The sequence below is a fragment of the Nioella sediminis genome, assembly GCF_001879695.1.
Taxonomy (GTDB): Bacteria; Pseudomonadota; Alphaproteobacteria; order Rhodobacterales; family Rhodobacteraceae; genus Nioella; species Nioella sediminis.
Map to the genome: position 1 here is coordinate 1 of NZ_MNBL01000072.1, position 42,101 is coordinate 42,101.

Genomic DNA, 42,101 nt, shown 5'->3' on the forward strand with positions numbered 1-42,101 from the left:
GCGGGTGAAGAGCGCGCCCGCGCCGCGACGATGCCAATCGGCGCAAGACCTGCCAGAAAACTCTTGCGAACGGACCGTGAACAATACTTTAACTCGTCCAAGGCTTGGTCTAGGCTTTCGCGCATGGATATTTTCGACGATGAAGAGGCCTTCGCGGCCGCCTCCCTTTCGCAACGCGCCATGGCGGCGCGGCCTCAGCCTTATCTCGACGGGCTCAACCCGCCGCAGCGCGAGGCGGTGGAAACGCTCGACGGTCCGGTCCTGATGCTGGCGGGGGCCGGGACGGGCAAGACCCGCGCGCTCACGGCCCGCATCGCGCATCTTCTGTCGACCGGCAAGGCGCGCCCGAACGAGATCCTTGCCGTCACCTTCACCAACAAGGCTGCGCGGGAAATGAAGACCCGCGTGGGCAACCTGCTTGGCCAGCCCGCCGAGGGGATGCCCTGGCTTGGCACGTTCCACGCGATCTGCGTCAAGCTTCTGCGCCGCCACGCGGAACTGGTGGGGCTGAAGTCGAATTTCACGATTCTCGACACGGACGATCAGGTCCGGCTGATGAAGCAGCTGATCATCGCCGAGAATATCGACGAGAAACGCTGGCCCGCCCGCGCGCTGGCCGCGGTCATCGACAAGTGGAAGAACCGCGCCTGGACGCCCGAAAAGGTGCCAGCAGGTGAGGCGGCGGCCTTCAACAACCGGGGCGTGGAGCTTTACGCCGCCTACCAGCAACGCCTGAAATCCCTCAACGCCTGCGATTTTGGCGACCTGCTTCTGCACATGGTCACGATATTCCAGACCCATGACGATATCCTCCAGCAATACCAACGCTGGTTCCGCTACATCCTTGTGGACGAATACCAGGACACCAACGTCGCCCAGTATCTGTGGCTGCGGCTTCTGGCGCAGGCGCACAAGAATATCTGCTGCGTGGGCGATGACGACCAGTCGATCTATGGCTGGCGCGGGGCAGAAGTGGGGAACATCCTGAAATTCGACAAGGATTTCCCCGGTGCCAAGGTGATCCGGCTGGAGCAGAATTACCGGTCGACGCCGCATATCCTCGCCGCCGCCTCTGGCGTGATTGCGGGCAACAAGGGGCGGCTTGGCAAGGAGCTCTGGACCGAGGCGGAGGAGGGCGAGAAGGTCCGCCTGATCGGCCATTGGGACGGCGACGAGGAGGCAAGGTGGGTCGGCGAGGAAATCGAGGCGATGCAAAGGGGCACCCGCGGCATGGCCCCGATAAGTGCCAACAACATGGCAATCCTCGTGCGTGCCTCGCACCAGATGCGCGCCTTCGAGGACCGCTTCCTGACCATCGGCCTGCCCTACCGCGTCATCGGCGGCCCCCGCTTCTACGAGCGGATGGAGATCCGCGATGCCATGGCCTATTTCCGGCTGGTGGTGAGCCCCGAGGACGATCTGGCCTTTGAACGGGTCGTCAACACCCCCAAGCGCGGCCTTGGCGACAAGGCGCAGCAGAAAATCCAGATGGCGGCGCGCTCGAACGGCGTCTCGCTGTTGGAGGGGGCCAGGATTTTGCTGGCTGCGAAGGGGCTGACCGGCAAAGGCGCCAAGGAATTGCAGCGATTTGTCGAGGGGATCGAGCGCTGGCGCGGGCTGATGATGGGGCCGATGCGGGCTGTGGGTCCTGTGGACGATCTTATAGAAGATGATGTCCCGCAAGGCACCCTGAACCATGTCGAACTGGCCGAGATGATCCTGGAGGAGTCCGGCTACACCGAGATGTGGCAGAACGACAAGACACCCGAGGCACCCGGACGGCTGGAAAACCTCAAGGAACTGGTCAAGGCGCTTGAAGGGTTCGAGAACCTGCAAGGCTTCCTTGAACATGTCAGCCTCATCATGGACAACGAAAGCGACGAGACCGAGGAAAAGGTCACTCTGATGACGCTTCACGCCGCGAAGGGGCTGGAATTTCCCGCCGTCTTCCTGCCAGGGTGGGAGGATGGGCTGTTTCCGTCTCAGCGCGCAATGGATGAGGAGGGGTTGAAGGGCCTCGAAGAGGAACGGCGGCTGGCCTATGTGGGGATCACGCGGGCCGAGGAGATTTGCACCATTTCCTTCGCGGGCAACCGGCGCGTTTATGGGCAATGGCAAAGCCAACTGCCCTCCCGTTTCATCGACGAATTGCCGGAAGAACATGTGGAGGTGCTGACCCCGCCGGGGCTTTACGGCCATCAGGGCAGCGGATCGCAGGATTATGGCCGCTCGGGGCTGGAGGAACGCGCCGTGCGGGCCGATGTCTACAACTCCCCCGGCTGGAAGCGGCTCCATGCCAATACCGGCGCGCGCGGCACCAGCCAGCCCCGCGAATCGCGCAACTTCACCATTGACGCGTCGGCAGACTCCGCCTTCACCATCGGCGAGCGGGTCTTTCACCAGAAATTCGGCTATGGCCGGGTCGAGGGCGTGGAAGGCGACAAGCTGGAAATCGCCTTCGACAAGGCCGGGATCAAACGGGTGGTAGGCCGGTTTCTGGTGGCCGCCGATCAGGCGGATGACGTGCCGTTCTGAGCGTTAGGCCCACAGTATCATAACCATCAGGGAATTGCGGCACAGGCTTCTAGCCGATCTTGAGATTTCGTGCCCGCCCAATCAAGTCCGGTTTTACAGTGAATGACTGTCTGGCTTGGCTGTAGTCCGGCGAAAAGGTCACGGATTTTCCCTGTAGCAACTCAGGAGATGTACGGAGAAAGATCATATCGGCCTCGGAAAACCAGTAGGTTTGGCCATCCGAACCATCGATATATCCCTTGCCCGTATCTACCTTGTAGGCGTATCCCATCCTATCGCAGATGCTGCGTGATACCGTCCCTTTCAAGTTACCCTCCGGTTCATGACACTCTGGCTACTGTTCGGGCCTGCATGGTCGATGTCAAGCGGAGCCGGTCAGCCGATCAAGATCGGCACCAGCGACGCCACCAGCAGCAGCGCCATCACGATATTGAACGCGCGCAGCCGCGCACCGGTGCCGAGGAAGCGTTTCACCTGCACCCCCATCCAGGCCCAGATCCCGACCGAGGGCAGGTTGATGCAGGCGAAGATTGCCGCCACCATCAGCGCACCTGTCCAGCCCACACCTTCGGGCGCGTAATTCGTCTGTGCGGTGATCGACATGAAGATCGCCTTCGGGTTCACCCATTGAAACGCGGCGGCCTGAAGGAAGGTCAGGGGCGTACCGACCTCTCCTCCCTCTTTCGGGGGCGCGGCATTGGCGATCTTCCACGCCAGCCACAGCAGATAGGCTGAGCACAGCACCATCAGCACGATCCGCACCGTGGGGAAGCTCTCGAACACCTGAACCAACCCCAGGCCCAGGATGAAGGTCATGAACCCGTGGCCCAGGCTGACACCCGCCATATGGGGCAGGGTGCGGCGCAGGCCGAAATTCGCGCCCGAGGCCATCAGCATCAGGTTATTCGGCCCCGGGGTGATCGAGGTCGCAAGCGCATAGCCCATGAGGGCGAGGATCAGGTCTTGTGTCATGGCGCTGACGTTAGGCGGTCCCGCGCGAAATGTAATTGCAAAGTGACGCCTTCAGACGCAAGATGCGCAAGGAATGACGAAGATAGATGCCAAAGACCGCCAGATATTGCAGGAACTGTCCCGCGACGGGCGGATCAGCAATCTGGAACTGGCCGCCCGCGTGGCCCTGTCGCCCTCGGCCTGCCTGCGGCGGGTGCAGGCTTTGGAAGCAGCGGGCATCATAACCGGCTATCGCGCGGTGCTCGATCCGGTGAAGATGGGCGTGGGCTTCACCGCCTATCTGACCGTTGGATTGGGCGAGCATTCCAAGCGCGCGCAGGAGGCATTCGAACGCGCCATTTCCCGAAGCCCGGAAGTGCGCGAGTGCCACAACATCACCGGCAACGTGGAATACCTGCTGCGCGTCGAGGCGGCGGACCTTGTGGCCTACAAGCGCTTTCACACCGATGTTCTGGGTGACATCCCGCAGGTGGCGACGATCACGACCCATGTGGTCATGGCCTCGCCCAAGGACGACCGCGCCTGACCATCCGACAGCACTAAAAAGAAAAAGGCGGTGACACCCAGGGAGGAGGAGGGGTGTCACCGCCAGATCTCAGCGTCCTTAAAGGGAGGAGGAGGAACGCCGAATTGTGGGGCCGATTGGTAAGGGAGGAGATCCGCCCGGCCCGTATTTTGTGAGGCGGCGGCGCCAGGGAGGAGGAGAGGCGCCGCCGCGTCATACCGGGCCCTGGGGGAGGAGTCGGACCCGTATGCGTTGCCCCGTCGGGGGCGGAATATCGGGCGGCGACACCGGGGAGGATGAGAGGTGCCGCCGCCAATCTACGGACCTAAGGGAGGAGGACGGTCCGTAACTGGTGCCCGCGAGGGGCGGTATTTCGGGCGATGACACCAAGGGAGGAGGAGGTGCCACCGCCAGTCTACGAACCCTCAAGGGAGGAGGAGAGGTTCCGTATCCTGTCTGCCCGCGAAGGGCCTTGTCTTTCGGCGGCGGCGCCAGGGAGGAGGAGAGGCGCCGCCGCAGGGCTGCCGGTTAAAGGGAGGAGGAAACCGGCAGTGTTCAATGTCGTGTCGGTCAGTCGATCTGACCGTAGGCCGCCTCATGCGCGATGGCGCGGATGGAGGCTCGGGAAATACCCAGGTCGTTCAGGTCGCGGTCGCTCAGCTCGCGCAGTTCGGTCAGCGTGTTGCGATAGATGCGCCATGCGGCGTATGCTTCTGCGGCTTGCTCGCGGATTTCTGCGAAACGGTCCAGCAGCGAGAGCGAGCCGGTATGGGTTTGGGTTGCGTAGGCCATATGCCTTGATCCTTCGGTCGGTTGGTCCGGCGGTCAGCGTCGCTTCGTTCTGGCGGCGATCCGTGTCGGCCCGTGTTTGTTTCGATGATCAAAAAATATCGCAATGCTGCGTCTGCACAATCCCCGAGTTCATCAATGCTGCCATGCAGAAAGTGCATAACGTGGACGTAAGCTGCTCAAATTGCAGGCTTACCTTGGGTCAACCCTGCCTAAAACTATATGCTGACTGAATCTTTTAGGGGGGGTGCATGGATCGGCAAAGCGTCCTATCTGTTCGACAAGACACGCGCAGCAACAGGAAAGGGCCAGATATGAGCCAGACTCGCGAAACGATCCTCGCCGCACTGGACAAGCTGTCGTTGCCCGATGGTGGTACGCTCGTCAGCCGCGATATGGTCCGGGCGTTGCAGATCACCGGCGGCAAGGTCGCTTTCGTAATCGAGGCTCCGTCGCCGGAAGACGCGCGCCGTCTGTCTCCGGTGCGCGATGCGGCAGAGGCCCTGGTCAAGGGCCTGCCGGGGGTGGAGAGCGCGACAGTCGCCCTGACCGCACATGGCCCGTCCGACAAGCCCGCGCCGGGGCAGGGGGAGCCGCCGAGCCTGAAGATCGGCGGCCATCCCAAGCCGCAGCAGGGGTCCATGAAACCCGCCACGGTGAAAAGCATCATCGCCGTGGGCTCGGGCAAGGGCGGTGTGGGAAAGTCCACCGTGTCCTCCAACCTCGCCGTTGCGCTGGCGCGTCAGGGGCGCAAGGTGGGGCTGCTCGACGCCGATATCTACGGCCCCTCGCAGCCGCGCATGATGGGGGTCAACAAACGCCCCGCCTCGCCCGATGGAAAGACCATCCTGCCGCTGCACAATCACGGCGTCACGCTCATGTCGCTCGGTTTCATGCTGCCAGAGGATCAGGCGGTTGTCTGGCGCGGGCCGATGCTGATGGGGGCGTTGCAGCAGATGCTAACCCAGGTGGAATGGGGCGATCTGGACGTTCTGATTGTCGATCTGCCGCCCGGCACCGGCGACGTGGCCATGACCCTGTGCCAGAAATCCGAGGTGACGGGCGCGATTGTCGTCTCGACCCCGCAGGATGTGGCGCTGCTGGATGCCAAGAAGGCGATCAACATGTTCCAGACGCTCAAAACCCCGATTCTGGGGCTGATCGAGAACATGTCGGTGTTCCATTGCCCCAATTGCGGGCACGAGGAACATATCTTTGGCCATGGCGGCGTGCGGTCCGAGGCGGATCGGATGGGCGTACCCTTCCTTGGGGAGCTGCCGATATCGCTGGAAACCCGGCTGGCGGGCGATGGCGGCACCCCGATTGCGGCGGGTGAGGGGCCGATGGCGGAGGCCTATGCCAGCCTTGCCACCCGACTCGTCGAGGGCGGGCTGGCCTGACGGGGCCGGTTCGGGCGCGGAATGAGCCGCTACCGAAGCTGGAAAATCATGGGAATTGCCCCCGGATCGCCCCGCGACCGGGGGTTTTTCGTGGAAAACTGGAAAAAAATCCCATGCCGTGTGGCGCAAGAAACACAGCCATATCTTGTGGTTTGCCCTTCCGGCCCCACTCCATCTGCGCAAATCACGGTGATTTCACCCCCAAGATGCTGTGTTTTGGGATGGCTCTCGGCAAGATATGGGGAATTTTCCCACAAAAAGGGATTGATTGGGAAAACGTTCCATGAGACAACAATCACACAGCAAACGAGATCACCGGGACCAAGGCGCAAGACCAAGGACCGGAAAACAAAAAACGGCAGTTTCATACAGGCAATCTCATTCGCTGACATAGAGAGATCCGGCGCGCGGGCAGAGCAGACATCCCCCCCCAGGTAATGCGCGCGTAGTCGGACACCCCAGAAATGGGACGAGGGCGGCGGATTGAGCAGTGGCAGCTTGCTCGATCCGCCGTTGTCCTTTCGGGGACATGAACGAGGGACAGGTAAGGACGGGGACAGTGGAGCGCAGGTTTCAGGGCGAAAGCCTGAACAAGGTAGACGGAAAGGGCCGGGTGTCGATCCCGGTCAAGTTCCGTCGCGTGCTTCAGAATTCCGACAGCGAATACACCCCCGGCGGCGCCCCGCGCCTCTACATCGCCTATGGCGACCCCAAGAAGAATTACCTCGAATGCCTCTCCGGCGACGCGTTTGACGAGATCGACGCGATGATCAAATCCGTGCAGCGCGGCACGCCGCTGCGCGCGGTGCTGGAGCATTTCTACTACGCCAAATGCGAGGCGACGACGGTGGATGACACCGGCCGCCTCGTCCTGCCGCCCGCCGCGCGTGACAAGATCGACCTTGGGGCCGAAGCCTTGTTCCAGGGCAAGGGCGACCAGTTCCACATTCTCAACCCCGAGGCCGGCAAGGACGCCGAGGACAATATCGAGGCCCTTCTGGCCTCGCTCGGACAGGGCGATTTCTTCGATCCGCTCAGCCTTGTGGGCCAGTCCGCGGGTGATCCGGAATGACCGGCGGCGCGGCATCCGACTCACCGGCAGCCGAGCCCCATATCCCCGTGCTTCTCGATGCGATCCTGAATGCGGTCGCGCCCGTCACTGGCGTCTGGCTTGATGGCACTTTCGGCGCGGGCGGGTATTCCCGTGGGCTGCTGGCGGCGGGGGCCGACCGGGTGATCGGCGTGGACCGCGATCCGCTGGCCTTCCAGATGGCGGCCCCTTGGGCGGCAGAGTATGGCGACCGGCTGATTCTTGTGGAAGGCACGTTTTCCGAGCTGGATGCCCATGCGGCCAAGGCCGGGTTTCCGCAGCTTGATGGCGTGGTGCTCGATCTGGGCGTCTCCTCGATGCAGCTCGACCTCGCGGAGCGCGGCTTTTCCTTCATGCGCGACGGGCCTTTGGACATGCGCATGGGGCAGGCGGGGCCGTCGGCGGAAGACCTCGTGAACGACGCTCCGGAAGCGGCCCTGGCCGATATCCTCTACCACTACGGCGAGGAACGCGCCGCGCGCCGGATCGCCAAGGCGATTGTCAAGGCGCGGGTGGAGAGCCGTATCAACTCCACCCTGCAACTGGCTGGCATAGTTGAAAAATGCCTGCCGCGTGCCAAGCCGGGGCAAAGCCACCCGGCAACCCGCAGCTTTCAGGCGATCCGCATCGCGGTGAATGATGAATTCGGACAGCTGGCCGATGGTCTGATGGCCGCCGAACGCGCCCTTGCGCCGGGTGGGCAACTGGCTGTCGTGACCTTCCACTCGCTGGAAGACCGCATCGCCAAGCGCTTCCTTCAGGACCGCGCCAGCTTCGGCGGCGGCGGCTCGCGTTACGCGCCAGAGGCGGCCGCCCGAGACCCCGGCTTCACCCTGACCCCGCGCCGGGCGATCGCGCCCGATGCTGCGGAAATTGCCCGCAATCCCCGCGCCCGATCCGCCAAGCTGCGGGTTGCGCGACGCACATCTGCCCCCGCAGCCGCCCCTGATGGTGACATCATGGGCCTGCCCCGTCTGTCGGAGATCCTCTAGGTCATGCGTGGTTTCCTCACCTTCCTTGCCGCTGTCGCCGTGGTCGCGCTCGGATACTGGGCCTATCACCAGAATATCCAGACGCAGCAGGCCCTGCGCGAGGTGGAGCGTCTGCAACGGGCCATCGTCGTGGAACGCGAACGGCTTGGCGTTCTGCGCGCCGAATGGGCCTATCTGAACCGCCCCGACCGGCTGCGAGAGCTGGTGGACCTGAATTTCGAACGGCTGAACCTTCTGCCCATGACCCCTGACCAGTTCGCGGTGATGGATGAGGTGATCTGGCGGCCAGAGACACCCGAACCGCTGGAGGCGGAGGTCGAAGACATCCTCTTCAGCGCCTCGGAAGGGGAGGATACGCCATGACCGACCCCCGCCGCATTGCCCTGCGCCCTCTGGCCCGCATTCTGGAGGCCCGCCAGAAAGGCGAGAACCCCGACGCCATCGAGCGTGAAAACCTGCGCCTGAGGCACGAGCAGCAGCGCGACCGCCTGCGCCAGCGCGCCGAAAGCCGCCTTCTGGTGCTGGCAATCTGCTTCTTCGCGGCCTTCACCGCCGTGGGGGTGAAGATGACGGCGCTGGCCTCGTCCGAACCGGCAGAGCCACGCAGCGCCACCTCGGGCAGTTCGATCATCTCGACCCGTGCCGATATCGTCGACCGTCAGGGGCGGGTGCTGGCCACCAACCTCGTGACCAACGCGCTCTACGTGCATCCACACGAGCTGATCGATCCGGAGGCCGCCGCCGCCGGGCTCGCCGCGATCTTTGACGATCTGGACGAGGAGACGCTCTTGCGCCGCTTTTCCTCCGGGTCGCGCTTCATGTGGATCAGGGGCTCGATCTCGCCGGAACAACAACAGCTTGTTCATGATCTGGGCGAACCCGGTCTGCTGTTCGGCCCGCGCGAGATGCGGCTATATCCCAACGGGGCCGTGGCGTCCCATGTGCTTGGCGGGGCGCGGTTCGGCGAACAGGCCGTCAATGCCGCCGAGATCATCGGCGTGGCCGGTGTCGAAGCGCATTTCGACGAAGAATTGCGCGATCCGGCCCGTAACGGGGAGGCGCTGGAACTGTCGCTGGACCTGACTATTCAGGCGGCGGTCGAGGAGGTTCTGGCCGGCGGCATGACGATCATGAACGCGCAAGGCGCGTCTGCCGTTCTTATGGATGCCCATACCGGTGAAGTGATTTCACTGGCGAGCCTGCCCGATTTCGACCCGAATGCCCGGCCAAGGCCCCTGCTGGAAGGGGACCCGTCGCAAAGCCCGCTCTATAACCGGGCTGTGCAGGGCGTGTACGAACTGGGGTCCACCTACAAGCTTTTTACCGTCGCGCAAGCGTTGGAGGAAGAGCTGGTCACCCCGCAGACCATGATCGACACGCAAGGCCCGCTGCGGATGGCGGGCTTTTCGATCAACGACTTCCATGACTATGGCCCGCGCATGTCGGTGCGCGATGTTCTGGTGCAATCCTCCAATATCGGCACCGCGCGGCTGGCGCAGATGATCGGGGCAGAGCGACAGCAGCAGTTTCTCGGGCGGCTTGGCCTTCTGGAAGCGCTCGACTTCGAGATGATCGAGTCGCGGCAGGGACGCCCCCTTTACCCGTCGAACTGGGGGCAGCTCTCGACGATGACGATCTCCTACGGCCACGGCATTTCCGCGACGCAGCTGCATCTTGCGGCGGCCTATGCCACGATGGTCAATGGCGGCACCCTGGTGCGCCCGACCTTGCAACGGCAGGCGGAACCGCAACTGGGTGAAAGGGTGATTTCCGAGGAAACCTCGATGGCGTTGCGCGAAATGCTGCGCGCCGTGGTGGCGGAGGAAGAGGGCACCGCCAACCTTGCCGAAATCGCGGGCTACGAGGTCGGCGGCAAGACCGGATCGGCGGACAAGCCCAACCCCAATGGCGGCTATTACGAAGACCGGGTGATTGCCACCTTTGCCTCGGTCTTCCCGTCGAACGATCCGCAATATGTTCTGGTGGTCACGCTGGATGAACCCTCCATCTCGGTTCTGGGCGAAACCCGCCGCACCGCTGGATGGACGGCCGTGCCCGTCGCAGCAGAGGTCATCCGCAGGGTTGCGCCGCTTTTGGGCCTGCGTCCGCAGACCGTTGATCCCGAGCTTGCCTATAGTCTATCCAGCGCATCACAATAACATGTGACTCGCGGGCGTGGACCCCGCAGATATTGGGGGGCAGATGGCGTCCGACACGAAACCGCTTTCGGCGCTAGGGCTGACCGCGACGCGCGGCGGAGACGCCCATGTGACCGGTGTGTCGCTGGATAGCCGCGATGTGAAACCCGGCCATTTGTTCGCAGCCTTGCCCGGCACTCGGGTTCATGGCGGAGAGTTCATTCAGTATGCCCTGCGTCAGCGGGCCGGGGCGATCCTGACCGACCGGGCGGGGGCCGAGATCGCAGCGGCGGAACTTGCAGGTTCAACAGCGGCCCTGGTCGTGGTCGAAGACCCCAAGGCCGCTTTCGCCAATGCCTGTGCGCTCTGGTTCGGGGCGCAGCCCGAGACCATGGTTGCGGTGACCGGCACCAACGGCAAGACAAGCGTGGCGAGCTTCACCCGGCAGATCTGGGCCGCGCTTGGCCATGACGCCGCCAATATCGGCACCACCGGCGTCGAGGGCGCGTTTTCCGCCCCCGGCATCCACACCACCCCCGACCCGCTGACCCTGCACCGGCTGCTTGCAGATATGGCGGCAGCGGGGATTTCGCATTGCTCGATGGAGGCCTCGTCCCACGGGCTCGACCAGCGGCGGATGGAGGCGGTGCATCTTGCCGCCGCGGCATTCACCAACTTCACCCAGGATCACCTGGATTATCACGGCACGATGGAGGCCTATTTCGACGCCAAGGCGCGGCTCTTCACGGAACTTCTGCCCGAGGAATCCACCGCCGTCATCAATCTCGACGACTCCAAGGGCGCGCTTCTGGCCGATATCTGCGAGAGGCGCGAGATCGAGGTGATCACCGTCGGGCAATATGCAGAGGACGCGCGGCTGAAGATCACCGGGCGGCGCATGGATGAGACCGGGCAGGATGTGCTCTTCCGCTGGCAGGGCAGCAGCTATCAGGTGCGGCTCGACCTCATCGGCGCGTTTCAGGCAATGAATGTGCTGACGGCGGCGGGGCTGGTCATCGGCGCGGGCGAGGAACCGGCAGAGGTCTTTGCCGCGCTTCAGCAGGTGCAGGGGGTCCGGGGCCGGATGCAACTGGCCGCGACCCGCGAAAACGGCGCGCCGGTCTATGTGGATTATTCCCACACCCCCGACAGTATCGAGACCGCTTTGAAGGCGCTGCGCCCGCATGTGATGGGGCGGCTGGTGATCGTATTTGGCGCGGGCGGCGACCGCGACCGGGGGAAACGGCCCCTGATGGGCAAGGCGGCGGCGGAACATGCCGATGTGCTGATCGTGACCGACGACAACCCCCGCAGCGAAGACCCCGCCGCGATCCGGGCCGAGGTGATGGCGGGCTGTCCCGAGGCCACCAATGTGGGCGACCGGGCCGAGGCGATCCTGCGTGCCGTGGATGCGCTCGGGCCCGGTGATGCGCTGCTCATTGCGGGCAAGGGGCACGAGACCGGACAGCAGGTGGGCGACGTGGTCTATCCCTTTGACGACGTTGAACAAGCCTCCGTTGCCGTGGCCGCGCTGGAGGGCCGGATATGACCGCGCTCTGGACTGCTGCTGACGCAGCTGCCGCGACGGGGGGCAAGGCGCGCGGGAACTGGTCCGTCACCGGCGTTTCCATCGACACGCGCACGATCCAGCCCGGCGATTTGTTCGTCGCGCTGAAGGCCGCCCGCGATGGCCATGACTTCGTGGCGCAGGCGTTGGAGAAGGGGGCAGGCGCGGCGCTGGTCAGCCACGTGCCGGAAGGTGTGCCCGATAATGCGCCGCTTCTGATCGTGCCGGATGTTCTGGCGGCGCTGGAGGCGCTCGGCACCGCCGCCCGTGCCCGAACCGATGCCAAGGTCGTCGCCGTGACCGGATCGGTCGGCAAGACCACCACGAAGGAAATGCTGCGCACAGGCCTGTCGGCGCTCGGCAAGACCCACGCCGCCGAGGCCAGCTACAATAACCATTGGGGCGTGCCCCTGACGCTGGCGCGCATGCCCGCTGATACCGAGTTCGCCGTGATCGAGATCGGCATGAACCACCCCGGAGAAATCGCGCCGCTCTCGCGCATGGCGCGGCCGCATGTGGGGGTGATCACAACGGTGGCCGCCGTCCATCTGGAAGCCTTCGAGTCCGTCGAGGGGATCGCCCATGAAAAGGCCGCGATCTTCGAGGGGCTGGAGCCGGGCGGCATCGCCGTGATCAACGCCGATCTCGACACCACGCCCATCCTGCACGCGAAGGCGGACGACATGGGCGCGCGGGTCATCGCCGTGGGCGAAACCGGTGACGCAAGGCTGGTTGAGGTCACCCTGACCGATAGCGCGACCGTGGTGAAAGCCGACCTGCACGGCACCGACCTGCTCTTCAAGCTTGACGCGCCGGGGCGGCATCTGGCGCAGAACGCGCTGATGGTGCTCGCTGTGGTCGATGCGCTGGATCGCGACGTGACGCGGGCCATGCTGGCGCTCGGGTCCTGGCAGCCGGTAGATGGGCGCGGGCGGCGCGAACGGATCGTGATCAATGACACCGACGAACAGGCGGTGGAGCTGATTGACGACGCCTTCAACGCCTCGCCCACGTCCATGGCCGCAAGCCTTGAGGTCCTTGCCGCAGCCACACCGCAGGGCAGGGGACGGCGCATCGCGGTCCTTGGCGACATGCTGGAACTGGGGCCGACCGGCCCTGACCTGCATGCCGGTCTGGCTAAGCTGACTGCGCTGGACAATATCGACCTTGTCTGCACCTCCGGCCCACTGATGGCCCATCTCGACGCGGCCCTGCCGGCCGCGAAACGCGGACCCCATACGGAAACCGCCGAGGAGATGGCCCGGCTTCTGCCCGGTCTGCTCTGGCCCGGCGATATCGTGCTGATCAAGAGCTCCAAGGGCTCGAAACTCTCGCTGGCGGTTGACGGCTTGCGAAAATTGGGCCAAGCGGCCCGTCAAAGCAAAGAGGACCCCCGCTAGATGCTGTATTGGCTGAACGAGCTGTCGGATGGCGGCGACTTTTTTAACCTGTTTCGGTATATCACTTTCCGGGCAGGCGGGGCCTTCTTTACGGCACTGGTCTTCGGCTTCGTCTTTGGGCGGCCGCTGATCAACCTCCTGCGCAAGAAATACCAGAACGGCCAGCCGATCCGAGAGGACGGGCCCGAAAGCCATTTGGAAACCAAGGCGGGCACGCCGACCATGGGGGGCTTGCTGATCCTGGCCGCGCTGACCCTGTCAACGCTGCTATGGGCGCGGCTCGATAACCCCTATGTCTGGCTGGTGCTGTTGGTGACGGTCGCCTTCGGGGCCATCGGGTTCGTTGACGACTACGCCAAGGTCAGCCGCAATTCGACGGCTGGCGTGTCGGGCAAGATGCGCTTCGGTCTGGGTCTGGTGATTGCCGCGATTGCGGGCGGGGTGGCGATGTATGTGCACCCGGCGGAGCTGTCGGGACAACTGGCCTTCCCGGTCTTCAAGGAACTGCTGCTGAACATGGGATATGTCTTCATCCCCTTCAGCATGATCGTGATCGTGGGCTCCGCCAATGCGGTGAACCTGACCGATGGTCTGGACGGACTGGCCATCATGCCGGTGATGATCGCGGCAGCCACTTTGGGTGTCATCGCCTATGCCGTGGGGCGGGTCGACTTCACCGAATACCTCGATGTCCACTACGTACCGGGCACTGGCGAGCTGCTGATTTTCACCGCCGGCCTCATCGGTGGCGGGCTTGGCTTCCTGTGGTACAACGCGCCGCCCGCCGCCGTCTTCATGGGCGATACCGGGTCTTTGGCGCTTGGCGGCGCGCTTGGCGCGATTGCGGTCTGCACAAAGCACGAGATCGTGCTGGCCATCGTTGGCGGGCTGTTCGTGGCCGAGGCTTTGTCGGTCATCATCCAGGTGCTCTACTTCAAGCGCACCGGCAAGCGGGTGTTCCTGATGGCACCCATTCACCACCATTTCGAAAAGCGCGGATGGGCCGAGCCGCAGATCGTAATTCGCTTCTGGATCATCTCGCTGATCCTGGCGCTGATTGGCCTTGCAACGCTGAAACTGCGCTGATGGACCCGGTTCGGGACAAGGGCGCAATGATCCGGGGCATGGCGCCGGTGCTCGATCCGTCCTCCTGGCATTTCTGTCTCGTTGCTGATCCTGAAATTGCTGCGCGGGCCTCGCCTCTGGCCATGTTTCAAGAAGATGAGGGACTGTCGCTGATCCTGTCGGAAGAGGACGCGGAAGCATTCGGGCTTTCCGGTGACCTGCCCATGGCGCGCATCACCCTGACCGTTCATTCCGCATTGGATGGCGTGGGGCTGACTGCCGCCGTGGCGACGGCGCTTGCCGATGCGGGCATCGCCTGCAACATGGTCGCGGCCTTCCATCATGACCACGCTTTCGTGCCGCTTGCAGACGCCCCCCGCGCGCTGGCAATACTGAAGGCACTGGCGGATGCGGAGGGTGCGGAATGATCCCGGTTCTGGGTGTCGAGGGACAGAAGATCGCGGTTCTGGGGCTGGGGCGATCCGGCCTGTCCGCCGCGCGGGCCTTGCGCGCGGGTGGGGCCGAGGTGCTGGCCTGGGATGATGGCGCGAAGGGGCGCGAGGCGGCCGAGGCCGAGGGCTTCGCGGTTGCCGACCTGACCCGCCCCGGCGCGCTGGAGGGCTGCGCCATGCTGGTCACCAGCCCGGGTATCCCGCATCTCTACCCCGCACCCCATAAGGTGATTGCGGCGGCTTACGAGGCCGGGATTCCCGTCGATAACGATATCGGGCTCTTCTTCCGGTCGCTCGCCGCATCGGGATGGGAGGAGATGGACACGCCGCCCCGCGTCATCGCGGTGACGGGGTCGAACGGGAAATCGACGACGTCGGCGCTCATTGCCCATATCCTTGAGGAAAACGGCACGCCGGTGCAGCTTGCGGGCAATATCGGGCGCGGGGTTCTGGACATTGATCCGCCGGTGGATGGCGAGGTGATCGTGCTGGAGCTGTCGAGCTACCAGACCGAGCTGGCCCGCGCTTTGACGCCGGATGTGGCTGTTTTCACGAACCTTTCCCCCGATCACCTGGATCGGCATGGCGGCATGGGTGGCTATTTCGCCGCCAAGCGGCGGCTCTTTGCGGAGGGCGGGCCGGATCGTGCGGTGATTGGCGTCGATGAGCCAGAGGGCGCGTTTCTGGCGGGGCAGATGAGCGAGGGCAATGGCGACGGGCGGCTCATTCGGGTGTCTGCGTCGCGCAAGCTGAGCGGGCCGGGCTGGAATGTCTTTGCCCGCAAGGGCTTCCTGGCCGAATGGCGCAAGGGGCGGCAGGTGGGGTCGATTGATTTGCGGCAGGTTTCTGGGCTGCCGGGGGCGCATAATCATCAGAATGCCTGCTGCGCCTATGCGGCGGTTCGGGCGCTTGGGGTGGCGCCCCGGATCGTCGAGAAATCCTTTCACAGTTTCAAGGGCTTGCCGCATCGGTCGCAACTGATTGCGGAGCGGAACGGGGTGAAATTCGTCAATGATTCCAAGGCCACGAATGTGGATGCCGCGGCCAAGGCGCTGGCGGCGTTCCCGCGCATCCGCTGGATCTGCGGCGGGTTGGAGAAGGACGGCGGGCTGGAGGCGTTGAGACCGGCTTTGGGATCGGTGGTGAAAGCCTATGTGATCGGCCGGGAAGCGGAGAAATTCGCCCTGCAACTGACTGATACGGAAGCGGAAACCTGCACCACCATGGAATTGGCCGTGGCCCGCGCGGCGGTCGAGGCGGAGCCGGGCGAGGTGGTGTTGCTGGCCCCGGCAGCGGCCAGTTTCGACCAGTATGACAATTTCGAACAGCGCGGCGAGGACTTCGCCCGGCAGGTGGCGAAGCTGGCGGGCTGAGGCCCGAATAATGGGGGGGTGCCCCCCGTACACCCCCTGTACACCCCCCGTACACCGCCCGTGCAGACAAAAGGGCGGTTTCGCCGCCTGCCGGCGTCGACCGGGGAGCGGCCCTTCTCAACCCCCCGCTTGCGCGGGAGGCCTCGGCGGTCCGCGTTGCCACGGAGCTGTGGCGACGGAGGCGCATAGGGTCTGGCGGCGGGTCTGGTTGCGAGGGAGGGATGCCTCCGGCGGAGGTATTTGGGGCCAAGATGAAAGAGGCCGGGCAAGGGGGGGGAGAGAGGCGCGTGCCCGGTTGTAACGGGTGGGGCCGGGAAATCCCCGATCCGTCCCATTTTCGTCAAACTGTCAGAGCAGCCTGAGCGCGTCACAAGTGCCGGGAGAAGCCAGATGAGTCGCGTGTCCGTTTTCGTCGATGGAGAGAATATCTCGGCCAATTTCGCGCTGAGGATCTTTCATGGGGCGCAGGAGTTGGGTGAAGTCGATTTCTTTCGCGTCTATGGCGATGCGGGGCTGCTAAAGGGGTGGGATGACACGCCGGGTTTCCGGCTGGTCCATTCGGGTATCGGCAAGAATGCGGCCGACCTGTTGTTGACGGTCGATGCCATGGAACGGGCGTTGAGCGGGGCCTGTGACGCGGTGGTCATCGCAAGCTCTGACGGGGATTTCCGGCATCTGGCCGAGCGGCTGCGCGAACGCGGGATGACGGTGATGGGCATCGGGCAGGAACGGGCCGGGCTGCGCTTCAAGGCCAGTTGCAGCCGGTTTGTGTCGCTCAGCCAGAAGAGCGCTGCGCGCAGGGATGAGGACGCACCCTCTGCTGGCCTACCTGCCGAACCCGATCCGGCACACACGGACGCGCCGCTTGCGGTCAGGAAATGGCCTGCCGCCATCACGCAGCTGATCCTTGAATTCGGTCAGTCCGGCGGGCTGACAACCAGCGAGATTGGCATGCTGATGGGCGCCCGCCACCGCGTTCACATCCGTGAGCATCCGGACAGGACGTGGAAGGAATATCTGGAGAAGCGTCACGGTCTTTTTGAGCTGGCGCAGGGCGCGCGGGGGCTGACTGTTTCGGTACGAACCGATCAAGCGGCCAAAATCGCGGCGGAGTAGCCGCGCGCGGGGGCTGTCTGTTATCCCGTGGTGGCCTGTCGGGTCAGAGGATGCGCGGTCGGCCGTAAGCGCGGGTCTTTGCGCTGAACCGCGTGGTCATCGCCATTTCCCTAGCCGCACAGGGATTTTCGCGCTAGACTGCCGATCAGACCCGGAAAACCGGGCATTCAGAGGCAGTATCGGGCGGTACTCAATGACGGAAATGGCGCATGGCACGGTGCTCGTGCAATCTGGCGAAGCGATTCTGCCGCGGTGGTGGCGGACCGTGGATCGGGTTACGCTGGCCTGTATTCTGACCCTGTTCCTGATCGGGTTGCTTCTGGGATTTGCCGCCTCGCCGCCGCTGGCCGAGCGCAACGGGCATGAGCCTTTCTATTACGTCTACAAACAGGCGTTTTTCGGCGGCATGGCCTTCGTCGCGATGATCCTGACCTCGATGATGTCTCCCATCATGGTGCGCCGGCTTGGGGTCATGGGGTTTTTCGCGGCCTTCGCGGCGCTGGCGCTGCTGCCGGTGTTCGGCACCGATTTCGGGCAAGGCGCGACACGGTGGTATTCGCTCGGCTTTGCCAGCTTGCAGCCCTCGGAATTTCTCAAGCCCGTCTTCGTGATCTTCACCGCCTGGATGATCGCCGCCAGCCAGCAGATCGCGGGGCCGCCGGGCAAGACGCTGTCGCTTTTTGTGATGCTGATCATCGTGGGGTTCCTGGTGATGCAGCCCGATTACGGGCAGGGGGCGCTGATCCTCTTTGCCTGGGCGGTGATCTATTTCGTGGCCGGTGCGCCGATATGGGTGCTTGGGCTGGTGGCGATACTTGTCTGCGCGGGCGGGGTCTTTGCCTATTCCGCGTCCCAGCATGTGGCGCGGCGGATCGATGGGTTCCTGTCGCCCGAGGTCGACCCCAACACGCAGCTGGCCTATGCAGCCAATGCCATCCGCGAGGGGGGCATCTTCGGCACGGGTTTGGGCGAGGGATCGGTCAAGTGGACGCTGCCTGACGCCCATACGGATTTCATCATCGCGGTGGCGGCAGAGGAATACGGGCTGGTCCTGGTCCTGTTGATCATCGCGCTTTTTGCCACCGTGGCGATGCGGGCGTTTTTCCGGTTGATGAAGGAGCGCGACCCGTTTACCCGGCTGGCCGGTGCGGGGATTGCGTCGCTCTTTGCGCTGCAGTCGATCATCAATATGGGGGTGGCGGTTCGGCTGCTGCCTGCCAAGGGGATGACGCTGCCTTTCGTGTCCTATGGCGGCTCGTCGCTGATTGCGACGGGGATCGCCGTGGGGATGCTTCTGTCTTTCACCCGGTCGCGTCCACAGGGCGAGATCGGCGATATCCTTCTGAACCGGCACAGGTGAGTTCATGTCAAACGGCCCCCTCTTGATCATCGCGGCAGGCGGAACGGGCGGGCATATGTTCCCCGCGCAGGCGCTGGCCGAGGTGATGATCCGCAAGGGCTGGCGGGTGCGGCTGTCGACGGATGCGCGCGGGGCGCGTTATGCGGGTGGCTTTCCTCATATGGTCGAGGTGCGGCAGGTGGCGTCGGCCACCTTCGCGCGCGGGGGCGTGCTGGCCAAGCTGGTGGTGCCGTTCCGCATTCTGGGCGGGATCGTGTCGGCCACGCTTGGCATGATGCGTGACAAGCCCGCCGTGGTGGTGGGCTTTGGCGGCTATCCGACCATCCCGGCGCTGGCGGCGGCCTGGATCACGCGCAGGCCCCGGATGATTCATGAACAGAACGGGGTTCTGGGGCGGGTCAACAAGCTCTTTGCCAAGCGCGTCGATGCGGTGGCTTGCGGGACGTGGCCGACGGCTTTGCCTGCGGGTATCGAGGGCATCCATACCGGCAACCCGGTGCGCGGGGCGGTGCTGGAGCGGGCGGGCGCGGCCTATATCACGCCGGGGGACTATCCGATGAGCCTGCTGGTCATCGGTGGCAGCCAGGGCGCGCGCATTCTGTCCGATGTTGTTCCCGCCGCCGTGGCGCTGCTGCCCGAGGAGATCCGCCAATATGTGCGCGTTGCCCAACAGGCGCGCCCCGAGGATCAGGACCGGGTCATCGCCGCTTATTACGAGACCGGCGTGGGCTGCGAGGTCGAACCCTTCTTCCGGGATATCCCCCGCCGCTTGTCCGAGGCGCAGTTGGTGATCAGCCGGTCGGGCGCGTCTTCGGTCGCCGATATCTCGGTCATCGGACGGCCTTCGATCCTTGTGCCTTACGCCGCCGCCACCGCCGACCACCAGACCGCCAATGCGCAAGGGTTGGTCGATGCAGGCGCCGCGATCCGCATCCCTGAAAGCAAATTCACCCCCGAGGCGCTGGCCGAGGCCATCGCAACCGTGCTCAGCCAACCCGATGCCGCGCTGATGATGTCTCAGGCCGCGCTGTCGGTCGGGATGCCCAATGCCACCGAACTGCTGGTCGGGCTTGTCGAGGAACTGGCCGGGGAAGACGCCACCGAAAAGGACACTGCATGAACGCCGCCGCCACCAAACTGCCCACCCAACTGGGCGCGATCCATTTCGTCGGCATTGGCGGCATCGGCATGTCGGGGATTGCCGAGGTGCTGCTGAACCATGGCTATGCGGTGCAGGGATCGGACCTGAAGCCCTCCAAGATCACCGAGCGGCTGGAATCCTTGGGCGCGCGCATCTTCATCGGCCAGAAGGCCGAGAATCTGGACAATGCCGAGGTGGTGGTGATCTCGTCGGCCATCAAACCCGGCAACCCGGAGCTTGATGCCGCGCGTTTACAGGGCCTGCCGGTTGTCCGCCGGGCCGAGATGCTGGCGGAGCTGATGCGCCTGCGCTCGAACATCGCCGTGGCGGGGACGCACGGGAAAACCACCACCACGACCATGGTGGCGACGCTGCTGGATGCAGGCGGCGTCGATCCCACGGTGATCAATGGCGGCATCATCCACGCCTATGGCTCGAACGCGCGGGTGGGGCAGGGCGACTGGATGGTTGTGGAGGCCGACGAGTCAGATGGCAGCTTTAACCGTCTGCCCGCGACCATCGCCATCATCACCAATATCGACCCCGAGCATATGGAACACTGGGGCGATTTCGACCGGCTGCGGCAGGGCTTCCTCGATTTCGCGTCGAACATTCCCTTCTATGGGCTGGTTGTCTGCTGCACCGATCACCCCGAGGTGCAAAGCCTCGTGGGCAAGATCACCGACCGGCGTGTGGTCACCTATGGCTTCAACGCGCAGGCCGATGTGCGGGCGGTGAACCTGACCTACAAGGCGGGCGTTGCGCATTTCGACATTCGGCTCGGCAATGAGGAGCAGGTGATCGAGGGCTGCACCCTGCCGATGCCCGGCGATCACAATGTCTCCAACGCGCTGGCCGCCGTGGCCGTGGCCCGCCATCTGGGTATGAAATCCGCTGAAATCCGCGCCGCACTGGCCAATTTCAAGGGCGTCAACCGCCGCTTTACCAAGGTGGGCGAGGTGAATGGGATCACCATCATCGACGATTACGGCCACCATCCGGTGGAAATCGCCGCCGTGCTGAAAGCCGCCCGTCAGGCCACCGAGGGCCGGGTCATCGCAGTCCATCAGCCGCACCGCTACAGCCGCTTGCATTCGCTGTTCGAGGACTTTTGCACCTGCTTCAACGAGGCCGACGTGGTCGCCATCGCCGAGGTCTACGCGGCGGGCGAGGACCCCATTGAAGGCGCGACGCGAGATGGCCTGGTCGCGGGCCTCGTCGCCCACGGCCACCGCCACGCCCGCGCCATATTGAACGAGGATGATCTGGAACGGCTGGTCCGGGAACAGGCCCGTCCGGGGGATATGGTCGTGTGCCTTGGGGCCGGGACGATCAGCGCTTGGGCCCACGGGCTGCCCGCGCGGTTGAAGGGTTAGTCGTCCCGGTCGGTTCGGCTGGCAAGAAGAGGAGGGACTGACATGACGATCTCGCTCACGCTGGCCTGTGTCTGGGTCGTGGCGGCGGCCATTGTCGCGTTTTTGCCGATGCGGATGCAGTATGTGCCGGGCCTGACGCTGCTGGTTCTCGCGGTCCCTCTGCTCGTCTTTATCGGCATTCAGCATTCGTTTTGGGTGGTACTTCTGGCGCTGGCGGGGCTGGTGTCGATGTTTCGCCGTCCGCTGTGGTTCTTGGGACGACATTTGTGGGGACGTCTGAGAGAAGGAGGCACGTGATGCCGTTTTCCCTGACTTTGGCGAGCCTTTGGGGGCTTACGGCCTGCCTGTTGGGCCTGACCCCGAGCCGCTTTCACTGGCCCGCGGCCATCGTTCTGATCGCCACGGGCATTCCCTTGCTGGGATATGCGACCATGCAGATGGGGCCTTGGTGGGGCTTGGCCCTGCTGGCCGCTGGCGTGTCGGTCCTGCGCTGGCCGGTGTTCTACGCGGGGCGCTGGCTGCGCCGCCGCCTGTTGCAGCGGAGTGCGCATGAATCCTGAGGCGCTGATCGCCATCGGTACGGGGCTGGTTGTGGGCTCTGGCATCGGGTTTGTCCTTGGGCGCTATGCGGGCGGGGGCTGGCTGTTCAGCTTTTGCCTGCTTTTGGGCCTGCCCGCGCTAGGCCTGCTGAGCAGCGACGTGCTGGAGGCCATCGGCATTCCGCGCGAGGGGTTCAACCACCTGGGCTATTTCGCCTTCAGCATGTTTGTTCTGATGCCGGGCATGGCGGGGGCAATCGTTTTTGGCGGGATCGGCCTGTGGCGTGCGTCGCGGGTGCGCCGGGATGAGGATACGAAGTGATGTGGCCGCTGATCGGAATGGTGGCGGTCTGTCTCGTGCTCGGCTTCGCGCTGTCCTGGGTCATCGGACGTTACCTCAGCCGGGCGCTGTTGCGCGGGGTCTGGCTGGCTTTGGTGCTGATCTTTGCGATGCTGATGTGGCCCGTAGTGCAGATCTGGGCGGGCTGGCGCGAAGGCACCGGGTTTGACGGTGTGGCGGAGTTCTATCTTGCCGTGGCCTTCGTATTGCCGACGCTGGTGGCGGCGATTGTCGGGGGCAAGATGGGGGCCGCTGCGAGGGGGCGCCGGTCCGGGCTGGATCGGGGCTAAAGGCTGGACAGCTTGCCGCGACCGGGGCAGGGTGGGGCATGGTCTATGTCGTCCCGATTGTTTGTTTCGTGATCCCCCTGATCATCGGCACCGCCGCGATGCGGCACCGCAAGGGCTGGCTAGTGCCGGTTCTGGCGCTGCTCGGGGTGGCGATCATGGCCTGGGCGATCATCCAGGGCCGTCAGAGCACGGGGTTCGACGGGATGGGCTATGCGATTGTCGCGATCCTGATGGCGGCGCCTGCCATTCTGGGCGTGCTGATCGGCGGGGCGATCGGCTGGTTTCGCCGCCGTGGCGAAGCGAAGGGATGACGCCGGGGCTTGCGCCTGTGCCAAGGCGGCAGTAGCCAAGCGAACATGACACAGATGCCGACGCCCCGGGGCCGCCTGACGCCCGACCGCCCGCTTTCCGATCTGACCTGGCTGCGCGTCGGCGGGCCTGCGGACTGGCTGTTCCAGCCTGCGGATATCGACGACTTGAGCGATTTCCTCGCCGCACTGGACCCGGCGGTTCCGGTCTTTCCCATGGGGGTGGGCTCGAACCTGATCGTGCGGGACGGGGGCTTGCGGGCGGTGGTGATCCGGTTGGGGCGTGGCTTCAACGGGATAGAGACGGGGCAGGGCACGGTGACGGCAGGCGCGGCGGCACTTGACGCGCATGTGGCGCGCAAGGCGGCGGCGGCGGGGATGGACCTGACCTTCCTGCGGACCATTCCGGGCAGCATCGGCGGCGCGCTGCGGATGAATGCGGGCTGCTATGGCAGCTATGTGGCCGATCATTTCCTGTCAGCCGAGGCGGTCTTGCGCGATGGCAGTCGCGTGACGCTGACCCGCGACGACATTCATTTCCAGTACCGCCAGACCGATCTGCCCGAGGGCGCGGTCATCACTTCGGTCACCTTCCGCGCGGATCCCGGCGATCCCGAGGCGTTGGAGGCCCGTATGGCCGACCAACTGGCCAAACGCGACGCGACGCAGCCCACGAAAGAGCGCAGCGCCGGCAGCACCTTTCGCAACCCGGCGGGGTTTTCCAGCACGGGTCGCGCCGATGACGTCCATGACCTGAAGGCCTGGAAGGTGATCGACGATGCCGGCATGCGCGGGGCCCGGCGGGGAGGCGCGCAGATGTCGGAAAAACACAGCAACTTTCTGCTCAATACCGGGGGCGCGACGGCGGATGACCTCGAGTCCCTTGGCGAGGAGGTTCGAAAAAGGGTTTTCCAAAACAGCGGAATAGAGCTAGTATGGGAAATCATGCGCGTCGGCGAACCGGCGTGCGGTGACAAGCCGGAGTAACCGGCGAAAACGATAAGCCAGACGGGCAGATAAGCCCGCGGCATGAATGAGGCACAGGTGGCGGATAGTTCGGGCAGAACACTCCCCACAGTTGCGGTTTTGATGGGCGGACTCTCAGCCGAGCGCGAGGTCAGCCTGTCGTCCGGCAAGGAATGCGTAACCGCGCTGAGGGATGAAGGATTCACGGTGATCGAGGTCGATGCGGGCCTTGATCTGGCCGAACGGCTTGCCGAGATCAAACCAGATGTCGTGTTCAACGCCCTCCATGGCCGGTGGGGTGAAGATGGTTGCGTGCAGGGCATCCTGGAATGGATGCGGCTGCCCTATACCCATTCGGGCGTTCTGGCCTCGGCCCTGGCGATGGACAAGCAGCGGTCCAAGGATGTGTTCCGCGCGGCGGGTATTCCGGTGATGGAGAGCATCATCGCCCCGAAATCCGAGATCATGGCCGCCCATCTGATGGACCCGCCCTATGTGGTGAAGCCCAATAACGAGGGCTCCTCGGTCGGGGTCTATATCGTGCAGGAGGCGGCAAACGGCCCGCCCGCGCTGTCCGAGGATATGCCCGAGAGGCTGATGGTCGAAACCTACGCGCCGGGCCGCGAACTGACGGTCACGGTGATGGGTGACCGGGCGCTGACGGTGACCGAGATCTTCACCGATGGCTGGTATGACTACCACGCCAAGTATTCCGTCGGCGGATCGCGCCACGAGATGCCCGCCGATGTGCCGCAAGAGGTGTTCGAGGCCTGCATGGAACAGGCCCTGACCGCCCACAACGCGCTTGGCTGCCGGGGCGTGAGCCGCGCCGATTTCCGGTGGGACGACACGCGCGGGCTGGACGGGTTGATCATGCTGGAGGTCAACACACAGCCCGGCATGACGCCCACGTCTCTCAGCCCCGAGCAGGGCGAACAATGCGGCATCAGCTTTGGCAAGATGTGCACCTGGATGGTGGAGGATGCGTCATGCGACAGATAATCCGCCGCCGGGGGGATGTGCCGCGCGATCCCGCGCCTTCGCGCTGGTCCTACCGAGCGCAGCGGTTGTGGCTGACGCCGCTGTTCCGGTCGGTGCTGCGGGTCGGTATCCCGTCTTTCCTGATCGCGGGGGCGGTCGGGCTTTATGCCTCTGACCCCGCCAATATTCAGCGGTTGCAGGACAGTGTCGCGGAGATCCGCCGCTCGGTCGAGGATCGGCCCGAATTTCGCGTCAACCTGATGGCGATCGAAGGCGCGACCCCGGTGCTGGCCGAGGAAATCCGCGCCACGCTGGCGCTCGACTTCCCCACATCCTCCTTCGATCTGGACCTGCCGCGACTGCGCGACCGGGTCGAGGAGATCCGCGCCGTTGAAACGGCGGAGCTGCGGGTCCGCTCGGGTGGCGAACTGGCCGTCATCGTGACCGAACGCCGCCCGGCGCTGGTCTGGCAGGCGCGCGAGGGGCTTTGGGTCGTGGATGCGGGCGGAGAGCGGGTGGCGCCTCTGCTGGCGCGACCGAGGCTGGTGGATCTGCCGGTGATTTCCGGCGATGGCGCGAACGAGGCAGCGGCCGAAGCGATGGCGCTCTTTGCCGTGGCCCGCCCCCTTGGGGACCGTCTGCGGGGGCTCGTGCGGATGGGTGAACGCCGGTGGGACGTGGTGCTGGAAGACGGGCCGCGCATCCTGCTGCCCGCCGATCAGCCGGTGCGCGCGCTGGAAGAGGTGCTGGCCCTGCACGATGCGCAGGAGCTTTTGGACAGGGATGTGGCTCGCGTCGACATGCGCGATGGCACGCGGACGGTGTTGCAACTGACCCCGCAGGCGATGGCGGAACTGCGCCGCATGCGGGCGACGGATATCACGGGAGACCGGAACGGATGAGTATGCTGTATCAGTCACAGCGGGCCATGCGGGCCAAGCGACAGGAAGCCATGCGCCGGGGCGTGATCGCCATTCTGGATATCGGCAGTTACAAGACATCGTGCCTTGTGCTGCGCTTCGACAGCTCGGACGACCTGCGCCCCTCGGAAGAGGTGGGCGCGATGGCGGGACAGTCGAATTTCCGGGTGATCGGTGCGGCAACGACGCGATCCCGCGGGGTGAAATTCGGCGAGATCGACACCGTTCAGGAAACCGAGCGCGCCATTCGCACCGCCGTGCAGGCGGCGCAGAAGATGGCCAATATGCGCGTCGATCACGTCATCGTCAGCTTCTCGGGCGCGCGGCCCCGGTCCTATGGGCTGGTGGGCGAAACCAGCTTGCAAACCGGCACCGTGACCGAATGCGATGTGGCCCGCGCGCTGGCCGCCTGCGACGTGCCCGATATCGGCGAGGGGCGCGAGGTGCTGCATGCGCAGCCGGTGAATTTCGCGCTCGACCACCGGTCGGGGCTGAAGGATCCGCGCGGCCATGTGGGCAACCGGCTGTCGGCGGATATGCATATGCTGACCATCGAGGCCCATGCGATCGAGACGCTGCTGCATTGCGTGAAGCGTTGTGACCTTGAGTTGGCGGGGGTGGCCTCGTCGCCTTACGTGGCGGGCGTATCAAGCCTCGTGGAAGATGAGCAGGAGCTCGGCGCGGCCTGCGTCGATCTGGGGGGCGGCACCACGGGCGTGTCGATCTTCATCAAGAAACACATGATTTACGCCGATACCGTGCGCATGGGCGGCGATCACGTCACCAGCGATATCAGCCAAGGGTTGCAGATCCCGGCTGCCGACGCGGAACGGATCAAGACCCGCTTTGGCGGGCTGGTCGCGACCGGTATGGATGACCGCGAACGGATCGAGCTGGAAAGCGACACCGGCGATTGGGAACATGACCGCCGCTCGATCAGCCGGGCGGAGCTCATCGGCGTGATGCGGCCGAGGGTTGAGGAAATCCTGGAAGAGGTGCGCGCCACTCTGGAGGATGCGGGCTTCGACCATCTGCCCTCGCAACGCATCGTCCTGACCGGCGGCGGCAGCCAGATTCCGGGCCTCGACCAGCTGGCCAGCCGCATTCTGGGCAACCAGGTGCGGCTTGGCCGCCCCTTGCGGGTGCAGGGCCTGCCGCAATCGGCCTGTGGGCCGGCCTTTTCCGCCTGCGTGGGGCTGGCGCTGTTCGCCGCCTACCCGCAGGATGAATGGTGGGATTTCGAAGTGCCCGCCGACAGATACCCCGCCCGGTCCCTGCGGCGCGCGGTGAAATGGTTCCGCGACAACTGGTGATCCGCGGATAAATCAGCCGGACCGGACCCTGCATCTTTGGTGTGGGGCCGGTAATTTGACGCTAGATGCAGGGGCCACGAGCAAAATCCCGCCGCCATGCCCGGATTCTGCCCCATATTTCGCGTCATTGGGCCAGTTTTTGCGTGACGCCCTGCCGCGAACGCGTTAGGATTCAATCCAAACAAGGCAGAAATCGGCTATCCGGCACAAGATCGGGGCCATCAAACAAGAACCACAGGCGGACTTTCAAATGACCCTGAATTTGACCATGCCGGATCAACCGGACCTGAAGCCGCGCATCACCGTGTTTGGCGTTGGCGGGGCAGGCGGCAATGCCGTCAACAACATGATCGACCAAGAGCTTGACGGCTGCGAATTCGTGGTCGCCAACACCGATGCGCAGGCATTGCAGCATTCCAAATCCTCCTCTCGCATCCAGATGGGCGCGAAAGTGACGGAAGGTCTTGGCGCGGGTGCGCGCCCTGCCGTGGGCGCCTCTGCCGCCGAGGAAAGCATCGAGACCATCGTGGATCACCTCGTCGGCGCGCATATGTGCTTCATCACCGCCGGGATGGGCGGCGGCACCGGCACCGGCGCAGCCCCGATCATCGCACAGGCCGCCCGTGAACTGGGTGTGCTGACCGTCGGCGTCGTGACCAAGCCCTTCCAGTTCGAAGGCGCCAAGCGCATGCGCCAGGCCGATGAGGGCATCGAGGCGCTGCAAAAGGTCGTTGACACGCTGATCATCATTCCCAACCAGAACCTGTTCCGGCTGGCCAATGAAAAGACCACCTTCACCGAAGCCTTCGCGCTGGCCGATGACGTGCTCTACCAGGGCGTCAAGGGTGTGACCGACCTGATGGTCCGTCCAGGCCTGATCAACCTCGATTTCGCCGACGTGCGCGCGGTGATGAACGAGATGGGCAAGGCGATGATGGGCACCGGCGAAAGCGAGGGCGAAGATCGCGCGGTTCAGGCCGCCGAGCGCGCCATTGCCAACCCGCTGCTCGATGAAATCAGCCTCAAGGGCGCCCGTGGCGTGCTGATCAACATCACCGGCGGCTATGACCTGACGCTGTTCGAACTGGATGAAGCCGCCAACCGCATCCGCGAGGAAGTGGACCCGGAGGCCAATATCATCGTTGGCTCCACCCTCGATACCGAGATGGAAGGCAAGATGCGCGTGTCCGTCGTGGCCACCGGCATCGACGCCGCCGAGATCCATCAGGACATTCCGGCACCGATGCGCCGCCTGCACACGGACTCGGTTGCCATGTCGGGCCGGGGCAGTGCCGCCGCTGCGGCTGCTCCGATGATGCTGGAAGAAGAGATCGAGGAAGACCAGCCCGCAGCCACGCCGGAACCCAGCCTCTTTACCCGCTTCGATGCGGAAACCGCCCATGAACAGGCAGAAGACCTGTTCGAAGAGGATGACAGCATTCCGGCCCCGGCCTATACGCCTCAGGTGGCCGAATCCGCTCCGGCCCCGCGTCCGGAGGCTCGCGTCGCTTCCGAACCGGTTGAGGAAGAGTACGTCGCCCCGCGCGCCAACAAGGGTCATCCGACCCCGGAAACGCTGGCCCGCCTGCGCGATGCGATTGCAAAGGACCGTGGCAATGCGCCCCGTGCCGCCACCCCGGCCCCCGAGGCGGAGGATCACGGCAGCAGATCGCGCTTCGGCATCAACTCGCTGCTCAACCGCATGACCGGCCATGGCGAAGAGGCCCCGGTGCCCACACAGCGCCGTCAGCCAAGCATGCAGTCGCGCACCCATCACGAGGATGACCAGGTCGATCCCGAGCAAGACCGGATCGAGATCCCGGCCTTCCTGCGCCGTCAGGCGAACTGATCGCGTTACACTTTGTGACCAAGAGGGCCGCCCTTCGGGGTGGTCCTTTTTCGTTTGGGGTCAGGGGGATACGTGGTTATCCACAGGTCGGTGGCGAAAAACTGCCGACATATTTCCGCTTTGTTGCAGCGAGTCACAATCCTTGAATTGTTAATCATGGAAGAGGCGGTTAAGCCCTTGGTCATGCAAATGGAGGGGGCACTCTGTTTGCCATGGGGATTGCGTCAGGGCCGTGGGATGTGGCCGCACCGATCCTCGTGATCCTGGGACAGACAGTGGAGCGCGCCTTGCAGGCCACCATCAGAACAGCAGTTCAATTCAAGGGCATCGGGCTTCATTCCGGGCGTCCGGCGCGATTGACGATTCATCCGGCGGCGGCCTCTTTCGGCATCTGGTTTCGGCGCACCGATATCACCGACCGTGACAACATGATCCCGGCCCGCTACGACGCGGTGCCGCAAAGCCAGCTGTGCACCATCCTGCGCAACGAGGCCGGTGTCGAGGTCTCGACCGTGGAACATGTGATGGCCGCGCTCGTGGGCTGCGGCGTGCACAATGCGCTGGTGGAAATTGACGGGCCGGAAGTGCCGATCCTCGACGGGTCTGCCGCGCAATTCGTGCGGGGCATTCTGGCGCGCGGCGTGCAGGGGCAGGGCAGCGCGATCACCGCGATCGAAATCCTGACCGAGGTCAGCGTCGAACAGGGCGAGGCCCGCGCCACGCTGCGCCCCTCGGCCAGCATGAAGATGCGCTTCGATATCGAGTTTCCCGATGCCGCCATCGGCCGCCAGACCCGCGAAATGGATCTGTGCAACGGCCATTTCGTACGTGAACTATGCGATAGCCGCACCTTCTGCCGCCAGGCGGATGTGGAATTCATGCAGGCCAACGGGCTCGCGCTTGGCGGTGTGCCCGGTGAAAACGCGGTTGTCGTGGACGGGGATTACGTGACCAGCCCCGGCGGTCTGCGCCATGCGGATGAGCCCGTGCGCCACAAGATGCTGGATGCGCTTGGCGATCTGGGCCTTGCCGGGGCGCCGGTGCTTGGCGAATACGAAGGCGTGCGCGCCGGTCACATGCTGACCAACCAGCTGTTGCGAAAGCTGTTCGCGACCCCCGGCGCGTGGCGCATGGTGGAATGCACGCCCGATCAGGCGGCGCAGCTTCCCGGCGTCGATCTGCACCCCGAGGACTTGTCCGCCGTTGCGTGAAACGCGCGAGGGACGATTCAGGCGTTTTGCCCTCAGAATTAATGTGCTAGGACCAATGGCAGAGAGGGCAGGCAAGCAAGCTTGCCGCAAGTAGACGCATGAGGTTTCGGGCAATGGCACGGGGGCGAGGATTGCTGAGAACGGGGTTGAAAGCGAGCGTGGCATTGGCCTTGGTCCTGTCGCTTTCGGCATGTGCCAGCTGGCGCAACCGCAACAACGACACCCCGATCGAGGAGATGGAGGCGCAGCCGATCTTCCAGCAGGCCGAGGCCGAGATGGAAGCGGGAAATCCCGATGATGCTGCCGCCCTGTTCCTTGAGGTCGAACGCCTGCACCCCTATTCGGAATGGGCCCGGCGCGCGCTGATCATGGCCACCTATGCCTATCATCAGGACCGCGATTACGAGAACAGCCGCGCCACCGCGCAGCGCTTCCTCGACTTCTACCCCGCCGATGAAGATGCCGCCTATGCCCAGTATCTGCTGGCGCTGTCCTATTATGACCAGATCGACCAGGTGGGCCGCGACCAGGGCCTGACCTATCAGGCCTTGCAGGCCCTGCGGGTGGTGATCGAACGCTATCCCGACAGCGAATATGCGGCCTCCGCGATCCTGAAATTCGACCTCGCCTTTGACCATCTGGCCAGCAAGGAAATGGAAATCGGGCGCTACTACCTGCGTCGTGAAAACTATACCGCCGCCATCAACCGCTTCCGCGTGGTGGTGGAGCAATTCCAGACCACCAGCCACACGCCCGAGGCGCTGATGCGTCTGGTCGAGGCCTATCTGGCGCTTGGCCTGCCCAATGAGGCACAAACCGCCGGCGCGATCCTGGGTCACAACTTCCAGGCCTCGCCCTTCTATGACGATGCCTTCCGCCTGCTCAACGATCAGGAACTGGCACCGGAGGCTGCGGGCGAAAGCTGGCTGCGCGAGATCTGGCAGCAGACGGTGCGCGGGGAATGGCTCTGACGCTCAAGGGCCGTGAGGGCAGAGATGCTGCGCAATCTCGACATTCGTGACATGCTGATCATCGACCGGCTGGAGCTGAGCTTCCAGCCGGGTCTGAATGTGCTGACCGGCGAAACCGGGGCGGGCAAATCGATTTTGCTCGATTCCCTTGGCTTCGTTCTGGGGTGGCGGGGCCGCGCCGATCTGGTGCGCGCAGGGGCAGACCAGGGCGAGGTCGAGGCGGTCTTCGATCTGCCGGATGGGCACGGCGCGCATGCGGTGCTGGAGGAGGCGGGGCTGCCGGGTGGGGACGAGTTGATTCTGCGCCGGGTGAACACCGCGCAGGGGCGCAAGACGGCCTGGGTCAATGACCGGCGGGCGTCGGGCGAGGTGCTGCGGACGCTGTCGGACACGCTGGTGGAGCTGCACGGGCAGGGCGATGACCGGGGCCTGCTGGATCCGCGCGTGCATCGGGACATGCTGGACGATTTCGGCGGGCTTGGGGCGCAGCGGGATGAGGTGGCAGCGCTGTGGCGTGCGGTGAGTGCCGCCGACCGGGCGCTGGCCGAGGCAGAATCCGAAGCGGCCGAGCTGAAAGCCGAAGAGGATTTCCTGCGCCATGCGGTGGCGGAACTGGACGGGCTCGACCCGCAACCGGGCGAGGAAGAGGTGCTCGACGCGCGTCGGCGGCTGATGCAGGGAGCCGAGAAGATGCGGTCCGACGTGGCGCGGGCGCTGGAGGCGCTTGGCAGCCAAGGGGGCGAGGGCGCTCTGTCGGACGCGCTGCGCTGGCTCGATGGGTTGACAGACAAGGCCGAGGGCGGGCTGGACGCGCCGCTTGCCGCACTCGAACGGGCGCTTGTGGAACTAGGCGAGGCGCAGGCGGGCGTGGAGGCGTTTGCGGAACGGCTGAGCTTCAACCCCGCAGAGCTGGAAGAGACCGAAGAGCGGCTCTTTGCCCTGCGGGCGCTGGCGCGCAAGCATGGCGTGGTCCCCGATGATCTGGGTGGCTTCGCGGAGGAGCTGCGCGGACGGTTGGAGGCGCTGGACGGGTCGGTCGCGCATCTGGGGGCGCTGAAAACGGCGCGGGACCGGGCGCGGGCGGCGTTTGATACGGCAGCCGGTGCATTGACCGAAGCGCGCAGGGACGCGGCGGCGCGTCTTGATGCGCGGATCATGCAGGAGCTTGCACCGCTGAAAATGGAACGCGCGGTCTTCGTGACCGAAATCTCGGCCACTGACCCCGGCCCGACCGGTCAGGACGCGGTGGTCTTCGCCGCCCGCACCAACCCCGGCGCGCCGATCGGACCTTTGAACAAGGTGGCCTCGGGCGGGGAGCTGTCGCGGTTTCTGCTGGCCATGAAGGTCTGCCTGAGCGAGCGGGCCGAGGGGCTGACGATGATCTTCGACGAGATCGACCGGGGCGTTGGCGGGGCCACGGCGGATGCGGTTGGACGGCGGCTGAAGGCGCTGGCGGAGGGCAGCCAGGTGCTGGTCGTCACGCACTCACCACAGGTGGCGGCGCTTGGGGCGCATCACTGGCGGGTGGAAAAGCGCGTCGAGGGCGAGGTGACGCTGAGCCGGGTTGTGCCCCTGTCGGATGCGGATCGCGTGGGCGAGGTGGCGCGGATGCTGTCGGGTGACACGGTGACCGATGCCGCGCATCAGGCGGCGCGGGAATTGCTGAAGCTCTGAGCGGTTTCGCCAACTGCGTCGTCGACCCGCGAGCGCCCCTCGTCAACCCCCGCTTTCGCGGGGGCCTCCTCGGGCCGCGTTTCCACGGGATATCGGATGGATCGCTGAGAAAATGGCCCTTGTTGCGCAGGCTTTTCGGTGCTGGCTGTCTGCTGAGAGGCCCTGAAGCCGGGATCTGCCCGCTTCAGGGCCTTTGCAAGGCTTTTGCCGTCCCCCGGCCTGTCAAGGCCAAGCCGCCTTGCGGCGGGCGCTGGCGCGCGCCTTGACAAGCCGGGGGACGGCGTGCGGAGGGACTGACATCGCGATTTTCATTGCTGTGAAAAGCGGTTAGGGATGGGGAAAGCCGGTGCGCAGCGGGCGGGCCGGTTGATTGCGAGGATGACGGCCCCGTGTCAGGCGAGAAACAGCCCTTTTTGCGTGATCAGCTAAGCCAGGCGGTGACGGCTGCTAGAGGCGGGTGGGAGGTTCTGCGCCACAAGGGGTCAAGCCAGATCCAGTTCTGGTTCATCGCGCTGGCCGTGGGTATTGCCGCAGGCTTCGCGGCGCTCTTCTTTCGGAAAGGCATCGACTGGCTGCAAAGCACCATCTACGGCGTTGAAGACCCCCGCATGCTGCATTCTTTTGCCGAAGGTCTGCCGTGGTTCCTGATCCTTGTCGCGCCGATCGTCGGCGGCTTGATCGTGGGTCTGATCCTGCACTGGTTCACACCGGATGGACGGGTGCGCGCGGTGGCCGATGTGATCGAGGGCGCGGCGCTGGCCGATGGCCGGGTAGAGCAGAAGGCGGGGATCGCCTCGGCCTTGGCCTCGCTGATCACGCTGTCCTCGGGCGGGTCCACCGGGCGGGAAGGGCCGGTGGTGCATCTGGCGGGCGTGGTGTCGTCGCGGGTCTCGGACTGGATCAAGGCAGACGGGATCACCGGGCGCGACCTGTTGGGCTGCGCGGTGGCGGCGGCGGTGTCGGCCAGCTTCAACGCGCCGATTGCCGGGGCGCTCTTTGCTCTGGAAGTTGTGCTGCGCCATTTCGCGGTGCATGCCTTCGCCCCCATCGTCATCGCCTCGGTCGCGGGTACGGTCATCAACCGGCTGGAATTCGGCGACATGACCGAGTTTCACCTGGGCACGGACAGCGCGCTGGAATTCTACGTGGAGCTGCCGGCTTTCATGCTGCTTGGCCTGCTGGCGGGGGGCATCGCTGCGGTTTTCATGCGCGGGGTGTTCTGGGCGGAGGACCTTGGCAACGGCATCCAGCGGCGCACCGGGCTGCCGCGCTGGCTGCGTCCGGCGATTGCGGGGGCGTTTTTGGGGGCGTTGGCCATTGCCTTCCCGCATATCATCGGGGTCGGGTATGAGACGACCTCGGCGGCGCTGACCGGCGAATTGCTGCTGCATGAGGCCATTGTCTTCGCCATTCTCAAGGTCATTGCCGTTGGCATCACCATCGGGGGCCGTATGGGCGGCGGGGTGTTCTCGCCCTCGCTGATGATCGGGGCGCTGACCGGGTTGGCCTTCGGCATGATCGCCACGGGCATCTTTCCCGATGTGTCGGGGTCCGAGACGCTTTATGCGCTGGCCGGAATGGGGGCGGTGGCGGCGGCTGTTCTGGGAGCACCGATTTCCACCACGCTTATCGTTTTCGAACTGACGGGCGACTGGCAAACGGGGCTTGCTGTGATGGTCTCGGTGTCGCTGTCGACCGCCGTGGCCAGCCGGATGGTGGACCGGTCCTTCTTCCTCACGCAGCTTGAGCGGCGCAATATCCACCTGGCTGCCGGGCCGCAGGCCTATCTGCTTGGCATGTTCCGGGTGGCCAAGGTGATGCGCCCTCTGGATCACGACCGGACCGGCGAGAGCGAGGCGCTGCTGACGCTGGTGGACCAGGGCATCTACCTGGAGATGAACGCGACGCTGGAACGGGCCATGCCGGTCTTTGAACGCACCGGGCTGGACATCATCCCGGTGGTGACGCTGGCCCCCGGCGACGCCCCCCCGGCGCTGGAAGGCGCGCTCTATCAGGTCGATGCGTTGAAGGCGTATAACCGGGCGCTGGCGGCGACAGCGGCAGAGGAGCATAGCTGACGACGGCGGTCATACATGATAGGTTTCGGGGCCTTTCAAGAAGATCATTACCGGAGGCCCGCCATGATCCGTGCCCTTTTCATTGCCTTCCTCACCATTGCCTGCGTCACAAGCGCCACCGCGCAGGACCGTGCTGCGCCGATCCTTGCGCTTCTGGATCGTCTGCCACTGCCGCCCGGTGACGGGAGTATCGAGGTTGACTACGGCAATCCTATCCCCGTTCGCGCCGCTGCGATGATGGCGGCGGCGCTAGGGCAGATGGATGACGACCCGATGCTGGCGCCGATATTGCGGGCGGCGCCCGTGTCACTTGCGCAGCGCATTGTGCTGGACAATGACGGCCTCGGGCAGACGCATGGGATCGACCTGTTCCAGGTCGAGCAGTTCGCGATGATGATGCAAGGGCAGCGCCGCACTGTCCTGCTGGACTTGCCCGAGGGACAGGGGGCCGGCGTGGGCCCGGCGCTCAGCGCCGCGGGTTTCGGCTATCAGGAGCAGCCGTTTCAGGGCCAGACCGTGTTCTGGCGTGGCGTGGACATGGAGACAGACCTGAGCCGCCGGGACGATTTCTTCGGCTATGGGTTGGGCTTGTCGTCAAGGCTGTGGCTCGACGGGGATCGGTTGGTTCAGACCGCGACCTGGCCGACGATGGCGCAGGCCATTGCCACGCCAGAGGGCTCGATCGGGCAGCACTCTGGCACGCGGGCTGTTGTTTCGGTGCTCGACACCGGACTGGACGTGCCCGGAGAGGTGGTTGCGCTTCGGCTCTATCTCAACCTGGGCTTGTCCGGCAGGGGCGGTCCCCTCATGGTCGCTGACCTGATCCATGGGGCGCAGGAGGGGGCGGTTTTCGCGTTCGTCACCGACACTCTGGCCGAGGCTGAGCGCTATGCCGCGGCTGCGCGGGCAAACTGGGAAACCCTGCCGAGCAGCGTTACGCGCCGCACGATGGCAGAGATGTTCGGCAACGCCATGCAGGCAACTGCATTAGAGATCGACGGTACGGCAGTTGCCGCGATCTCTGTCCATGGTCCCCGTGACCGCGACAGCCCGTTTTGGAGAAACAGTGCCTTTCACAGATTCAATCAGGTGCTGATGATGCGCGATCTGGCTTGGCTGACGGACTAGCGCTCAGACTTTCTCGATGGCCACGAGGTTCGGGTAGAAGGCCAGGTAGCCCGCGATCTCGGCGGCCTCTTCGGTGGGGGCCTCGTAGCTCCAGGCCGCGTTCTTGATCACGTTCGACTTGGTCACGATCGAGTAATAGGCTGCATCGCCCTTGAACGGGCAATGGCTGGTCTGTTCCGAGGCGTCGAGGAATGCCATGCCGATATCTTCGCGGGGGAAGTAGATCACGGGCGGATAGTCGCCCTCGGTCAGTTCCAATGCGTTCTTGGATTCCCCCAGAACGGCCCCCCCGGCCCGCACAACCCAGGTGCCCGCCGCTTTGCGAATCTTGATATGGCTTGTCATCTTTGTCCCTCTCCCTCGTCCGTAAACGCGTTTATCCCGGCATGATCTGCCGCTTGCCTGTAACAGGATGATGTCACAGCGGTGCCGTGGCCCGATCCAGCCAGTCTGCCGTATCGGCTGGCAGGTGCGATCGCAGTTTTTCGGCGGTTCGCGCATGATAGGCGTCAATCCACGCGATTTCGTCCCTGTTCATCGCATCTGCGTCAATCAGACGCCGGTCAATGGGCGCCCAGGTGATGGTGTCGAATTCCAGCATGTCGCGCGGGTCGCCGCCGGGCAGGGCCGGGGCTTCGCGCACCACGATCAGGTTTTCGATGCGAATTCCGAAGGCGCCCTCGCGGTAGTAGCCCGGCTCATTGGACAGGATCATGCCCGGTTGCAGCGGCAGGGTGGAGACGCGGGAAATCCGCTGCGGGCCTTCATGGACCGACAGATAGACGCCGACGCCATGCCCTGTCCCATGATCGAAATCGCGCCCCGCCTGCCAGAGCGGCATGCGCGCGAGCGAGTCGAGATCACGCCCGGCGATCCCCTTGGGAAAGCGTGCGCGGCTGACGGCGATCATCCCGCGCAACACCTGGGTGAAGGCGCTACGCTCCTCCGTGCCTGGCGTGCCCACGGCGATGGTGCGGGTGATGTCGGTGGTCCCGTCCTCGTACTGCGCGCCGCTGTCGACCAGATAGATCTGCCCCGAGGTGATCGTCGCATTCGACGCTTCGGACACCCGGTAATGGGGCAGGGCGGCATGGGGACCGGCGGCGGAAATCGTGTCGAAGGAGATGTCCTTCAGCACCCCGGTATCCGCCCGAAATGCCTCCAGCCTGCGGGCGCAGTCGATCTCGGTCAGCTCCCCCTTCGGGGCCTCCGTGTCGAACCAGTGCAGGAAACGGGCAAAGGCCACCCCGTCGCGGATATGGGCGGTGGTGGTGGCCTTGATCTCGGCGGCCGTCTTGCGCGCTTTTGGCAGGATGCAGGGGTCTTGTCCGGTGGCGATCTCCACCCCTGCCGCGTCCAGCACCATGCGCAGCTTGTGTGGCGCGGTGGCGGGATCGACGCGCACGGGGCCAGAGAGCGTGGCAAGGACCGCCTCGAAATCATCCCAGTGCTTTAGCGTGATGTTCGGATCGGGGCCGAGCGCTTCGAACTTGGCCGGGTCGCTGAACAGGGTCACATGACCGCGGCTGTCGATGATGGCGAAGGCTTGGACCACGGGCAGATGCGGCAGGTCGCCGCCGCGGATGTTGAGCAGCCAGCAGATGGAATCGGGCAGGGTCAGAACGGCTGCGGCCTGTTCCGCCTTGGCGAGGGCATCCGCGATGTCCCCCCGTTTCTCGCCGGATTTTCTCCCGGCAATTTCAACGGGAAACCCGATTGCAGGCGCATTGGGGCGATCCGGCTGGTCGGGCCAGATCGCGTCAAGCGGGTTGGCCACGGGGCGCAGCGAGATTTGGGCAGGCGTCAGGGCGGCCTCCAGCCGGTCAATCTCCTGGCTGGTGTGCAGCCAGGGATCGAAGCCCACGGTGCCGCCCTTGGGCAGGTGATCCTTCAGCCAGTCCTCCAGCGCGGTTTCGGGCCAGTTCACCGGGGTGAAATCGGACAGCGCCACCTGCTCCTTCACCTGAACCCGGTAGCGGCCATCCACGAAGACGCCCGCCCTGTCAGGCAGCACCGCACAAAACCCCGCCGATCCGGTGAACCCCGTCAGCCAGGCCAGCCTTTCATCCCGCGCGGCCACATATTCCCCCTGATGCGCATCGGCGCGCGGCACCAGAAAGCCCGACAGGCCCTGCGTCGCCAGTTCGGCGCGCAACATAGCCAGCCGGGGCGGCCCCTGTTCGGGGCTGGTCGCGGAAGAAAAGCTCTGGAAACGGGTGGGGCTGGTATCGGTCATGGCGCGGAGCCTGCACCGGGGCGCGGGATTTGTCCATCGCTGCCGTAGCTCCTCAGGCCCATCACCTCACCAAAGGCATTCCCGTGCAACTTTATTAAAATTGTCTTTCATCTTGGCCAAAATACCTCGGGGAGCGCGAGGGGCTGGCCCCTCGCTCCTGTCCCGTCCACAGGCGCTGCCGGTCGCATGGGCGTGCTCAGCTTACCTTCTTCAAACCAAGGAACCGCGCCCGCGCGCGCGGGTCGCTGTCGAAGAGCGAGGCCAGCTGTTCCGTCATCGCACCCGCCAGCTGCTCCGCATCGGTGATCGTCACAGCCCGGTCATAGTACCGGGTCACGTCATGGCCGATGCCGATGGCCAGCAGTTCCACCGCCTTGCGCTTCTCGACCATGGCAATCACGTCGCGCAGGTGTTTTTCCAGGTAGTTCGACGGGTTCACAGATAGGGTGGAATCATCGACCGGGGCGCCATCCGAGATCACCATCAGGATCTTGCGCTGTTCGCGCCGCGCCAGCATCCGCCGATGTGCCCATTCCAGCGCCTCGCCGTCGATGTTTTCCTTCAGCAAGCCCTCTTTCATCATCAGGCCCAGATTGTCCCGCGTCCGGCGCATCGGTGCGTCGGCCTGTTTATAGATGATGTGGCGCAGGTCATTGAGGCGTCCGGGCTGTTGCTTGCGGCCCTCTGCCAGCCATTCCTCACGCGACCGCCCGCCTTTCCAGGCGCGGGTGGTGAAGCCGAGGATCTCCACCTTCACCGAGCAGCGTTCCAGCGTGCGGGCCAGAACATCGGCACAGATCGCGGCAATGGAAATCGGCCGCCCGCGCATGGACCCGGAATTGTCCAGCAGCAGCGTCACCACCGTGTCGCGGAAATCCATGTCCTTTTCGACCTTGAAGGACAGCGGCGTCGTGGGGTTCGCCACCACGCGCGCCAGACGGCCTGCGTCCAGCACGCCCTCTTCCTTGTCAAACTCCCATGACCGGTTCTGCTGCGCCTGAAGGCGGCGTTGCAGCTTGTTGGCCAGGCGGCTGACCGCGCCTTTCAGCGGCTCCAGCTGTTGGTCGAGATAGGCGCGCAGGCGTTCCAGTTCCTGCGGTTCGGCCAGTTCCTCGGCCATGATCTCTTCGTCATGTTCGGTCGTATAGACCGTGTAATCCGGGTCGGCCTCGGAATGGGGGGCAGGGGGCGGCGGTTCCAGCGGGGCCTCGCCCTCGGGCAGTTCGGTTTCCTCGGCCTCTTCCATGTCGCCCTGATCGTCCATTTCGACCGAGGCCTGGCTGGCATCCTGCTGTTCTTCCTGGCTTTGTTCGGGCGAGGCATCGGCCTGTTCGTCCTGATCCTCGTCCGCGTCGCCGGTGGAATCGGGGTTCTCGTCGTCGTCGGCTTCCGCCTCGTCCTCGTTATCCTCGTCCATGTCGTCGGGGTCTTCGCCCAACTGGTCGCCATAGCCCAGATCTTCGATCAGCTGACGGGAGAGCTTGGCAAAGGCGGTCTGGTCGGACAGCACCTCGTCGAGATTGTCGAGCGTGTCTGCACAGCGATCCTCGATGAAGCCGCGCCACAGCTCCATGACATTGGCGGCCTCTGGCGGCAGCTCGCGGCCCGTGGCGAGATGGCGGATCAGGTAACCGGCGGCCACGGCCAGCGGCGCGTCGGCGGCCTCTCGGATTTCGCCATAGCCCTTGCGGCGGGCCTCGTTGCCGATCTTGGCGTCGATATTGCCTGCGGTGCCGGGCATATGCCGGGCGCCCATGGCCTCGCAGCGGGCGGTTTCCATGGCGTCCATCAGGTCGCGCGCCATCTGGCCTTGCGGGGCATAGCGGGCGGCGGTGCCGGTGTCATGATACTTGTGCTTCAGCGCGAAGGCGTCCGCCGTGCCACGCGCCAGCAGAACCTCTTCGCGCGTCATGCGGCGGCTGATCTGCGGCAGGCGCACAGAGTCGCCCGTCTGCCCCGGCGGATCGACGGAATATGTGACCCCAAGCTCGGGGTCGTCGGCCATCACGCGGGTGGTTTCGGCGAGGGCCTTCTTGAAAGGATCTGCGGGGTTATCCGAGGGCTTTTTCATGCCCCCGTTATGCACCCGCACTGCGCCCGCGAAAAGGGGGGATTTCAGGGATTCCGCAGGGTTGGAGAGAGCGCGGTCAAACAGGATGTCGCCCTCGCCCATGCACGGTCGTAGCGGGCGATCAGGTCGGCAGGCAGATTTGCGTGATTCTCCTGCTCCAACCCGCGGATGTTGAGGATGCGCGGGGCAAGCTCCGCTGCGCAGGTCTCGGTCTCACAGGCGCAGGCGCGCTCAGCGAGCGCTTCCATGTCTGCGATCCGGGCATCTTCACGGCAGGCCGTCAGCAGGGCGAGGATGAGACTGCCCGCAATGGTCTTCTTCATGGCAGGTTGTCGAAGAACAGATCCTGCACGTCCCGGCAGGGGTCGGGCAGGGCAGCGAAGGCCCCGTGGTCACTCAGCAGCGGGGCGGGGCTGTCCAGGGTGCCGCTTTGCGCCACCGATTGCTCCTCCTCGCTCTCCGGATCGACCCAGGTGGCCTCTGCGCTCCATTCACCGCTGTCATAGTCCAGTGAGCAGCTATAGCCGCCGGATGTGAACCGGTCATAGCTGGAATAGCCGAAGCCAAGCACGCGAAACGCGTCCTCCTGCCAGCCGATCCGCAGGGTCTGGAACCATGGGTGGCGCCCGATGCCGGATTGCTCGGAACGGAGCAGAACGGTGCGCCCGTCGCCCTCCTCCAGCGATGGCGACATGCCCCACATGGACCCGTTATACGTGGCATTGCGAAGGACCAGAAGCGGCGCGCTTGGGTCGTCGGCCAATCTCCGGTCGGACAGGATCACCAGATCGGCGCTGCTCTCATCATCTCTCCTGCTCATCAGGATCACCTGCTCGCAGCCATTGAGCGGATGGATGTCGACGCACAGGCTGTCGATGAGACGGGGCAGGGTGTCGGTTTCTGTCAGGCTCAGATCCTGGGCGGATGCGGGCGCGGCCAGACAGGCGGCGATCAGGGCAAGAATGCGCATGAGGAAATCCTTGAGGAGAGGTGCTGAAAACGAGGGCAGCATAGCGACGCGGCCCCCGGTTTGTCAGCCCGTTCCCGCGTGCCTTAATCCTCGCCGGTCATGACGGCCGTGCAATCCCCATTATCGGCCAGGTAGACCGGATCGTCGGAAAAGGCGTTGCGGCCCGCCTCGGCATTGGCGTCGAACCGCTGGCGATAGGCGTCCGAGAGGGCTTCCACCTCGCTGACAACCGCATCGCGGGCGGCGTCGGGCTCCATCCCTTCCTGTTCCATCGCGTCCGCCGCCGTCATCATCAGCAGCGCAACGATATTGTTGACCTGATCCTGCATGTCCTCGCTGATCTGGTCGCCCAGATAGGCCGCAGACGAGGCATAGAAGGCCGCGCAACGGGTGCCGATATAGGACATGGGGGCGCCGTCTCCGACCTCCACGCGCAGGGGCTGCATCTCGTCCTGGGCGAGGGCGGGCAGGGGCATCAGCAGGGCCAGAAGGGTCAGGGCGCGGATGGTCAACGGGCATCTCCGGGGTTTGGACATCTGGGGGATCATGACGGCAAAGCCGGCCCGCCGCCACCCCCAAGCCGCGATGACGCTTGCCTTCGCGGTGAGAGACCCGCAGAAGGGCGCCATGACCGCGCAGCATGTCACAACCTTGATCCTTGGCGCCGGGGCCGCAGGCCTTATGTGCGCCGCCCATGCCGGGCCGGATACGCTGGTGGTGGATCATGCCAAGGCTCCCGGCGAAAAAATCCGCATCTCGGGCGGCGGGCGCTGCAATTTTACCAATATGTTTGCGGGGGCCGAGAACTTCCTCTCCCAGAACCCCCATTTCGCGAAATCCGCGCTCAGCCGGTATACGCAGTGGGATTTCCTCGATCTGGTGAACAAGCACGGGATTGCCTGGCATGAAAAGACGCTCGGGCAGCTGTTTTGCGATGGTTCCGCGAAAGAAATCATCGCCATGCTGCTGGCGGAGATGCAGCCCG

General features: G+C 64.8%; 41 protein-coding genes. 32 read left to right on the plus strand and 9 right to left on the minus strand.

Features of this window, described 5'->3' with window-relative positions:
• The first annotated feature begins 123 nt into the window (after positions 1-123).
• Entirely contained in the window at positions 124-2,535 is a 2,412-nt protein-coding gene (locus BKY26_RS09960; RefSeq protein ID WP_071690243.1) for an ATP-dependent helicase, read from the plus strand.
• A 49-nt stretch (positions 2,536-2,584) separates the two neighbouring features.
• On the opposite strand, the gene BKY26_RS09965 is transcribed toward BKY26_RS09960, so the two are convergent.
• Positions 2,585-2,806 (minus strand): hypothetical protein, encoded by a 222-nt coding sequence (locus BKY26_RS09965; protein WP_071690244.1) that lies wholly within the window; start codon positions 2,804-2,806, stop codon positions 2,585-2,587.
• A gap of 104 nt (positions 2,807-2,910) precedes the next feature.
• Positions 2,911-3,507 (minus strand): LysE family translocator, encoded by a 597-nt coding sequence (locus tag BKY26_RS09970; RefSeq protein ID WP_071690245.1) that lies wholly within the window; start codon positions 3,505-3,507, stop codon positions 2,911-2,913.
• Between the two features lie 73 nt (positions 3,508-3,580).
• On the opposite strand from BKY26_RS09970, the gene BKY26_RS09975 reads away from it, so the two are divergent.
• Positions 3,581-4,033, plus strand: a complete 453-nt coding sequence (locus tag BKY26_RS09975) for an Lrp/AsnC family transcriptional regulator (RefSeq protein WP_071690246.1) — start codon at positions 3,581-3,583, stop codon at positions 4,031-4,033.
• 549 nt (positions 4,034-4,582) lie between these two features.
• Here BKY26_RS09975 and BKY26_RS09980 read toward each other — a convergent pair.
• Positions 4,583-4,804 carry a DUF1127 domain-containing protein gene (locus BKY26_RS09980; protein ID WP_071690247.1) on the minus strand — a complete coding sequence of 74 codons (222 nt, stop codon included), beginning with the start codon at positions 4,802-4,804 and terminating at the stop codon, positions 4,583-4,585.
• A gap of 311 nt (positions 4,805-5,115) precedes the next feature.
• Between BKY26_RS09980 and BKY26_RS09985 the strand changes: the two genes are divergently transcribed.
• From BKY26_RS09985 to BKY26_RS10125, 29 genes are all read left to right on the plus strand, one after another.
• Positions 5,116-6,201, plus strand: a complete 1,086-nt coding sequence (locus BKY26_RS09985; RefSeq protein ID WP_071690248.1) for an Mrp/NBP35 family ATP-binding protein — start codon at positions 5,116-5,118, stop codon at positions 6,199-6,201.
• Positions 6,202-6,760: 559 nt separating this feature from the next.
• Positions 6,761-7,273, plus strand: a complete 513-nt coding sequence (locus tag BKY26_RS09990) for a division/cell wall cluster transcriptional repressor MraZ (protein ID WP_071690249.1) — start codon at positions 6,761-6,763, stop codon at positions 7,271-7,273.
• On the plus strand, positions 7,270-8,283 hold the full coding sequence (rsmH, locus tag BKY26_RS09995; RefSeq protein ID WP_071690250.1) for a 16S rRNA (cytosine(1402)-N(4))-methyltransferase RsmH: 1,014 nt from the start codon (positions 7,270-7,272) through the stop codon (positions 8,281-8,283). The genes BKY26_RS09990 and rsmH overlap by 4 nt, the downstream gene beginning before the upstream one ends.
• A 3-nt stretch (positions 8,284-8,286) precedes the next feature.
• On the plus strand, positions 8,287-8,646 hold the full coding sequence (ftsL, locus tag BKY26_RS10000) for a cell division protein FtsL (protein ID WP_071690251.1): 360 nt from the start codon (positions 8,287-8,289) through the stop codon (positions 8,644-8,646).
• Complete coding sequence (locus BKY26_RS10005) at positions 8,643-10,442, plus strand: peptidoglycan D,D-transpeptidase FtsI family protein (RefSeq protein ID WP_071690252.1); 1,800 nt, start codon at positions 8,643-8,645, stop codon at positions 10,440-10,442. The genes ftsL and BKY26_RS10005 overlap by 4 nt, the downstream gene beginning before the upstream one ends.
• Positions 10,443-10,485: 43 nt before the next feature.
• The gene (locus BKY26_RS10010; protein WP_071690253.1) at positions 10,486-11,970 is read left to right on the plus strand and encodes a UDP-N-acetylmuramoyl-L-alanyl-D-glutamate--2,6-diaminopimelate ligase; all 1,485 of its coding nucleotides are present in this window, start codon (positions 10,486-10,488) and stop codon (positions 11,968-11,970) included.
• Complete coding sequence (locus tag BKY26_RS10015; RefSeq protein ID WP_071690254.1) at positions 11,967-13,388, plus strand: UDP-N-acetylmuramoyl-tripeptide--D-alanyl-D-alanine ligase; 1,422 nt, start codon at positions 11,967-11,969, stop codon at positions 13,386-13,388. Before BKY26_RS10010 ends, BKY26_RS10015 begins: the two co-directional genes overlap by 4 nt.
• Positions 13,389-14,474: a phospho-N-acetylmuramoyl-pentapeptide-transferase gene (gene mraY, locus BKY26_RS10020; RefSeq protein ID WP_071690255.1), complete on the plus strand. Its 1,086-nt coding sequence runs from the start codon at positions 13,389-13,391 to the stop codon at positions 14,472-14,474. It begins immediately after the preceding gene.
• Positions 14,474-14,881 carry an ACT domain-containing protein gene (locus BKY26_RS10025; RefSeq protein WP_071690256.1) on the plus strand — a complete coding sequence of 136 codons (408 nt, stop codon included), beginning with the start codon at positions 14,474-14,476 and terminating at the stop codon, positions 14,879-14,881. Before mraY ends, BKY26_RS10025 begins: the two co-directional genes overlap by 1 nt.
• Positions 14,878-16,278: a UDP-N-acetylmuramoyl-L-alanine--D-glutamate ligase gene (gene murD / locus BKY26_RS10030; protein ID WP_071690257.1), complete on the plus strand. Its 1,401-nt coding sequence runs from the start codon at positions 14,878-14,880 to the stop codon at positions 16,276-16,278. Before BKY26_RS10025 ends, murD begins: the two co-directional genes overlap by 4 nt.
• 390 nt (positions 16,279-16,668) lie before the next feature.
• Positions 16,669-17,394 carry an NYN domain-containing protein gene (locus BKY26_RS10035; RefSeq protein WP_071690258.1) on the plus strand — a complete coding sequence of 242 codons (726 nt, stop codon included), beginning with the start codon at positions 16,669-16,671 and terminating at the stop codon, positions 17,392-17,394.
• Between the two features lie 193 nt (positions 17,395-17,587).
• On the plus strand, positions 17,588-18,754 hold the full coding sequence (gene ftsW / locus BKY26_RS10040) for a putative lipid II flippase FtsW (RefSeq protein ID WP_071690259.1): 1,167 nt from the start codon (positions 17,588-17,590) through the stop codon (positions 18,752-18,754).
• A gap of 4 nt (positions 18,755-18,758) precedes the next feature.
• Positions 18,759-19,874: a UDP-N-acetylglucosamine--N-acetylmuramyl-(pentapeptide) pyrophosphoryl-undecaprenol N-acetylglucosamine transferase gene (locus tag BKY26_RS10045; protein ID WP_071690260.1), complete on the plus strand. Its 1,116-nt coding sequence runs from the start codon at positions 18,759-18,761 to the stop codon at positions 19,872-19,874.
• Positions 19,871-21,271 carry a UDP-N-acetylmuramate--L-alanine ligase gene (murC, locus tag BKY26_RS10050; RefSeq protein WP_071690261.1) on the plus strand — a complete coding sequence of 467 codons (1,401 nt, stop codon included), beginning with the start codon at positions 19,871-19,873 and terminating at the stop codon, positions 21,269-21,271. Before BKY26_RS10045 ends, murC begins: the two co-directional genes overlap by 4 nt.
• Positions 21,272-21,313: 42 nt before the next feature.
• Positions 21,314-21,568, plus strand: coding sequence for a DUF2484 family protein (locus tag BKY26_RS10055; protein ID WP_193600183.1), 255 nt, complete (start codon positions 21,314-21,316; stop codon positions 21,566-21,568).
• Positions 21,568-21,831, plus strand: coding sequence for a DUF2484 family protein (locus BKY26_RS10060; protein WP_071690262.1), 264 nt, complete (start codon positions 21,568-21,570; stop codon positions 21,829-21,831). The genes BKY26_RS10055 and BKY26_RS10060 overlap by 1 nt, the downstream gene beginning before the upstream one ends.
• Positions 21,821-22,132: a hypothetical protein gene (locus BKY26_RS10065; protein WP_071690263.1), complete on the plus strand. Its 312-nt coding sequence runs from the start codon at positions 21,821-21,823 to the stop codon at positions 22,130-22,132. The genes BKY26_RS10060 and BKY26_RS10065 overlap by 11 nt, the downstream gene beginning before the upstream one ends.
• Positions 22,132-22,440, plus strand: coding sequence for a hypothetical protein (locus tag BKY26_RS10070; protein WP_071690264.1), 309 nt, complete (start codon positions 22,132-22,134; stop codon positions 22,438-22,440). Before BKY26_RS10065 ends, BKY26_RS10070 begins: the two co-directional genes overlap by 1 nt.
• A gap of 68 nt (positions 22,441-22,508) precedes the next feature.
• The gene (locus tag BKY26_RS10075; protein WP_158514324.1) at positions 22,509-22,751 is read left to right on the plus strand and encodes a hypothetical protein; all 243 of its coding nucleotides are present in this window, start codon (positions 22,509-22,511) and stop codon (positions 22,749-22,751) included.
• 45 nt (positions 22,752-22,796) lie between these two features.
• Positions 22,797-23,735 (plus strand): UDP-N-acetylmuramate dehydrogenase, encoded by a 939-nt coding sequence (gene murB, locus BKY26_RS10080; RefSeq protein ID WP_071690266.1) that lies wholly within the window; start codon positions 22,797-22,799, stop codon positions 23,733-23,735.
• A 102-nt stretch (positions 23,736-23,837) separates the two neighbouring features.
• A complete protein-coding gene (locus BKY26_RS10085; RefSeq protein WP_245764447.1) occupies positions 23,838-24,716 on the plus strand; it encodes a D-alanine--D-alanine ligase in 879 nt (292 codons plus the stop codon).
• Entirely contained in the window at positions 24,704-25,597 is an 894-nt protein-coding gene (locus BKY26_RS10090; RefSeq protein ID WP_071690268.1) for a cell division protein FtsQ/DivIB, read from the plus strand. Before BKY26_RS10085 ends, BKY26_RS10090 begins: the two co-directional genes overlap by 13 nt.
• Entirely contained in the window at positions 25,594-26,928 is a 1,335-nt protein-coding gene (ftsA, locus tag BKY26_RS10095) for a cell division protein FtsA (RefSeq protein ID WP_071690269.1), read from the plus strand. The genes BKY26_RS10090 and ftsA overlap by 4 nt, the downstream gene beginning before the upstream one ends.
• A gap of 250 nt (positions 26,929-27,178) precedes the next feature.
• On the plus strand, positions 27,179-28,777 hold the full coding sequence (gene ftsZ, locus BKY26_RS10100) for a cell division protein FtsZ (protein WP_071690270.1): 1,599 nt from the start codon (positions 27,179-27,181) through the stop codon (positions 28,775-28,777).
• Positions 28,778-29,064: 287 nt separating this feature from the next.
• A complete protein-coding gene (lpxC, locus tag BKY26_RS10105) occupies positions 29,065-29,988 on the plus strand; it encodes a UDP-3-O-acyl-N-acetylglucosamine deacetylase (protein WP_071690281.1) in 924 nt (307 codons plus the stop codon).
• Between the two features lie 113 nt (positions 29,989-30,101).
• On the plus strand, positions 30,102-30,959 hold the full coding sequence (locus BKY26_RS10110; RefSeq protein WP_071690271.1) for an outer membrane protein assembly factor BamD: 858 nt from the start codon (positions 30,102-30,104) through the stop codon (positions 30,957-30,959).
• Positions 30,960-30,983: 24 nt separating this feature from the next.
• Positions 30,984-32,633 carry a DNA repair protein RecN gene (gene recN / locus BKY26_RS10115; protein ID WP_071690272.1) on the plus strand — a complete coding sequence of 550 codons (1,650 nt, stop codon included), beginning with the start codon at positions 30,984-30,986 and terminating at the stop codon, positions 32,631-32,633.
• Positions 32,634-33,022: 389 nt separating this feature from the next.
• The gene (locus BKY26_RS10120) at positions 33,023-34,711 is read left to right on the plus strand and encodes a chloride channel protein (RefSeq protein WP_071690273.1); all 1,689 of its coding nucleotides are present in this window, start codon (positions 33,023-33,025) and stop codon (positions 34,709-34,711) included.
• A gap of 63 nt (positions 34,712-34,774) precedes the next feature.
• Entirely contained in the window at positions 34,775-35,839 is a 1,065-nt protein-coding gene (locus BKY26_RS10125; protein ID WP_071690274.1) for a hypothetical protein, read from the plus strand.
• A gap of 3 nt (positions 35,840-35,842) precedes the next feature.
• Here the strand turns inward: BKY26_RS10125 and BKY26_RS10130 are convergent, their stop codons facing one another.
• The 6 genes from BKY26_RS10130 to BKY26_RS10155 all read right to left on the minus strand — a co-directional run bounded on the left by BKY26_RS10130 (position 35,843) and on the right by BKY26_RS10155 (position 41,628).
• The gene (locus BKY26_RS10130) at positions 35,843-36,184 is read right to left on the minus strand and encodes a DUF427 domain-containing protein (RefSeq protein ID WP_071690275.1); all 342 of its coding nucleotides are present in this window, start codon (positions 36,182-36,184) and stop codon (positions 35,843-35,845) included.
• 73 nt (positions 36,185-36,257) lie between these two features.
• Positions 36,258-38,075, minus strand: a complete 1,818-nt coding sequence (locus BKY26_RS10135; protein ID WP_071690276.1) for an aminopeptidase P family protein — start codon at positions 38,073-38,075, stop codon at positions 36,258-36,260.
• 196 nt (positions 38,076-38,271) lie between these two features.
• The gene (cobT, locus tag BKY26_RS10140; protein ID WP_071690282.1) at positions 38,272-40,146 is read right to left on the minus strand and encodes a cobaltochelatase subunit CobT; all 1,875 of its coding nucleotides are present in this window, start codon (positions 40,144-40,146) and stop codon (positions 38,272-38,274) included.
• 44 nt (positions 40,147-40,190) lie between these two features.
• The gene (locus BKY26_RS10145) at positions 40,191-40,469 is read right to left on the minus strand and encodes a hypothetical protein (protein WP_071690277.1); all 279 of its coding nucleotides are present in this window, start codon (positions 40,467-40,469) and stop codon (positions 40,191-40,193) included.
• Positions 40,466-41,116 carry a hypothetical protein gene (locus BKY26_RS10150; protein ID WP_071690278.1) on the minus strand — a complete coding sequence of 217 codons (651 nt, stop codon included), beginning with the start codon at positions 41,114-41,116 and terminating at the stop codon, positions 40,466-40,468. Before BKY26_RS10150 ends, BKY26_RS10145 begins: the two co-directional genes overlap by 4 nt.
• Before the next feature lie 83 nt (positions 41,117-41,199).
• Positions 41,200-41,628 carry a hypothetical protein gene (locus tag BKY26_RS10155; RefSeq protein ID WP_071690279.1) on the minus strand — a complete coding sequence of 143 codons (429 nt, stop codon included), beginning with the start codon at positions 41,626-41,628 and terminating at the stop codon, positions 41,200-41,202.
• 115 nt (positions 41,629-41,743) lie between these two features.
• Here BKY26_RS10155 and BKY26_RS10160 point away from each other — a divergent pair.
• Positions 41,744-42,101, plus strand: a 358-nt coding sequence (locus BKY26_RS10160; protein WP_193600184.1) for an NAD(P)/FAD-dependent oxidoreductase, incomplete at its 3' end; no start/stop codon positions are given.

Bases quoted from the DNA above. Each gene is read 5' to 3' on its own strand.
- BKY26_RS09960 (WP_071690243.1), top strand. From the start codon at position 124: ATGGATATTTTCGACGATGAAGAGGCCTTCGCGGCCGCCTCCCTTTCG.
- BKY26_RS09965 (WP_071690244.1), bottom strand. From the start codon at position 2,806: ATGGGATACGCCTACAAGGTAGATACGGGCAAGGGATATATCGATGGT.
- BKY26_RS09970 (WP_071690245.1), bottom strand. From the start codon at position 3,507: ATGACACAAGACCTGATCCTCGCCCTCATGGGCTATGCGCTTGCGACC.
- BKY26_RS09975 (WP_071690246.1), top strand. From the start codon at position 3,581: ATGACGAAGATAGATGCCAAAGACCGCCAGATATTGCAGGAACTGTCC.
- BKY26_RS09980 (WP_071690247.1), bottom strand. From the start codon at position 4,804: ATGGCCTACGCAACCCAAACCCATACCGGCTCGCTCTCGCTGCTGGAC.
- BKY26_RS09985 (WP_071690248.1), top strand. From the start codon at position 5,116: ATGAGCCAGACTCGCGAAACGATCCTCGCCGCACTGGACAAGCTGTCG.
- rsmH (WP_071690250.1), top strand. From the start codon at position 7,270: ATGACCGGCGGCGCGGCATCCGACTCACCGGCAGCCGAGCCCCATATC.
- ftsL (WP_071690251.1), top strand. From the start codon at position 8,287: ATGCGTGGTTTCCTCACCTTCCTTGCCGCTGTCGCCGTGGTCGCGCTC.
- BKY26_RS10005 (WP_071690252.1), top strand. From the start codon at position 8,643: ATGACCGACCCCCGCCGCATTGCCCTGCGCCCTCTGGCCCGCATTCTG.
- BKY26_RS10010 (WP_071690253.1), top strand. From the start codon at position 10,486: ATGGCGTCCGACACGAAACCGCTTTCGGCGCTAGGGCTGACCGCGACG.
- BKY26_RS10015 (WP_071690254.1), top strand. From the start codon at position 11,967: ATGACCGCGCTCTGGACTGCTGCTGACGCAGCTGCCGCGACGGGGGGC.
- mraY (WP_071690255.1), top strand. From the start codon at position 13,389: ATGCTGTATTGGCTGAACGAGCTGTCGGATGGCGGCGACTTTTTTAAC.
- BKY26_RS10025 (WP_071690256.1), top strand. From the start codon at position 14,474: ATGGACCCGGTTCGGGACAAGGGCGCAATGATCCGGGGCATGGCGCCG.
- murD (WP_071690257.1), top strand. From the start codon at position 14,878: ATGATCCCGGTTCTGGGTGTCGAGGGACAGAAGATCGCGGTTCTGGGG.
- BKY26_RS10035 (WP_071690258.1), top strand. From the start codon at position 16,669: ATGAGTCGCGTGTCCGTTTTCGTCGATGGAGAGAATATCTCGGCCAAT.
- ftsW (WP_071690259.1), top strand. From the start codon at position 17,588: ATGACGGAAATGGCGCATGGCACGGTGCTCGTGCAATCTGGCGAAGCG.
- BKY26_RS10045 (WP_071690260.1), top strand. From the start codon at position 18,759: ATGTCAAACGGCCCCCTCTTGATCATCGCGGCAGGCGGAACGGGCGGG.
- murC (WP_071690261.1), top strand. From the start codon at position 19,871: ATGAACGCCGCCGCCACCAAACTGCCCACCCAACTGGGCGCGATCCAT.
- BKY26_RS10055 (WP_193600183.1), top strand. From the start codon at position 21,314: ATGACGATCTCGCTCACGCTGGCCTGTGTCTGGGTCGTGGCGGCGGCC.
- BKY26_RS10060 (WP_071690262.1), top strand. From the start codon at position 21,568: ATGCCGTTTTCCCTGACTTTGGCGAGCCTTTGGGGGCTTACGGCCTGC.
- BKY26_RS10065 (WP_071690263.1), top strand. From the start codon at position 21,821: ATGAATCCTGAGGCGCTGATCGCCATCGGTACGGGGCTGGTTGTGGGC.
- BKY26_RS10070 (WP_071690264.1), top strand. From the start codon at position 22,132: ATGTGGCCGCTGATCGGAATGGTGGCGGTCTGTCTCGTGCTCGGCTTC.
- murB (WP_071690266.1), top strand. From the start codon at position 22,797: ATGACACAGATGCCGACGCCCCGGGGCCGCCTGACGCCCGACCGCCCG.
- BKY26_RS10085 (WP_245764447.1), top strand. From the start codon at position 23,838: ATGGGCGGACTCTCAGCCGAGCGCGAGGTCAGCCTGTCGTCCGGCAAG.
- BKY26_RS10090 (WP_071690268.1), top strand. From the start codon at position 24,704: ATGCGACAGATAATCCGCCGCCGGGGGGATGTGCCGCGCGATCCCGCG.
- ftsA (WP_071690269.1), top strand. From the start codon at position 25,594: ATGAGTATGCTGTATCAGTCACAGCGGGCCATGCGGGCCAAGCGACAG.
- ftsZ (WP_071690270.1), top strand. From the start codon at position 27,179: ATGACCCTGAATTTGACCATGCCGGATCAACCGGACCTGAAGCCGCGC.
- BKY26_RS10110 (WP_071690271.1), top strand. From the start codon at position 30,102: ATGGCACGGGGGCGAGGATTGCTGAGAACGGGGTTGAAAGCGAGCGTG.
- recN (WP_071690272.1), top strand. From the start codon at position 30,984: ATGCTGCGCAATCTCGACATTCGTGACATGCTGATCATCGACCGGCTG.
- BKY26_RS10125 (WP_071690274.1), top strand. From the start codon at position 34,775: ATGATCCGTGCCCTTTTCATTGCCTTCCTCACCATTGCCTGCGTCACA.
- BKY26_RS10130 (WP_071690275.1), bottom strand. From the start codon at position 36,184: ATGACAAGCCATATCAAGATTCGCAAAGCGGCGGGCACCTGGGTTGTG.
- BKY26_RS10135 (WP_071690276.1), bottom strand. From the start codon at position 38,075: ATGACCGATACCAGCCCCACCCGTTTCCAGAGCTTTTCTTCCGCGACC.
- cobT (WP_071690282.1), bottom strand. From the start codon at position 40,146: ATGAAAAAGCCCTCGGATAACCCCGCAGATCCTTTCAAGAAGGCCCTC.
- BKY26_RS10145 (WP_071690277.1), bottom strand. From the start codon at position 40,469: ATGAAGAAGACCATTGCGGGCAGTCTCATCCTCGCCCTGCTGACGGCC.
- BKY26_RS10150 (WP_071690278.1), bottom strand. From the start codon at position 41,116: ATGCGCATTCTTGCCCTGATCGCCGCCTGTCTGGCCGCGCCCGCATCC.